General features: G+C 70.4%; 54 protein-coding genes and 1 riboswitch (2 of these 55 running past the window's edge). Of the genes, 28 read left to right on the top strand and 26 right to left on the bottom strand.

The window, feature by feature from the left end; genetic code table 11:
- The 10 genes from DJ010_RS05370 to DJ010_RS05325 all read left to right on the top strand — a co-directional run.
- On the top strand, positions 1 to 1,315 hold the 3' portion of the coding sequence (locus DJ010_RS05370) for an AMP-dependent synthetase/ligase (RefSeq protein ID WP_109692628.1). It extends 482 nt beyond the left edge of the window; 1,315 of the gene's 1,797 nt are visible here — the last part of the coding sequence; the start codon falls outside the window, past its left edge; it ends in the stop codon at positions 1,313 to 1,315.
- A gap of 230 nt (positions 1,316 to 1,545) precedes the next feature.
- The gene (gene cpaB / locus DJ010_RS05365) at positions 1,546 to 2,283 is read left to right on the top strand and encodes a Flp pilus assembly protein CpaB (protein ID WP_109692627.1); all 738 of its coding nucleotides are present in this window, start codon (positions 1,546 to 1,548) and stop codon (positions 2,281 to 2,283) included.
- A gap of 10 nt (positions 2,284 to 2,293) precedes the next feature.
- On the top strand, positions 2,294 to 3,478 hold the full coding sequence (locus DJ010_RS05360; RefSeq protein ID WP_109692626.1) for a CpaE/TadZ family protein: 1,185 nt from the start codon (positions 2,294 to 2,296) through the stop codon (positions 3,476 to 3,478).
- 2 nt (positions 3,479 to 3,480) lie between these two features.
- Positions 3,481 to 5,010 carry a TadA family conjugal transfer-associated ATPase gene (locus tag DJ010_RS05355; RefSeq protein ID WP_245927240.1) on the top strand — a complete coding sequence of 510 codons (1,530 nt, stop codon included), beginning with the start codon at positions 3,481 to 3,483 and terminating at the stop codon, positions 5,008 to 5,010.
- Positions 5,011 to 5,267: 257 nt separating this feature from the next.
- Positions 5,268 to 6,929 (top strand): type II secretion system F family protein, encoded by a 1,662-nt coding sequence (locus DJ010_RS05350; protein WP_158282941.1) that lies wholly within the window; start codon positions 5,268 to 5,270, stop codon positions 6,927 to 6,929.
- Position 6,930: 1 nt separating this feature from the next.
- Complete coding sequence (locus DJ010_RS05345; protein ID WP_109692624.1) at positions 6,931 to 7,854, top strand: type II secretion system F family protein; 924 nt, start codon at positions 6,931 to 6,933, stop codon at positions 7,852 to 7,854.
- 13 nt (positions 7,855 to 7,867) lie between these two features.
- The gene (locus DJ010_RS22895) at positions 7,868 to 9,451 is read left to right on the top strand and encodes a sensor histidine kinase (protein WP_109692623.1); all 1,584 of its coding nucleotides are present in this window, start codon (positions 7,868 to 7,870) and stop codon (positions 9,449 to 9,451) included.
- Positions 9,448 to 10,116, top strand: coding sequence for a response regulator transcription factor (locus tag DJ010_RS05335; protein ID WP_109692622.1), 669 nt, complete (start codon positions 9,448 to 9,450; stop codon positions 10,114 to 10,116). Before DJ010_RS22895 ends, DJ010_RS05335 begins: the two co-directional genes overlap by 4 nt.
- A gap of 124 nt (positions 10,117 to 10,240) precedes the next feature.
- Entirely contained in the window at positions 10,241 to 10,423 is a 183-nt protein-coding gene (locus DJ010_RS05330) for a Flp family type IVb pilin (RefSeq protein WP_109692621.1), read from the top strand.
- Positions 10,424 to 10,433: 10 nt separating this feature from the next.
- Entirely contained in the window at positions 10,434 to 10,709 is a 276-nt protein-coding gene (locus DJ010_RS05325; RefSeq protein ID WP_245927238.1) for a Flp family type IVb pilin, read from the top strand.
- Between the two features lie 13 nt (positions 10,710 to 10,722).
- On the opposite strand, the gene DJ010_RS05320 is transcribed toward DJ010_RS05325, so the two are convergent.
- From DJ010_RS05320 to DJ010_RS05300, 5 genes are all read right to left on the bottom strand, one after another.
- Positions 10,723 to 11,955 (bottom strand): M48 family metallopeptidase, encoded by a 1,233-nt coding sequence (locus DJ010_RS05320; RefSeq protein WP_109692620.1) that lies wholly within the window; start codon positions 11,953 to 11,955, stop codon positions 10,723 to 10,725.
- Positions 11,942 to 13,171 (bottom strand): hypothetical protein, encoded by a 1,230-nt coding sequence (locus tag DJ010_RS05315; protein ID WP_109692619.1) that lies wholly within the window; start codon positions 13,169 to 13,171, stop codon positions 11,942 to 11,944. Before DJ010_RS05315 ends, DJ010_RS05320 begins: the two co-directional genes overlap by 14 nt.
- A complete protein-coding gene (locus tag DJ010_RS05310; protein WP_109692618.1) occupies positions 13,152 to 14,144 on the bottom strand; it encodes a C40 family peptidase in 993 nt (330 codons plus the stop codon). The genes DJ010_RS05315 and DJ010_RS05310 overlap by 20 nt, the downstream gene beginning before the upstream one ends.
- A gap of 33 nt (positions 14,145 to 14,177) precedes the next feature.
- Positions 14,178 to 14,288, bottom strand: a riboswitch (cyclic di-AMP (ydaO/yuaA leader).
- A gap of 214 nt (positions 14,289 to 14,502) precedes the next feature.
- Positions 14,503 to 14,709: a hypothetical protein gene (locus DJ010_RS05305; protein ID WP_109692617.1), complete on the bottom strand. Its 207-nt coding sequence runs from the start codon at positions 14,707 to 14,709 to the stop codon at positions 14,503 to 14,505.
- Between the two features lie 82 nt (positions 14,710 to 14,791).
- Positions 14,792 to 15,022 carry a hypothetical protein gene (locus DJ010_RS05300; RefSeq protein WP_245927236.1) on the bottom strand — a complete coding sequence of 77 codons (231 nt, stop codon included), beginning with the start codon at positions 15,020 to 15,022 and terminating at the stop codon, positions 14,792 to 14,794.
- Positions 15,023 to 15,114: 92 nt separating this feature from the next.
- Between DJ010_RS05300 and DJ010_RS05295 the strand changes: the two genes are divergently transcribed.
- Together DJ010_RS05295 and DJ010_RS05290 are read left to right on the top strand one after the other, a co-directional pair.
- A complete protein-coding gene (locus tag DJ010_RS05295) occupies positions 15,115 to 16,809 on the top strand; it encodes a DEDD exonuclease domain-containing protein (protein WP_109692616.1) in 1,695 nt (564 codons plus the stop codon).
- Positions 16,806 to 17,084 carry an Lrp/AsnC family transcriptional regulator gene (locus DJ010_RS05290; protein WP_109692615.1) on the top strand — a complete coding sequence of 93 codons (279 nt, stop codon included), beginning with the start codon at positions 16,806 to 16,808 and terminating at the stop codon, positions 17,082 to 17,084. The genes DJ010_RS05295 and DJ010_RS05290 overlap by 4 nt, the downstream gene beginning before the upstream one ends.
- A gap of 11 nt (positions 17,085 to 17,095) precedes the next feature.
- Here the strand turns inward: DJ010_RS05290 and DJ010_RS05285 are convergent, their stop codons facing one another.
- Positions 17,096 to 19,357, bottom strand: coding sequence for a hypothetical protein (locus DJ010_RS05285; protein WP_146207265.1), 2,262 nt, complete (start codon positions 19,355 to 19,357; stop codon positions 17,096 to 17,098).
- A gap of 201 nt (positions 19,358 to 19,558) precedes the next feature.
- Between DJ010_RS05285 and DJ010_RS05280 the strand changes: the two genes are divergently transcribed.
- On the top strand, positions 19,559 to 20,227 hold the full coding sequence (locus tag DJ010_RS05280; protein WP_245927234.1) for a YgjV family protein: 669 nt from the start codon (positions 19,559 to 19,561) through the stop codon (positions 20,225 to 20,227).
- On the opposite strand, the gene trpD is transcribed toward DJ010_RS05280, so the two are convergent.
- Genes trpD through DJ010_RS05265 form a run of 3 tightly spaced genes read right to left on the bottom strand, consistent with a single transcriptional unit; the run spans position 20,185 to position 22,524 of the window.
- A complete protein-coding gene (gene trpD / locus DJ010_RS05275; protein ID WP_109692613.1) occupies positions 20,185 to 21,216 on the bottom strand; it encodes an anthranilate phosphoribosyltransferase in 1,032 nt (343 codons plus the stop codon). The two genes, DJ010_RS05280 and trpD, sit on opposite strands and share 43 nt — an antisense overlap.
- Positions 21,213 to 21,623, bottom strand: a complete 411-nt coding sequence (locus DJ010_RS05270; RefSeq protein ID WP_211318666.1) for an Rv3143 family two-component system response regulator — start codon at positions 21,621 to 21,623, stop codon at positions 21,213 to 21,215. The genes trpD and DJ010_RS05270 overlap by 4 nt, the downstream gene beginning before the upstream one ends.
- 10 nt (positions 21,624 to 21,633) lie before the next feature.
- Positions 21,634 to 22,524 (bottom strand): cytochrome c oxidase assembly protein, encoded by an 891-nt coding sequence (locus tag DJ010_RS05265; RefSeq protein WP_245927232.1) that lies wholly within the window; start codon positions 22,522 to 22,524, stop codon positions 21,634 to 21,636.
- A gap of 85 nt (positions 22,525 to 22,609) precedes the next feature.
- Here DJ010_RS05265 and ctaE point away from each other — a divergent pair, with 85 nt between their 5' ends.
- The 4 genes from ctaE (at position 22,610) to qcrB (ending at position 27,046) form a co-directional block, all read left to right on the top strand.
- Positions 22,610 to 23,254, top strand: coding sequence for an aa3-type cytochrome oxidase subunit III (gene ctaE, locus DJ010_RS05260; RefSeq protein ID WP_109692610.1), 645 nt, complete (start codon positions 22,610 to 22,612; stop codon positions 23,252 to 23,254).
- A 32-nt stretch (positions 23,255 to 23,286) separates the two neighbouring features.
- Positions 23,287 to 24,162, top strand: a complete 876-nt coding sequence (gene qcrC, locus DJ010_RS05255; RefSeq protein ID WP_109692609.1) for a cytochrome bc1 complex diheme cytochrome c subunit — start codon at positions 23,287 to 23,289, stop codon at positions 24,160 to 24,162.
- 80 nt (positions 24,163 to 24,242) lie between these two features.
- The gene (gene qcrA / locus DJ010_RS05250; protein ID WP_109693100.1) at positions 24,243 to 25,313 is read left to right on the top strand and encodes a cytochrome bc1 complex Rieske iron-sulfur subunit; all 1,071 of its coding nucleotides are present in this window, start codon (positions 24,243 to 24,245) and stop codon (positions 25,311 to 25,313) included.
- A 2-nt stretch (positions 25,314 to 25,315) separates the two neighbouring features.
- A complete protein-coding gene (qcrB, locus tag DJ010_RS05245) occupies positions 25,316 to 27,046 on the top strand; it encodes a cytochrome bc1 complex cytochrome b subunit (RefSeq protein ID WP_109692608.1) in 1,731 nt (576 codons plus the stop codon).
- An 87-nt stretch (positions 27,047 to 27,133) separates the two neighbouring features.
- On the opposite strand, the gene DJ010_RS05240 is transcribed toward qcrB, so the two are convergent.
- The 4 genes from DJ010_RS05240 to ctaC all read right to left on the bottom strand — a co-directional run bounded on the left by DJ010_RS05240 (position 27,134) and on the right by ctaC (position 31,632).
- On the bottom strand, positions 27,134 to 28,378 hold the full coding sequence (locus tag DJ010_RS05240) for a L,D-transpeptidase (protein ID WP_109692607.1): 1,245 nt from the start codon (positions 28,376 to 28,378) through the stop codon (positions 27,134 to 27,136).
- A gap of 175 nt (positions 28,379 to 28,553) precedes the next feature.
- Complete coding sequence (locus DJ010_RS05235; protein WP_109692606.1) at positions 28,554 to 28,994, bottom strand: cytochrome c oxidase subunit 4; 441 nt, start codon at positions 28,992 to 28,994, stop codon at positions 28,554 to 28,556.
- Positions 28,994 to 30,730, bottom strand: coding sequence for an aa3-type cytochrome oxidase subunit I (ctaD, locus tag DJ010_RS05230; RefSeq protein WP_109693099.1), 1,737 nt, complete (start codon positions 30,728 to 30,730; stop codon positions 28,994 to 28,996). The genes DJ010_RS05235 and ctaD overlap by 1 nt, the downstream gene beginning before the upstream one ends.
- Positions 30,731 to 30,783: 53 nt before the next feature.
- Positions 30,784 to 31,632, bottom strand: coding sequence for an aa3-type cytochrome oxidase subunit II (gene ctaC, locus DJ010_RS05225; RefSeq protein ID WP_109692605.1), 849 nt, complete (start codon positions 31,630 to 31,632; stop codon positions 30,784 to 30,786).
- A gap of 149 nt (positions 31,633 to 31,781) precedes the next feature.
- On the opposite strand from ctaC, the gene DJ010_RS05220 reads away from it, so the two are divergent.
- Positions 31,782 to 32,903 (top strand): cysteine desulfurase family protein, encoded by a 1,122-nt coding sequence (locus DJ010_RS05220; protein WP_109692604.1) that lies wholly within the window; start codon positions 31,782 to 31,784, stop codon positions 32,901 to 32,903.
- Positions 32,900 to 33,133 carry a sulfurtransferase TusA family protein gene (locus DJ010_RS05215; protein ID WP_109692603.1) on the top strand — a complete coding sequence of 78 codons (234 nt, stop codon included), beginning with the start codon at positions 32,900 to 32,902 and terminating at the stop codon, positions 33,131 to 33,133. The genes DJ010_RS05220 and DJ010_RS05215 overlap by 4 nt, the downstream gene beginning before the upstream one ends.
- Before the next feature lie 9 nt (positions 33,134 to 33,142).
- Here DJ010_RS05215 and DJ010_RS05210 read toward each other — a convergent pair whose 3' ends face one another.
- The gene (locus tag DJ010_RS05210) at positions 33,143 to 34,075 is read right to left on the bottom strand and encodes a carbohydrate kinase family protein (RefSeq protein WP_109693098.1); all 933 of its coding nucleotides are present in this window, start codon (positions 34,073 to 34,075) and stop codon (positions 33,143 to 33,145) included.
- Positions 34,076 to 34,196: 121 nt separating this feature from the next.
- Here DJ010_RS05210 and DJ010_RS05205 point away from each other — a divergent pair, with 121 nt between their 5' ends.
- Entirely contained in the window at positions 34,197 to 34,409 is a 213-nt protein-coding gene (locus tag DJ010_RS05205; protein ID WP_109692602.1) for a hypothetical protein, read from the top strand.
- 54 nt (positions 34,410 to 34,463) lie between these two features.
- Here DJ010_RS05205 and erpA read toward each other — a convergent pair whose 3' ends face one another.
- The 3 genes from erpA to DJ010_RS05190 all read right to left on the bottom strand — a co-directional run bounded on the left by erpA (position 34,464) and on the right by DJ010_RS05190 (position 37,227).
- Positions 34,464 to 34,904: an iron-sulfur cluster insertion protein ErpA gene (erpA, locus tag DJ010_RS05200; RefSeq protein WP_245927231.1), complete on the bottom strand. Its 441-nt coding sequence runs from the start codon at positions 34,902 to 34,904 to the stop codon at positions 34,464 to 34,466.
- 81 nt (positions 34,905 to 34,985) lie between these two features.
- Positions 34,986 to 36,092, bottom strand: coding sequence for an NAD(P)-dependent alcohol dehydrogenase (locus DJ010_RS05195; protein ID WP_109692601.1), 1,107 nt, complete (start codon positions 36,090 to 36,092; stop codon positions 34,986 to 34,988).
- 31 nt (positions 36,093 to 36,123) lie between these two features.
- Positions 36,124 to 37,227 carry a glycerate kinase family protein gene (locus DJ010_RS05190; RefSeq protein WP_109692600.1) on the bottom strand — a complete coding sequence of 368 codons (1,104 nt, stop codon included), beginning with the start codon at positions 37,225 to 37,227 and terminating at the stop codon, positions 36,124 to 36,126.
- Positions 37,228 to 37,261: 34 nt separating this feature from the next.
- Between DJ010_RS05190 and DJ010_RS05185 the strand changes: the two genes are divergently transcribed.
- The 3 genes from DJ010_RS05185 to DJ010_RS05175 are packed head-to-tail and all read left to right on the top strand — an operon-like array spanning position 37,262 to position 39,979.
- Positions 37,262 to 38,140, top strand: a complete 879-nt coding sequence (locus DJ010_RS05185) for a GNAT family N-acetyltransferase (protein ID WP_109692599.1) — start codon at positions 37,262 to 37,264, stop codon at positions 38,138 to 38,140.
- A 52-nt stretch (positions 38,141 to 38,192) separates the two neighbouring features.
- Positions 38,193 to 39,377: a quinolinate synthase NadA gene (nadA, locus tag DJ010_RS05180; RefSeq protein ID WP_109692598.1), complete on the top strand. Its 1,185-nt coding sequence runs from the start codon at positions 38,193 to 38,195 to the stop codon at positions 39,375 to 39,377.
- Between the two features lie 23 nt (positions 39,378 to 39,400).
- Entirely contained in the window at positions 39,401 to 39,979 is a 579-nt protein-coding gene (locus DJ010_RS05175) for a DUF3043 domain-containing protein (RefSeq protein WP_109692597.1), read from the top strand.
- Between the two features lie 8 nt (positions 39,980 to 39,987).
- On the opposite strand, the gene DJ010_RS05170 is transcribed toward DJ010_RS05175, so the two are convergent.
- Positions 39,988 to 40,983 carry an aldo/keto reductase family protein gene (locus DJ010_RS05170; protein ID WP_109692596.1) on the bottom strand — a complete coding sequence of 332 codons (996 nt, stop codon included), beginning with the start codon at positions 40,981 to 40,983 and terminating at the stop codon, positions 39,988 to 39,990.
- 59 nt (positions 40,984 to 41,042) lie between these two features.
- Here DJ010_RS05170 and DJ010_RS05165 point away from each other — a divergent pair, with 59 nt between their 5' ends.
- The gene (locus tag DJ010_RS05165; protein WP_109692595.1) at positions 41,043 to 41,597 is read left to right on the top strand and encodes a GNAT family N-acetyltransferase; all 555 of its coding nucleotides are present in this window, start codon (positions 41,043 to 41,045) and stop codon (positions 41,595 to 41,597) included.
- Positions 41,598 to 41,603: 6 nt separating this feature from the next.
- On the opposite strand, the gene DJ010_RS05160 is transcribed toward DJ010_RS05165, so the two are convergent.
- On the bottom strand, positions 41,604 to 43,583 hold the full coding sequence (locus tag DJ010_RS05160) for a PTS mannitol transporter subunit IICBA (RefSeq protein ID WP_245927229.1): 1,980 nt from the start codon (positions 43,581 to 43,583) through the stop codon (positions 41,604 to 41,606).
- A 184-nt stretch (positions 43,584 to 43,767) separates the two neighbouring features.
- Here DJ010_RS05160 and DJ010_RS05155 point away from each other — a divergent pair, with 184 nt between their 5' ends.
- The 3 genes from DJ010_RS05155 (at position 43,768) to DJ010_RS05145 (ending at position 45,932) form a co-directional block, all read left to right on the top strand.
- Positions 43,768 to 44,826 (top strand): zinc-dependent dehydrogenase, encoded by a 1,059-nt coding sequence (locus tag DJ010_RS05155; RefSeq protein ID WP_109692593.1) that lies wholly within the window; start codon positions 43,768 to 43,770, stop codon positions 44,824 to 44,826.
- 31 nt (positions 44,827 to 44,857) lie between these two features.
- Entirely contained in the window at positions 44,858 to 45,625 is a 768-nt protein-coding gene (locus DJ010_RS05150) for a DeoR/GlpR family DNA-binding transcription regulator (RefSeq protein WP_109692592.1), read from the top strand.
- A 70-nt stretch (positions 45,626 to 45,695) separates the two neighbouring features.
- Complete coding sequence (locus DJ010_RS05145; protein WP_109692591.1) at positions 45,696 to 45,932, top strand: hypothetical protein; 237 nt, start codon at positions 45,696 to 45,698, stop codon at positions 45,930 to 45,932.
- A 67-nt stretch (positions 45,933 to 45,999) separates the two neighbouring features.
- On the opposite strand, the gene DJ010_RS05140 is transcribed toward DJ010_RS05145, so the two are convergent.
- Both DJ010_RS05140 and dapB read right to left on the bottom strand, forming a co-directional pair.
- On the bottom strand, positions 46,000 to 47,640 hold the full coding sequence (locus DJ010_RS05140; protein WP_109692590.1) for a M4 family metallopeptidase: 1,641 nt from the start codon (positions 47,638 to 47,640) through the stop codon (positions 46,000 to 46,002).
- Positions 47,641 to 47,773: 133 nt separating this feature from the next.
- Positions 47,774 to 48,529 (bottom strand): 4-hydroxy-tetrahydrodipicolinate reductase, encoded by a 756-nt coding sequence (gene dapB / locus DJ010_RS05135; RefSeq protein WP_245927226.1) that lies wholly within the window; start codon positions 48,527 to 48,529, stop codon positions 47,774 to 47,776.
- Positions 48,530 to 48,608: 79 nt separating this feature from the next.
- Between dapB and DJ010_RS05130 the strand changes: the two genes are divergently transcribed.
- Positions 48,609 to 49,127 (top strand): class I SAM-dependent methyltransferase, encoded by a 519-nt coding sequence (locus tag DJ010_RS05130; protein WP_109692588.1) that lies wholly within the window; start codon positions 48,609 to 48,611, stop codon positions 49,125 to 49,127.
- Between the two features lie 366 nt (positions 49,128 to 49,493).
- Here the strand turns inward: DJ010_RS05130 and DJ010_RS05125 are convergent, their stop codons facing one another.
- The 5 genes from DJ010_RS05125 to DJ010_RS05105 form a co-directional block, all read right to left on the bottom strand.
- Entirely contained in the window at positions 49,494 to 50,759 is a 1,266-nt protein-coding gene (locus DJ010_RS05125; protein WP_245927224.1) for a M16 family metallopeptidase, read from the bottom strand.
- A gap of 112 nt (positions 50,760 to 50,871) precedes the next feature.
- On the bottom strand, positions 50,872 to 53,109 hold the full coding sequence (locus tag DJ010_RS05120; protein WP_109692587.1) for a polyribonucleotide nucleotidyltransferase: 2,238 nt from the start codon (positions 53,107 to 53,109) through the stop codon (positions 50,872 to 50,874).
- 149 nt (positions 53,110 to 53,258) lie between these two features.
- The gene (gene rpsO, locus DJ010_RS05115) at positions 53,259 to 53,534 is read right to left on the bottom strand and encodes a 30S ribosomal protein S15 (protein ID WP_109692586.1); all 276 of its coding nucleotides are present in this window, start codon (positions 53,532 to 53,534) and stop codon (positions 53,259 to 53,261) included.
- 116 nt (positions 53,535 to 53,650) lie between these two features.
- A complete protein-coding gene (locus DJ010_RS05110; RefSeq protein WP_158282940.1) occupies positions 53,651 to 54,586 on the bottom strand; it encodes a nucleoside hydrolase in 936 nt (311 codons plus the stop codon).
- 26 nt (positions 54,587 to 54,612) lie between these two features.
- Positions 54,613 to 56,409 carry the 3' portion of an MMPL family transporter gene (locus DJ010_RS05105; RefSeq protein WP_245927222.1) on the bottom strand. It continues 402 nt past the right edge of the window, so 1,797 of the gene's 2,199 nt are visible here — the last part of the coding sequence; the start codon falls outside the window, past its right edge — the gene reads right to left on this strand; the stop codon is at positions 54,613 to 54,615.

The raw sequence follows: 56,409 nt of genomic DNA, 5'->3' as shown, positions 1-56,409 counted from the left end.
CGGCGCCGACGTCGCGGACGACGAGCTGGAGAAGCGTCGTACGACGGCGGGGCCGGGCGACCTGGCGACGCTCATCTACACCTCGGGCACGACCGGTCGCCCGAAAGGCTGCATGATCACCCATGACAACTTCCAGACCGAGCTGACCGTCGCCGTCGCCGAGCTGGAGGAGCTGTTCGACTCGGAGGACGCCTCGACGCTCCTCTTCCTCCCGCTCGCGCACGTCTTCGCAAGGATCATCCAGATCGGAGCGGTCAAGGCGCGTGCCCGGCTCGGGCACAGCGCGGACATCAAGAACCTGCTCCCCCAGCTCCAGAGCTTCCAGCCCACCTTCATCCTCGCCGTGCCGCGCGTGTTCGAGAAGGTGTTCAACACCGCGTCGCAGAACGCCACCGCCGACGGCAAGGGCAAGATCTTCGACCGGGCCGCCGACGTGGCGATCGCCTACTCCCGTGGGCTGGACGCGGGCAAGGTCCCGGTGCGCGTGCGGGCGCAGCACGCCGTCTTCTCGCGGCTGGTCTACGGCAAGCTCCGCGACGCCCTCGGCGGGAGGTGCGAGTTCGCGGTCTCCGGCGGTGCGCCCCTCGGCGAGCGCCTCGGCCACTTCTACCGCGGCATCGGCCTCACCGTGCTCGAGGGCTACGGCCTCACCGAGACCACGGCGGCCCTGACCGTGAACCAGCCCGAGGCGCTCAAGATCGGCACCGTCGGCCGACCGCTCCCCGGCACCTCCGTCCGCGTCACCGACGACGGCGAGCTGGTGTTCAAGGGCGGCCAGGTGTTCAGCGGCTACTGGGCCAACCCGGAGGCGACCGCCGACGCCATCGACGGCGACGGGTGGTTCCACACCGGTGACGTCGGTGAGGTCGACGACGAGGGCTTCGTGAGGATCACGGGCCGCAAGAAAGAGATCCTCGTGACCGCCGGCGGCAAGAACGTCGCGCCTGCAGTGCTCGAGGACCGGGTCCGCGCGCACGCGCTGGTGAGCCAGTGCCTCGTGGTCGGGGACGGCCAGCCGTTCATCGCGGCTCTGGTGACCATCGACACCGACGCGCTCCCGGCCTGGCTCGAGCAGCACGGCAAGTCCGGGGAGCTCCCCGACCTCGTCGACGACGAGGACCTCCGTCAGGCCGTGCAGGAGGCAGTCGACGACGCCAACCTGGCGGTGTCGAAGGCCGAGGCGATCCGGAAGTTCGAGATCCTCCCCTACGACTGGACCGAGGAGGGCGGGCAGCTGACCCCCAGCCTCAAGCTCAAGCGCAACGTCGTCCTGCGCGAGTGCCGAGACGAGATCGCCGCGCTCTACGAGGTCTGAGCCGTCGCGGTGGTTCGATCGGATCACTGTCTGACCCGATGTGACTAGGACCCCCGAACGTTCGGTCGGAGTCTCCGTTTTCGCTCACGGGTGCCGGTTTTTCTCGGATAGCCTCCGAGGGCTCGGTGCTGCCGATGGAGGGGTGCACGCCGAGCTGGGACAGAGCAAAGACCGGGGAGCGTGCGGCGCGGTGCCGCCTTCACCGGCATGGGGAGCGGGAGGGCTCTTAGATGGACCGACGCAAGCTTCTGCTCGCCGTCGCCGCGGTTGTCGCGGTGCTCGGCGTGGCACTCGTCTTCGTGTACGCGAAGGGCGCCGACCAGCGCGCCGCGGACAAGTACGACACCACCGAGGTGCTCGTCGCCAAGGCGAAGATCAACCCCGGTGAGAGCTTCGACGACGCGCTCGAGAGCGGGAAGTTCGAGCTCGCCGACGTCACCAAGGCCACCGTCCTCGACGGCGCCAGCGACGAGGCCGATGCCTACGAGGGCTCGGTCGCGCTCACGACCATCTACCCCAACGAGCAGCTGATCGCGGACAAGTTCGGTGGCTCCGACGAGGTCGAGGCCGACGTCACGCTGCCGATCCCCGAGGGCAAGATCGCGATCTCGATCGCCGTCGAGGACGCGGGCCGGGTCGGCTACTTCGTCCGTCCGGGCGCCGAGGTCGCCATCATCTCGACGCTCATCGACCGGGCCACCCAGTCGCCCATCGTCACCCGCACCTTGCTGGAGCGGGTCACCGTGCTGGCGGCGGGCGACGCCTCCACGATCACCGACACCGCGTCCGGCGAGGAAGAGGCGGACACCGGGATCCAGCAGCTGCTCACCATCGCCGTCACCCAGAACCAGGCCGAGAAGGTCCGGTTCGCGGAGAAGTCCGGTGAGCTCTCTGCCGCCCTCCTCAACGAGGCCAGCGTCGTGAAGAGCGACGACGGCGTCGACGTCGAGAACCTCTACAAGGACTGAGGACCTCACCATGCCCGTCCTTGTCGAGACCGACAGCTCGGTCGTCCCGTCCCTGCTCCGGGCGATGCCCGCCGGCTCCCACGCCGTCGCGGCAGCCGACCGGATGTATGTGTGGCTGGACCAGCACAGCGACGAGTACGTCGTGGCGCTCGGCCCGTCGCTCCCGCTCGACCTCGCCCTCTCCTACGCCGAGGACCTCCGGATCGCCAAGCCCACGGTCAGCGTGGTCCTCCTCCGCCACTCGTTCGACACCGAGACGCTCACGCGGGCCATGCACGCCGGCGTCCGCGACGTGGTTGCGGCCGACGACGAGAAGGGCCTGACCAAGGCGGTCGAGCGCGCGCACCAGCTCTACCTCGCGCTGCGCGGCCCGGGTGGCGCACGGCAGATGGGGCGCATCGTCACGGTGTTCTCCCCCAAGGGCGGCGTGGGCAAGACGACCTCGTCGGTCAACCTGGCGCTCGCGCTCGCCGACAAGGGCGCGCGCAAGGTGTGCCTGGTCGACCTCGACCTCGCCTTCGGCGACGTCGCGATCACCATGCAGCTGTTCCCCACCCACTCGATCGAGCAGGCTGTGGGCTCCGAGGAGGCGATCGACCTGGCGATGCTCGAGGGGTTGCTGACCCGGCACGAGGACTCGCTCCAGGTGCTGGCCGCGCCCGCGCACCCGGACGTCCGCGAGCGGGTCACCCCGCTGCTGATCTCGCGGATCCTGCGGTCGCTCCGCGACGGCTTCGACTACGTCGTCGTCGACACCTCGCCGTCCTTCGACGACGCCACCCTGACCGCGCTGGATGAGACCGACGAGTGCGTCGTCGTCGCCACGCTCGACGTCCCGACGCTGAAGAACGTCAAGGTCGCGCTCGAGACGATGGACATGCTCAACATCGCGCGCGGTCACCGGCACCTGCTGCTCAACCGCGCGGACGCCGAGGTCGGTATCGGTGTCGACAAGGTCGAGAACATCCTTGGCATGCCGGTCTCTGCCGAGGTCCAGAGCGCGATGGACATCGTCGCGATGACCAACGCCGGCACGCCGATCGTCACCGCGCAGCCCCAGCACCCGGCCAGCCGGGCGTTCAGCCGGCTCGCGGCCACCGTCACGGGCGAGCCGGTCGCGGCGCCGAGCGCAGGCATGCATGGAGCCGACGCCGCTCCGCCGTCGCGGAGCCTGTTCCGCCGAGGGAGGAGCTGAACATGGCCAGTCTTTCCGAACGACTCGAGGCGGCCCGGCGCGAGGCCGGCAAGCACGCGGGCGAGCCCCACCCGACCGACCCGAAGCGGCCCGAGACCTCCGTCCCCTCCGGCGCCGACCTGACGGTCGCGCCCCCGACGCCTGACGCCTCGACGCCGGCCAAGCCGGCGCCCGGACCGCTCACCCAGCGCACCGCCGTCTCCGCCGCCACCACCGACAACCGCTCGGCCCAGCGACGCGCCCTGGCCAACTCGGAGGCGGACCGGATCGAGGAACTCAAAACGCGCGTCCACGCCGAGCTGCTCCGCGAGCTCGGGCCGCACCTCTACGACGCGGAGATGGACCAGTCCGAGCTCGAGCAGCGAGTCCGCTCGGTCCTCGCCGAGGTGCTCGCCGCCCAGGACCGGCCGCTCAGCAACAGCGACCGGGCCCGGGTCACCCAGGAGATCAGCGACGACATCCTCGGCTACGGCCCGATCGACCCCTACCTCCGCGACCCCGAGGTCTCCGAGGTCATGGTCAACGGCTACAACGACGTCTGGCTGGAGAAGAGCGGCCGGCTGACCAAGGCCGAGGCACACTTCGCCGACGAGGCGCACCTCCGCCGGACGATCGACAAGATCGTCTCGCGCATCGGGCGCCGCGTCGACGAGTCCAGCCCGATGGTGGACGCCCGGCTCCCCGACGGCAGCCGCGTCAACGCGATCGTGCCGCCGCTGGCCCTCGACGGCTCGGCACTGACCATCCGGAAGTTCGCGGCCGACCCTCTGACGGTTGACGACCTGATCACCTTCGGGTCGCTCAGCAGGCAGACCGCGGACTTCCTCGAGGCCTGCGTGCGGGGCCGGCTCAACATCATCGTGTCCGGCGGGACCGGGGCCGGGAAGACGACGACGCTCAACGTCCTGTCGTCGTTCATCCCGTCCGACGAGCGGATCGTGACCATCGAGGACGCGGCCGAGCTGCAGCTGCACCAGGACCACGTCGTGCGGCTCGAGTCGCGGCCGGCGAACATCGAGGGGAAGGGCGCAGTCACCATCCGCGACCTGGTGAAGAACAGCCTGCGCATGCGGCCCGACCGCATCGTCGTCGGCGAGGTTCGCGACGCGTCCGCACTCGACATGCTGCAGGCGATGAACACCGGCCACGACGGGTCGATCTGCACCCTGCACTCCAACGGCCCGCGCGACACGCTGGCCCGCATGGAGACGATGGTGCTGATGGCGGGCATGGACCTGCCGATGCGCGCCATCCGCGAACAGGTCGCCTCGGCCGTCGATCTCATCGTCCACCAATCGCGGTTCAAGGACGGCTCGCGCCGGATCACCCACATCACCGAGGTGGAGCGGATGGAGGGCGACGTGATCACCCTGCAGGACGTGTTCGTCTTCGACAACTCTGCCGGGTTCGACGAGAACGGTCGGGTGCTCGGCCGGCTGCGGAGCACCGGCCTGCGCCCGAAGTTCGTCGAGAAGCTCGCCTACGCCAACGTGGCGATCGACCCGGCTCTCTTCCGGCTGGATCGCCCATGAGGCGCTACCTGCTCGCACTCGGGTCGCTGCTCGCGGCGCTGGTCGTCGTGGCCTTGGCGCCCTCGACGGCTTGGTCGGCGGACGAGGAGCCGACGATCGCCCACGTCGAGGCGACCGACGACGGCCTCCGCGTCCTTGTCAGCATCCCCGCCGACGTCGACGTCGACCTGGCGGGTGTTACTGGCACGCTCGACAGCGACACCCTCGACACAGCCGCAACGCCGACCGGTTCGGACGCCACCGTCGAGCGCACGACCGTGCTCGCGATCGACACCAGCGAGTCCATGTCCCGCAACGGCCGGTTCGAGGCGGCGAGGGACGCGGCGACGATCTTCCTCCAGTCCGTCCCCGACGACGTCGCGGTGGGCATCGTCACGTTTGACGGCACGGTGACAACCCCTCTCGAACCCACGACCGACCGCGCCGCGGCTCAAGCGGTCGTCGACGGCCTCGCCCTCGACAAGGGGACTCTCCTCTACGACGGTGTCCGCGCGGCCGTGGACCTGGCGGGAGAAGAGGGCCAGCGCTCGATCCTCGTCCTGTCGGACGGCGCCGACACTGGTGAAACACCGCTCGACGACGTGACCGCCGCGATCGAGGCGACCGCGACTTTGGTCGACGTCGTCTCGCTGGACCAGCAGGGCAAGCCGAAGGCAGTGGCCGCGCTCACCGAGCTGGCGACTGCCGGCCAGGGCTCGGTGATCGCATCCGACGGAGGCGCGCTCGCCGACACGTTCGCGGCCGAGGCAGAAGTGCTGGCTCATCAGATCCTGGTGACCGCACCCCTTCCCGACGGCTTCGAGGCCGAAGAGGCGACGGTCAGCATCACGCTGCCGACGCCGGGCGGCAGCCTGGTCGCCAGCGCGTTCGCCAAGATCCTCGACGCACCCGATGAGGAGTCCGGCCCGACGGTCGCGCCGGTCAACCCCGACAACGGCTGGCAGGTCCCGAGCTGGGCGCTTTACCTCGGCATCGCGGTGTTCGGCGTCGGCCTCGTGTCCGTCGCCGTGCTGCTGGTGCCGGGCAAACCGCAGCCGATGACGATCGCCGAACGGGTCAGCGCCTACTCGCGGTCGACCGGACGCGTGGTCGAGGCGGAGTCCCCTGCCTCCGAGCCCGTGCTCACCCACGCGAAGGCCGCCGCGGCCGGCGTGCTGGAGCGCAACAAGGACCTCGAGAACAAGATGGCGACGCGGTTGGCGGCTGCTGGCAGCAGCTTCAAGCCTTCCGAGTGGGTGCTCGTTCAAGTCGGCGTCACTGCGGGGGCGGGCATGCTCGGCCTGCTCATCGGTCGTGGGAATCTCATCGTCGGCATCCTGTTCGTTCTGGCGGGCTACTTCGTCCCTGGTCTGTACCTCTCGTTCAAGGCAAGCAGGCGCCGCAAGGCCTTCAGTGCCGCGCTGCCGGAGTCACTGCAACTGATGGCCGGTTCGCTTTCAGCGGGTCTTTCGCTGGCGCAGTCCGTCGACACGATCACGCGTGAGGGTCCGGAGCCCGTCGCGTCGGAGTTCAAGCGCGTGCTCGTCGAGTCCCGTATCGGGGTCGAGCTCGAGGACGCCTTCGACGGGGTCGCCGATCGGTTCGACAGCGACGACTTCAAGTGGGTCGTGATGGCAATCCGGATCCAGCGCCAGGTTGGCGGCAACCTCGCCGAGCTGCTCACCACGGTCGCCGCGACGATGCGCGAGCGCGCCTATCTCAGGCGCCAAGTCAACGCGCTCGCCGCGGAGGGCAAGCTCTCGGCGATCATCCTGATCGCCCTTCCGCCTGGCTTTCTCGTTTTCCAGCTCCTGACCAACCGGGAGTTCGTCATGCCGCTGTTCAACGAGCCTTTAGGGATCGCGATGCTGTTCGGCGCGACCCTCTGGCTCGCCATTGGAGGCTTCTGGATGAGCCGGATGATCAAGGTGGAGGTGTGAGATGACGCTCTTCCTCGGATTTCTGTTGATCGTCGGAGCGCTCGCCGTCGTCGGGACCGCCGTCTCTGGAGCCGACCGGCCCACCGGGCTGGCTCGTTCGCTCGACGCGTTGGAACAGATGACGTCCGCGAACGACGCCATGGCTCTCAGCGCAGAGGCCGACCCTTCGTTCGCGGACCGGGTCCTCGCGCCGCTCCAGGCGCGAGCGCTCACCATCGGCCGACGGCTCACCGGCGCCGACAAGACCGAGCGGATCCGGCACAAGCTGGACCTCGCGGGCAACCCGCGTGACTGGTCCGTAGATCGCGTCATCTCGCTGAAAGTGCTCGCCGCGATCATCCTTCCGGTCCTCGCGGTCTGCTACTGCCGCTTCCTCGGCTTCTCGCTCACCACAACGGTGCTCGTGACGCTGGGAGCGCTAGCGGTCGGGTTCTTCGCGCCCGATCTGTACCTCTACCAACGGGCCTACGACCGTTCGGAGCAGCTCCGCAAGACGCTGGCCGATGCGGTGGACCTGTTGACGATCAGCGTAGAGGCTGGCCTCGGCTTCGATGCCGCCTTGCAGCACGTTTCCCGCAACACCGAAGGGCCGTTGGCCGAGGAGTTGGCTCGCGTGCTGCGCGAGATGCAGCTTGGCAAGGGCCGCTCGGAGTCGCTGAAGGCGCTCTCGGCGCGGACCAACGTCGATGATCTCAAGACGTTCGTCGGCGCGATGGTGCAAGCCGACGCCTTCGGTATCTCCGTCGGTCAGGTGCTGCGTGTCCAGTCCTCCGAGATGCGCGTCAAAAGGCGCCAGTACGCCGAGACCAAGGCCCAGCAGGTCCCTGTCAAGATCATGGTTCCGCTGGTTGTCTGCATCCTGCCGTGCCTGCTCGTCGTGATCATGGGCCCAGCTGTCCTCGGGATCATGAAGAACTTCGCCTGACAGACTGTTTCGCATGCCCAGCAGCAACACCTTCGCCGTCGTCGCCGCGGCGCGCCTCTTCGCGCTGCTGGCGATCGGAGCTCCGGCACTGTGGTATCAGGACTCGCAGGCGCTCTTCGCGCTGCTCGCGCTCGGCGCACTGTGGCTCTACCAGGTCGTGACCATCACCCGCCGTGACCTGGAGCTGACGCTCACTCCTACCGTCGAAGCGGTAGCCGTGGGAATCATCTGCGCGCTCGGCATGGAGGCGACCCCCGCTGTGCTGGCCGCTCTCGTCGTGCCGCCGCTCTACGCGACGGCCGTGGTCGGGCTGCGCACGATGGCGCGCACAGTGACTTTTCAGCTGGTGACCACGATCTGCTTCGGCCTGATGTGGTGGCAGGAGCTGACCGAGCAGCAAGGAGTCTCGATCTTCACCTGGTCGATGGCGGGGGTCGGACTCAGCCTGGTCGCCAGCGTCACCTTCGCCTCGGACCGCACCTCGCGCGACCCGCTCGGCCCGTACCGGGACGCCCAGCACCTCATCAAGCAGCTGATCGAGCTGTCCGGCGACCTCAGCTCGGGGCTCGACGTAGCTGCGCTCGGTGGCGAGATGCTGGCGGTGGTCGGCGACCGAGTCCCCAGCCGGGCCCTCGCGCTCTACGTCCCGCGCGGCGACGCGCTGGCGCCGATCGCGACCAGCACCGAGCTCGAGCCGGCCGATGTCGATGCCTGTGAGAAGCTCGCGACCGACGCCTGGGCCCGCGGCGAGCCGGTGACGGCCGGCGAGGGGTTCGCGTTCGCTGCCGGCGACACGGCGATCATCGCCGGGCTCGGCACCGGTCACAGGATCAACCACGGCACTCCGGGTAGTACCGACGACATGCCGTTCGACGAGCTCGCGATGGCGCTCTCCCCCAGCGTGGTGAAGTTCGACACCGCGCTGCTCTTCTCCCACTTCCGAGACGTCGCCACCGCCGACGAACGGCAGCGCCTGGCCCGCGAGATGCACGACGGCGTCGCCCAGGACATCGCGTCCTTGGGTTACCTGGTGGACGCCCTCGCTGCCCGTCCGGCAGACGAAGCGCAGGAGAAGCAGTTCGCGATGCTACGGGAGCGGGTCACGAAGGTGGTCGCCGAGGTCCGGCGGTCGGTGATGAACTTGCGCACCAGCATCGGCGAGAACGAGAGCCTCGGTGCGGCGATCAGCGCCGTGGCCCGGCACCTGTCCGAGGCGTCAGGCATCCCGATCCGGGTGCGGCTGGACGAGCAGCCGGCCCGACTCCGCCCCGAGGTCGAAGCGGAACTCTTCCGCATCGCCCAGGAGGCGATGAACAACGCGGTGAAGCATGCCCGTGCTACTGCCATCGACGTGCGCTGCCAGGTCTACGCGCCGGATGCAAGAATCACCATCGCTGACGACGGCGTCGGGCTCCAAGGCGGCCGTGCCGACTCCCACGGCCTCAAGATCATGCGCGAGCGCGCCAAGCTGATAGGCGCCCAGCTCACTGTTCGCGACAACGCCAGCCGGGGCCTGACGGTCTCGGTCGTCCTACGTGCCCCGGGGGGCCAGTCCACCACGCCCGAACGCACCTTGAGCAAGGAGGCTCGACCATGAGCGACAACATCTCCATCCTGTTGGTGGACGACCACGAGCTGATCCGGAGCGGCCTGGGTGCCGTGCTGGACCTCGAGCCCGACATGGACGTCGTCGGCACCGCGGGCAGCGTCGCCGAGGCCATCACCGCCTTCGACCGGCTGCAGCCCCAGGTCGTCGTCGCGGACCTCCAGCTCCAGGACGGCACCGGGCTCGACATCGTGCGGACGATCCGCAAGAAGAACGACACCACCGGTCTGGTGGTCCTCACCATGCACTCGGGCGACGACCAGATCTTCGCCGCGATGCAGGCGGGAGCGTCGGGGTTCGTGGGCAAGGACGCCCCGGCCACCGAGGTGATCAAGGCGGCCCGTCACGCGGCGGTCTCTCCGAAGGCGTTCGTGTGTGCCGGCCTGGTCGGAGCCATGATGCGACGGCGGTCCGGTGAGCAGACGTCGCTGACCGACCGCGAGCACGACGTGCTCCTGCTGCTGGCCGAAGGGCTCAACGCAGCCGCGATCGGCGGCAAGCTCTACCTCTCGGAGTCCACCACCAAGTCCCACATCGCGCGGATCTACCAGAAGCTGGGCGCCGCGAACCGGGCCCAGGCACTGGTCACCGCGATGCGGATCGGACTGCTCTCGACCGTCCAGCCCTCCGCGCGGTCGGCGGGCGCGGCGTCCTAGTCACATCGGACTACGGCGGTCGAGACGAACTCCCGATTCGCCGAGGTGCCTCCGCGCGGCAGAGTTGTCTCATCGGGGTTGAACCCCCCGGGGACATCACATTCACACTGAGGGAGCACCAATCATGATCCAGTACCTGCAGCTGCTGCTGAACACCCGTCGCGACGACGAGCGCGGCGCCTCCGCCGTGGAGTACGGCCTCCTGGTCGCGCTCATCGCGATCATCATCACCGTCGGCGTCGGCCTCTTCGGTGGCGCGCTGAACAACTTCTTCACCGACCTCTCGAACACCATCGCCGGCTGGTGACGACAGGCTTGTGAGCCACACCGATGGCCGCGTGTCCGTCACGGGCACGCGGCCATCGCCGTTTTCGCTAAGCACAGCCATCGACATCACGCGGGAAGGAATCACCATGGGCGATCGGAGCCTCGAAACGGCAGCCGACCAGCGGGGTGCTTCCGCGACTGAGTACGGCCTGTTGGTCATCTTCATCGCGATCGCGATCACGGTCGGCGTCGGCCTTTTCGGAGGAGCGGTGAACGATCTGTTCGACCGTTTGGTCACTGATCTCCAGGGCGCAGGCGTGCTGTAGTTCCGCAACGTGTCTATTCGTCCTGTTCCCGAGCGATCGCGATCCGCTGGAGCACGGTCGGGTGGGAGCCGAACCACCATTGCGACCACGAAGGCGGGCTCGGGTCGGCCAGCGACCTGAGAGCGAGTCGGCGCTGGAGGGCGACGAAGGGCTGGGGGGCATTCGTCGCCGCCAGAGCATCGACATCGGCTCGCGTCTCGATCTGCCGGCTGATGCCATTCTGGACCGGGCTGGCGAGCACCATGGCGAGCGCCGCGAGGGCGAGGATCATCGGCACCGCCCCGACCTCGCCCACACCAGGCCGTCCGCGCCGCTGAGCGGCGCCGGCCAGCAGGCCGAGCAGGCCCACCCCGACCAGCGCGCCGGCCGCGCCGAGGGACGTGCCAATGAGCACGTCGTCGTGCCTTGCGTGCGCCAGCTCGTGGGCCACCACCGAGAGCGCCTGGTCCTCGGGCAGGTCCTCGACGAGGTTGTCGTAGACGACCACCCGGCGGGTGCCGCCGAAGCCGGAGACATAGGCGTTGAGCGTCGTCGTACGACGTGACTGGTCGGCCACCAGCACGTCGTCGACCTCGACGCCCTCCTCGTCGGCCAGCTCGAGGATCTGGGTCCGCAACGGGCCGTCCTCCAGCGGTGTGAACGAATTGAAGAGCGGCTCGACGAGCAGCGGGTAGCCGAACGAGGCCACCACGACGAACGCCGCCAGCACTCCCCCGGCAACGGCCGGCCAGGCCCGCCGCCACCGACGGGCGATGCCGACGAGAGCGACCAGGGCGATCGAGGTGGCGACGATCTCGACCAGCTGGCCCTTGACCAGGTCCAGCGTCCACGCCGGCCACGACGACGTGCTGAGGCCGGCGTCGAGCTGCAGCTGGCGGTAGGCCACGGCGAACGGGAGCGTCACCAACCGGCCGACGACCGTCAGCGCCGCAACGACGAGCAGCACCTGGACCCACCAGCGCCCCGGCATCCGCTCGGCCAACCTCCGGCCGGTCCTCCCGAAGCCGAGCCAGCACGCCACGACCAGCGAGACGGACAGCGAGCTCCAGCTCCAGGTCCGTGCCCAACGAGCGTGGTTCTCGGCCCGCTCGACCTGTTCGGGCGTGAACACCGTGTCGGCAGCGACCGCGTCGGGCATCCCGCCCGGCACCGGCTGCCACGGCACCAGCCAGAGGGCGAGCGCGACGAACGCCACGACGCCCACCAGGGTCGCGCCGAGGGCGAACCGGTGCTCACGCACGGGCATCGGCGAGGGTCCGCAGCTTGTCCTGCCAGGCGCGGGTGAGGTCAGTCAACGACCAGTCGACGTGCTCCCGCAGCGCCTGCTCGAGATCGGCGCCGTCGAGCACCGCGTCGTAGAACGCCACCAGGGCCTCCTCCCCTCCGTGCTCCGCCAATGTCACGCACACCAGCCACGCCGACTCGTAGGCGGCGCCGAGGTGGGCCGCCTGGCTGTCGAGGTCGACCCGGCTCGGAAGGGCGTCCGGCACGCCAGAGTCCCGGACCTGGGCGATGATCTGGCCCGCCGTCCGAGCGAACGGCAGGTCCACGTCGCGGAGCGCGACGTAGTCGGCGAAGCCCTCGACCAGCCACGCCTCGGCACCGGACTCCGGCGCGTCGGTCACCGCGTGGACGGCCTCGTGGCTCACCACGACCTGCGCTGCGACTCGGTCGAGCGGGCCGAACACCTCCGGGTTGAGGAACACGTGGACAGGCGTGCCAGGGACGTTGGCGCCGTCCGCCGTCGTCGTGACGCCGGCCACGGCGTCGTAGGTCCCTGGCGGCAGCCCGAGGGCGGCATGGAGCGCGGCGGCCGACGCCGGGACCTCGACCACCAACCGGTCCGCGCGAGCGCCCAGCACTCGCCGTGCCACGACGAGCGCCTCCTCGGCTTCGGCGAGGAGCGGTCGGACCGGCAGGGCGCCGCCGGCCACGAGCACCGCCACGTCGTCGGTACGCCGGACGGTCGTCTCACCGCCCAGCCAGACGGGGCTGCGGTTCGGGCCGCCACCGATCGCAGCGATGCGAGCGCCGTCGTCGGCGAACGCGAGCTCGACGTCCGCCCGCGCCGGAGTCCGCTCGAAGCCGCCGATCCGCCAGGTCGCGGTCACCGTGGCCGTCCAGGTGCCGTCCGGCTCGACCCGCCCGTTCTCCGTCACGTAGCTGAACGACAGGTCCGCCAGGTCGAGGATGGTCGCGTTGCGCGCGACCGTGCGCAGGTGGGCGCTCGCGGCGTCGTCGGCGCCCAGGTCAGCCGCTGCGTCGACGTCACCGCGCCGGAGCGCAGCCTCGAGCCGGTCGAGGGTCGACGAGGCGGCGGCGGGCTCGACCGCGTCGGAGGACGCCGTCGGCGCCGGAGCGACGTACGGCTCGTCGTCCTGACAGCCGCCGCTGAGCAGGCTGCCCGCGACCAGGGCTCCCGCGACGAGGAGCCGCCAGCGGTCAGCCAGGGCGGACCGCACCGACGTACGGCATGTAGTGCAGCGGGCTCACGAGGACCCCGGCACCGGGGTTCGCCGCGTGCACGATCATGCCGTTGCCGATGTACATGCCGACGTGGCTGATCGGGCTGTAGTAGAAGACGAGGTCGCCGGGCTGGAGGGCGCTCTCGGGGATGTGCGGGCCCGTGCTGTACTGCGCGCTCGAGGAGTGCGGCAGCGAGACGCCGGCCTGCGCCCACGCCATCATCGTCAGTCCCGAGCAGTCGAACGCGTCCGGCCCGGCAGCGCCGTAGACGTAGGCGTCGCCGACCTGCGCCATCGCGTACTGCACGGCGGCGGCGGCACGGCCGGAGGCGGAGATGCTGACGTCCTCGGCCCGTACGTCGGAGCCGCGCGACAGCACCGCTTCACGCTCCTCGGCCTCGAGCTCGTCGAGGAGGTCCTCGGCCTCCGCCAGCTTGGCGTCGACCGTCTCCTTCTCCTCCTTCAGCTCGGCCTCGATCTCGGCGACCTGGTCACGACGGTCCGAGGTCTCCTTGCGACGGATCGCGTAGGCCTTGAGCTCGTCGTTGTAGTCCGCGAGGAGCGAGTCCTGCAGGTCGCTGACAGTGTTGAACGTCGAGAGCTCGTTGAGGAAGGCGTCCTCGTCGGCGTTGAGCAGCTCGGCCGCAGGGCCCATGGTCTGGCCCTGGAACTGGCGGATCACGGAGTCGCGGACGTCGGACCGGACCTGGGCGACCCGGTCGCCCTGCCGCACCTCGTCGGACTGCAGCGAGTCCAGCTCCTCGTTGAGCTCGTCGAGCTCGAGCTTGGCGTCGTGGTAGCGCTCCTGGGCCTGCTCGGCCTCCTCGAAGAGCCGATCGACGCGGGCGCGGACGTCGTCGATGTCGGGGTCGGCCTGGGCCGGCGCCGAGCCGTTGACCGTGAGGACGACGGATCCGACGAGCGCGAGAGCGCTCAGGACGGTGGCGAATCGCTTGCGGCCGTTCAGCACGTGCTGGCGGTCCCCTCTAGGTGTCGTACGCCTACCGGGTGAGCTGACGGGTTCGGGCACGACTTGCCCTACCCGTGCTCCTCGCTGCCGCTCGTGCGGCCGCGCCTCGCACAGGATTCACCCCAGGATGGTTGGGTCCCCGGCTCCGCTGCCCCCGGACTGCTCCGACGACACCGGACTCGACGCGATGTCCGCGCGGGTCGGTTGACCCACTTCCACGGACATCTGAGCGAGCAGCCTAAACCGACCGCCGTGGCTCACCAAACCCCGGCTCGCCGGATTTGGAACGGTCGCCTCGGATCGTTGGTCACATCCGTCACTTCCGTCACCTGCGCCGCTCTGCGACGGGCCGCGGCGCTCAGGCGGACTCGACCTCCGGGCCGTCGACCGGGCGGACCAACCGCAGCCGGGGCACCAGCCCCTCGGCCGCCAGCACGTCGAGCGCCCGCAGCTCCTCGTCGTCGATGGTCAGCTCGGGAGGCGGCCCGAGCAGGACGGTCACCACACAGTCGTGGCACGCCAGGCCGCGGACCAGGCAGGTGTCGCAGTCGATCCTCGTCGTCATGCCACGACGGTGACAGGACGGTCCGACAGAAGCTCGGCCGTCGAGTAGCCCGGGCCCCTGGGCGAGGGCGTATCGAGACGGCTCAGGCGTCGGAGCGGGCGACCAGCTCGACAGCGTCGTCGCGCCCGCACCAGCGGCACCGCACCGACTCGACGGTCTCGGCGAGCAGCTCGGTGTCGTCGACGGCATGGTCGCCGGCGAGGTCGAAGTGCCAGTACTCCGTCGTCCGACGACTCCGCGTCACGTCGAAGCGGGTGAGGTTGCCGCAGCCGGCGCAGCGCCAGCGGTGGGTCGCGTCGGGGAGCTCGGGCACGACGTCGATCCTAGGAGTCTCGACAAGCTCGACCACCTCGCTCCGCTCGCGCCTCCCGTTTCTCGTCGGAGGTTCCTCCTAACGTCCGGGGCATGACCACCGCACCCGTCCGGAGCCGCTGGGAGGAGCAACGCAGCTTCGACGAGCTGGGGCGGCCGCTGCGCGACGTGACGTTCTGCGTCGTCGACCTCGAGACGACGGGCGGGTCGGTCGGTGATGGCGACATGATCACGGAGATCGGCGCGGTCAAGGTGCGCGGCGGCGAGGTGCTCGGGGAGTTCCAGACCCTGGTCAACCCCCACACCGCGATCCCGGCGTTCATCGCCGTCCTGACCGGGATCACCAACAGCATGGTCGCCGACGCGCCGCCGATCAGCTCGGCCCTGCCCGCCTTCCTCGAGTTCGCCCGCGGCACGGTGCTGGTCGCCCACAACGCGCGCTTCGACGTGGGCTTCCTGCGCCACTTCGCGCAGGAGCAGGACATCCCGTGGCCGGACTTCGAGGTCGTCGACACGGTCAAGGTCGCGCGTCGGGTGGTGACCCGCGACGAGGCTCCCAACCACAAGCTGTCGTCGTTGGCCCGGGTCTTCCGCTCCGGCACCACCCCCAACCACCGGGCGCTGGCCGACGCGCGGGCGACGGTCGACGTGCTGCACGGGCTGATGGAGCGGCTGGGCAGCCTCGGGGTGCACACGCTCGAGGAGCTGCAGACGTACTCGTCCAAGGTCGCCGCTGCACAACGCCGCAAGCGGCACCTCGCCGACCGGCTCCCCCACGCCCCTGGCGTCTACCTGTTCTGCGACGACCAGTCCCGAGTGCTCTACGTCGGGACGTCGAAGGACCTGCGCAAGCGGGTCCGCTCCTACTTCACCGCCTCGGAGACCCGGTCCCGGATCGGGGAGATGGTCCGGCTGGCGTCGTCGGTGACCGGCATCGAGTGCGCGACGCCGCTCGAGGCGGAGGTCCGTGAGCTACGCCTCATCGCCGAGCACAAGCCGAGCTACAACCGGCGGTCCCGGTTCCCGGAGAAGGTCACCTTCGTCAAGCTCACCCGCGAGCCCTGGCCGCGCCTCTCGCTGGTCAAGCGGGTGCTCGACGACGACGCCGACTACCTCGGTCCGTTCTCCTCGCGTGCCGCCGCGGAGAACTGCCTGGCGGCGCTCCACGAGACGTTCCCGATCCGTCAGTGCTCCGACCGGTTCGGTCGACAGCCGTCGCGCTCGGCGTGCGTGCTCGCGGAGCTCGGCCGGTGCCTGTCACCGTGCGACGGCAGCGTCGACGAGGGCACCTACGCCGCGGTGGTCCGACAGCTGCGGGACGCCCTGCTGCGCCATCCCGACGACGTCGTGGAGCTGGTCAACGAGAAGATGACGGCGCTCGCGGAGCAGGAGCGGTTCGAGGAGGCCGGGGTCCACCGCGACCGGCTGGCCTCGTTCGTCCGTGCGGCCGCCCGCACGCAGCGGCTGACCTCGCTGACCCGGTGCCGCGAGGTGGTGGCGACCCGACGGGAGGAGAGCGGCGGGTGGGCAGTGCACGTGATCCGTCACGGCCGGCTGGCGGCGGCAGGCGTGATCCCGGGGGGCGCCGACGCGGTGGCCTACGTCGAGCAGCTGCGGGCGTCGGCCGAGACCGTCGTGCCGAGCGTGGGACCACTGCCGGCCGCCACCGCCGACGAGTCCGAGCGGATCCTCCACTGGCTCGAGCTGCCGGGCGTGCGCCTGGTCGACGTCGACGGCGAGTGGACGTGTCCCGTCCAGGGAGCCGGTCGTCCTAGGCTGCCCTCATGATCACCGCCATCGTCTTCGTGAAGGCCGACGTCGCCCGGATCCCCGAGGTCGCCGAGGCGATCGCCGCGCTCGACGGCGTCAGCGAGGTCTACTCGGTCACCGGGCAGATCGACCTGATCGCCCTGGTGCGGGTGCGCCAGCACGACGAGGTCGCCGCCGTGGTGGCGGACCAGCTCAACAAGGTCCCCGGCGTGACCGACACCGAGACGCACATCGCGTTCCGCGCCTACTCCCGGCACGACCTCGAGTCGGCGTTCTCCCTCGGTCTCGACTGATCTGGCCGACGTCAGCGGGCGACCTTCGCGGTGGCCGGGCTGGTCCGCTTGGCAGTCGTGTAACCGGCCAGCGTGCCCGTCACGGTCACTGTGATCCGCTTGCCCTTCGCGGTTCGCGGGACGACGAAGGTGTCTCGGGCGCCGCGCGCGCCGGTGACGGCCTTGTTGCCGACCTTCCACCGGTAGCTCACCTTCACGCCCGACGGCGCCCACGCACCTGGCGATGCGAAGAGGGTCGACCCGACCTTCGCCGTGCCGCTGATCCGCGGGTTCCCGACCGTCAGCACTCCCGGCGCCACGACGGCTGTCGGGGCGCTCTCGACCGTGCGGGGCGAGTAGCCCGGACGCCGACCCGTGACCTTGAGGATGACCGGCTTCCCGACGGCGCTCGCCGGAACCGTGAGGAAGCTGCTGCCCTCCTGGAGGAGGGTGTCGCCGGCGTACCACTGATAGGTGAGTGTGGAGCCGATCGGGTCCCAGTCGGCCACGGTGCCGGCGAGGCGCTGGCCGACCTGCGGGGTCCCGGTGACCACCGGGGTCGCACCGGCCATCCCCGCCCCGAGGATCGTCACCTCTGCGCTCTCCCTGGGAACAGCGAGGAATCCGGGCTTCACGCCGGACACCACGACCGAGATCCGGGCACCGACGTCCTCGGTCCGGATCGCATAGCTGGCGTAGGTGGCGTTGGGGACCACGCTGCCGTTCCGCTTCCACTGATAACTGTAGCGGTCGGGCGTCGGCAGCCAGCCGGTGCCCGGCTCCGCGACGAGGGTCTGGCCGTAGGCCGGGACGCCGTCGACGACCACCTCCGGTGCGCCGGTGCTTGCCCATTCCTGCAGCTCCACCGGCCCGTACGGCGCACTCGTCCAAGCACGGTCCGCGAAGTTGAGGCGCCGCGCGCTCGCCTCGACGGTGATGCGCTTGCCTGCCTGAGCCGCCGAGAGCGTGAGAGTCCGACCGGTGGCGCCCGAGATCGCAGACCCGTCCGCGAACCACTTCCAGACCCAGGTGTCCTCCCGCGGCACCGTGTGACCGATCTGTGCGGTGAGCACGTCGCCGACGGCCGGTGGTCGGCCGGAGGGTCCGGTGATGACCGGAGCCTCGCCGCTGACGAAGGTGCCGCTGGTGATCCGCGTGGTGACGTACCAGGTGTTGGCCTCGCCGGTCGAAGGGAAGGTCTCGTAACGGCGGCCGTCGACGACCCCGGTGACGAGGCAGAGGAGGACCTTGCCGTAGTCGACGGCGGTCGGTACGTAGGCCTGGCGGTCGGCGTCCGGGATTGCCTCCCACTTCGTCATGTCGCCGACGAACGAATTGCCCTCGCTCGAGCGGTACCAGCGGAACCTGAGCTCCACCGGCACGTCGGCCCCCGAGGGTGACCTCCAGCCGTTGCCCGAGCTGTCGTAGCGCTCGATGGCATCCGTGCTCGGGATCGGGTCGTAGACGAGGGCGTTGCCCACGCCGCGGATGCCGGCGATCACCCCGCCCTGGTGGACCGGGTTGGGCTCGACCCCGGTGCCCGCGGCGCAGGAGCTGCCCAGCCGCACCCGGTCGAGGAGGGCCGCCGAGTCGAGGTCGCCGTTGCCGGCGTCGGCGACGGTGATACGCACGACCTCCGCGCCCGCGGCGAAGCTCAGCGGGATGCGGGCCGTGTCGCGGGTGGTGACGCTGTTGAGCGCGGTCGCCTCGGGAAGCCACGGCTCCTCGGCGGTGCCCGGCACCGGGTCGAGCGGGTCGCCGGGGTGGTGCCAGTACTTCACCGCGTTCGCCGTGTAGGGCGCGGGCGCGGCTGGACGGGTCGACTGCTCGAAGTAGCCCCAGCCGGCGTTCTGGGCGTACTCCTTCTCGGACCCCCGCTTGGTGATGCTGAGCCCGTCGCTCGGGTTGGCCGGGTCGTACTTGTGGACGGGTTCCTCGGTCGCCAGCGCGAAGTCGACGAACAGGCAGCCGGCGCCGGTCGTCGGTGCGACCGTGAGCTCGAGCGTCGAGCTGTCCGGCGCGCCGTCGTCACCGAGGTCGGTGCTCAGCTGCGCGTCGGGGTCGGGCGCGGCCGGGAACACCGCGCCGGCGTTCCCGGTCGACAGCACCACGAAGTCGTCGCCCTGGGACGGGAAGTCGTCGAACCGGGTCGTGGAGACCGCGCTGCTCCCCGAGACCGTCGCCGTGACCCCTGCGGGCAGGCCGAGCGCGGTCGGCACGTCGGGCTCGGCCTGCGCGCTCGGCGCGGTCGAGAGAAGTGTGAGCGATGCGCCGGCGACCACGAGGGTCGTCAAAGGCGCGATGCGATGCAGGTTCAAGGGTTCCCCTCCGAGGTCGTCCGGCTCGAGGCCGGCGGCGAGAGTAAAGGAATTCGGAGTGCCCGCAGGAGCAGCCTTCAGGCAGATCCGTGTGGTCCTTTCTGACTAGACCACCGCGTGAGGCACCGCCTCTCCGGGGATTCGGGCCCGCGCTGCCCGCGGCCGTAAAATCCGTGGGTGGACACGCTGCTCGCCGACTACTGGCTCGACGCCCTCGGGTGGGGTGGCAGCGCGCTTCTCGTCTTCTCGCTCCTCCAGCAGCGGGTGCTGCGGTTCCGCACGCTCAACCTGGTCGCGGGACTGCTGCTCATCGTCTTCAACGCGATCCTCGGCGTCTGGCCGATGGTCGCGCTCAACGCGGTGACCAGCACGATCAACGTGCTGTTCATCCTGCGGCTCCGGCGGCAGCGGCACGACGCGGCGACGTTCGAGGTGATCGAGGTCGGTCTCGACGACCAGTACCTCCGCCACGTCCTCGACACCCACGGTGAGGACATGCGCAAGCACCAGCCGGCCTTCCCCGGTCGTCCCGGTCCCGGGCAGGAGGCCTTCGTCGTCGTCAAGGGCGACGAGACCGTGGGCGTGGTCGTCATCGAGGGCGAGGGCGACACCGCGCACATCTGCCTGGACTACGTCACGCCGAAGTACCGCGACTTTACGCCGGGTGAGTTCGTGTGGCGGCGCAGCGACCTGCTGTGCGGCCGCGGCTACAAGCGAGTGATGACGTCACCGACGATCGTCGCGCCGTACTACGACAGGATCGGCTTCCGGCCGAGCGGGGAGGTGTTCGTCCTGGAGCTCGATCAGGACGAGGCGGCCGCGACCCAGCGGTCCAGGGCGGTCTGAGCCGCGCCCGAGTCGATCGCCTCGCTCGCGCGGGCGACGCCGGCGGCCAGCGCCTCCTGCACGTCGGCGCCGGGGGCGTCGTACACCGCGAGCGCGGCCCCGGCGTTGAGGACGACGGCGTCGCGCACGGCGCCGGTCTCCCCCGCCAGCAGACGTCGTACGACGTCCGCGTTGTGCTCCGCGTCCCCTCCGCGGAGCGCGTCTCGGTCGACCAAGGGCAGCCCGAAGGCCGTGGGGTCGACCGCGGTGGTCGTGACCTCTCCGTCGCGGGCGACCCAGACCGAGGAGGTCGTGGTCGTGGTGAGCTCGTCGAGCCCGTCGTCACCGCGGAACACCCACGCGTCGATGCCGCGGGCGGCGAGCACGCCGGCCATCACGGGCGCGATCCGGGCGTCGGCACACCCGACGGCGCGCGCCTGCGCGTGCGCCGGATTGGTGAGCGGGCCGAGCATGTTGAACGTCGTGCCGATGCCGAGCTCGCTCCGTGCCGGTCCGGCGAAGCGCAGCGCCGGGTGGAAGGTCTTGGCGAAGCAGAAGGTGATGCCGGCCTCCTCGGCGACGGCGGCGACCTTCTCGGCCGGCAGGTCGAGCCGGATGCCGAGCGCGCGGAGCACGTCGGCGGACCCGGACTGGGAGCTGGCCGAGACGTTGCCGTGCTTGACCACCTTGGCTCCGGCGCCGGCGGCCACGATCGCGGCCATCGTCGAGATGTTGACCGACATCGACCGGTCGCCGCCCGTGCCGACCACGTCGAGCAGCCGGCCGTCGACCTTGATCGGGGTCGCGGCGGCGTACATGGCGTCGACGAGGCCGGTGACCTCCTCGACGGTCTCGCCCTTGGCCCGTAGTGCGACCGCGAACCCGGCGATCTGGGCGTCGGTCGCCTGGCCCGCGAGGATCTCGCCGGTCGCCCAGGCGACCTGGTCGGCAGCCAGCTCGGTGCCGGCGACCAGGGCGCCCAGGACCTCCGGCCAGCTGTGGGCGGTCACGCTGAGGTGGCGGGCACGCGCGACCGCAGGAGCGCGACGACCGCCTCGGCGAGCTGGATCGGGTCGATCGGGTGCGGCACCGCGGCGTCGGCGCGGGACCAGGTCGCCAGCCAGGCGTCCTGCGGCCGGCCGGTCAGCACCAGCAGCGGCGGGCACTGGTAGATCTCGTCCTTGAGCTGCTTGGCGATGCCCATGCCGCCCGCCGGGACGGCCTCGCCGTCGAGGATGGCCAGGTCGATGTGCCCGGCGTCCATGTTCTGGATGACGACCGGCTCGGTCGCCACCTCGACGTACTCCACCTCGGGCAGGTCCGGGTGGGGCCGGCGGCCCAGGGCGAGGACCACCTGCTCGCGGGTGTGGACGTCGTCGCTGTAGACGAGGATCTTGAGCGCCTTGGAGTCGGTCACGGGCGGCATGCTACTCGGCCGGCGTCCGCTGGGCCTGCTGGGACTCGAGCCGGTCCAGCCTCCGGTCCTCGCGCTCGGCCTCCTTCATCGAGGCCCGGACCCACTGCACGAAGAGGATCACGAAGAAGATGATGCCCACCAGGTCGCCGGCGCCCCACAGGATGCCGCCCGCGAGCTCCTGGTCGGCCCTCGGGTCCGGCAGCCAGGACCCCATCGGTCCGTCGTGCAGCGAGGGGTAGTGGTCGCCGCCGATGAGGGCGGTCTGGCCCATGATCGTGACGCCGAGGAACGCGTGGAACGGTAGCGTCAGGACCGTCAGCAGCACCCGGAACGGGTGGCTCACCCGGCCGGGCAGCGGGTCGACCCCGACGATGGGCCAGAAGAACAGAGCACCGACCAGCACCAGGTGCACGTGCATCATCTCGTGGACGTAGGCGTTGGTCAGCGAGGCGTCGTACCAGCTGGTGAAGTAGAGCGCCCACGGCGAAATGACGTAGAGCAGGAACGCCAGGGGCGGGAACGACAGCACCTTCGCCAGCCGCGAGTGCAGCACCGCCAGCAGCCACCGGCGCGGAGTGGCCGGCAGCGTCCGCAGCGCCAGGGTCACCGGCGCGCCGAGCGCGAGCGACAGCGGCACCACCATCGAAAGCACCATGTGCTGGACCATGTGCACGCTCAGCAGCACGGTGTCGTAGGCGGCGACCCCCGAGGACGTGGCGAGGTAGAAGGCCGTCATCCCGGCGCCCCAGGCGATGGTCCGGCCGACCGGCCAACGGTCCCCGCGCTTGTGCAGGGAGCGCACCCCGAGGGTGTAGAGACCCACCGACCAGACCGTCACCACGAGAGGCAGCGGGGCGAGCGTCCACTCGGTCACGAGGGTCGCCCAGGAGAGCGGGTCCACGCCCCGACGGTACGTCCCTGAGACACCATGTCCCATTCCAGGGGGTCGGGGAGACGTCCGACAGTCCTATCGACATAATGGCCACGTGGCGACCACAGCAACAGCATCTCTTCCGGCCTCGCGACTGCACGGCCAGCACGACCGACCCAGCATGGTCGCCGTCGGCACGATCATCTGGCTCTCGAGCGAGCTGATGTTCTTCGCGGCGCTGTTCGCGTCGTACTTCACGATCCGGTCGGTCAGCCCGGAGATGTGGGCGGAGAACACCGACCTGCTCAACGTGCCGTTCGCCTCCATCAACACCACGATCCTGGTGCTCTCGTCGTTCACCTGCCAGCTGGGCGTCTTCGCGGCCGAGCGCGGCCAGGTCGGGCGCAAGGGCGGCCTGCTCGACGTCAAGGGCTGGGGCCTGCGCGAGTGGTTCATCGTGACCTACGTCATGGGCGCCATCTTCATCGGCGGTCAGGCGCTGGAGTACGCCGAGCTCATCCACGAGGGCGTCACGATCCCGCACGACGCCTACGGCACGATGTTCTACCTGACCACCGGCTTCCACGGGATCCACGTGACCGGCGGTCTCATCGCCTTCCTGTTCGTGCTCGGCCGCACCTACCTGGCGAAACGCTTCACGCACGAGCAGGCGGTCAGCGCGATCGTGGTCTCGTACTACTGGCACTTCGTCGACGTGGTGTGGATCGGCCTGTTCGCGACGATCTACCTGGTCAAGTGATCCGTCCCGCTCCGGAAAAGCAAGGACTGAATGTGCGCCTCCTGAACCGCTCCGCCGGCCGTCTCTCCCGGCACCGTCGCGGGCCGATCGCCGGCCTCGTCGTGCTGCTGCTCGGGCTGCTGCTGACCGGCGGTCTCTACGCCGCTTTCGCGCCGGCCCAGGCCGACTCCGCCGCCAGCCAGGAGGAGCTGGTCAAGGAGGGCCGCGAGCTCTTCCTCGTGGGCTGCGCGTTCTGCCACGGCCAGAACGGTGAGGGCGTGCTCACCCAGAGCGGCGACCAGTACGGTCCCGCGCTCACCGACGTGGGCGCCGCGTCCGTCGACTTCCAGGTCGGCACCGGCCGGATGCCGATGTCGACCCCCGGCAACCAGGCGCAGCGCAAGGAGGTCGTCTACAGCGACGCCGAGATCGCGGCGCTGTCGGCGTACGTCGCCAGCCTGGGCACCGGGCCCGCCATCCCGGACGCCGAGATGTACGACCCCGCCACCCTCTCCGACGAGGAGTACGACGAGTACGTCACCCGCGGCGGTCAGATCTTCCTCGCCAACTGCACGGCCTGCCACAACTTCGAGGGCTCCGGCGGCGCCATGCCGCGCGGCGGCTTCGCGCCCAAGATCCGCGGGGTCGACCCCAAGCACATCTACGAGGCCATGCTCACCGGCCCGCAGTCGATGGACACCTTCTCCGACGGCAACATCCCGCCGGACGACAAGAAGGCGATCATCGCCTACCTCGACACGCTGAACGAGCAGCCCAGCTACGGCGGGCTCACGCTCGGCGGCCTGGGCCCGGTCAGCGAGGGCCTCATCGCCTGGCTGGTCGGCATGGGCGGCCTGGTCGCTTTCGCCGTGTGGATCGCGGCCCAGACGACGCGCACGAGCAAGAAGAAGGACGGGGCAGACGCGTGACCGACTCCCACGAGATCGAGCCGGCCCACGGCGGCCACCACGGTGAGCTCGTCCCGGACGAGCCGATCGCCAACCCCGGCATGCCCGAGCACCTGCCGCGCCCGACCGACGTCGACCCGAAGAAGGAGAAGCGCGCCGAGCTCCAGGTCGCGGCCTTCTTCGGCCTCTCCGCGATCTGCACCGTGCTGTTCGCGGTGGCCTACTTCACCCTCGACATCGGCAGCAACTGGCACACCTTCGGCGGCGTCGGGGCCTCCACCGTCGCCCTCGGCGCCACGCTCGGCCTGTCGATGCTCTTCATCGGCATCGCGATCATCCACTGGGCCCGCAAGCTCATGGGCGACCACGAGATCGTGGAGATGCGGCACCCGGCGTACTCCGAGGAGGTCGACCGGGTCCGCGCGCTCGACGACCTCAAGATCGGGTTCGAGGAGACCGGCATCGCCCGTCGCCCCCTCATCCGCAACTCCGCCCTGGGCGCCCTCGCCCTCCTCGGCGTCCCCGCCGTGGTGCTGCTGCGCGATCTCGGAACCCTGCCCGGCGACGCGCTGGAGCACACGATCTGGGGCCAGGGCGGTCGCAAGATCAAGATCATCGAGGACGGCAAGGAGGTCGAGGTCGAGGTCCCGCTGATGCGGATCGCCCGCGACGCCATCGGCACCCCGATCCTCGCCTCGGACCTCGAGATCGGCGACCTGGTCAACGCGCAGCCCGAGGTGTTGTTCAACCCCGGCCGCTACTACGTCGAGCCGGCCGACGTCCACGGGCACGAGCTCCAGACGCACAAGAGCAAGGCGTCGCTGATCCTGCTCCGCATGGAGCCCCGCGACCTCAAGCCCGGGAAGGGCCGGGAGGACTGGGACGTCAACGGCATCGTGGCGTACTCCAAGATCTGCACCCACGTCGGCTGCCCGATCTCCCTCAACGAGCGCACCACCCACCACCTGCTCTGCCCCTGCCACCAGTCGACCTTCGACTTGGCCGACTCCGGCCGGGTCGTGTTCGGTCCGGCGGGCCGGCCGCTCCCCCAGCTGCCGATCGCGGTCGACGAGCAGGGCTACCTGGTCGCGCAGAGCGACTTCACCGAGCCGGTCGGACCGAGCTACTGGGAACGTGACTACGAGCGCGACCGCTTCGCGGAGGATGACTGACCATGAAGACTTCTGACGTCGCGTCGACCAACGGCAGCGAGCCGGCCACCCCCAAGCGGGGTGCGAAGACGGCCGGCGCGGTGGCCACCTGGGCCGACGACCGGCTGGGCCTGGCCAAGGCGACCAAAGGGCTGTCGCTCCGGAAGGTCTTCCCGGACCACTGGTCGTTCATGCTGGGCGAGATCGCCCTGTGGAGCTTCGTGGTCCTGCTGCTGACCGGCGTGTTCCTGACGCTGTTCTTCGACCCGAGCATGGCCGAGGTCACCTACAACGGGTCCTACGACCCGCTTCGGGGCGTCGAGATGTCCCGAGCGATGGCGTCGACGCTGGAGATCTCCTTCGACGTCCGCGGTGGCCTGCTCATGCGGCAGATGCACCACTGGGCCGCGATGATCTTCATCGCCGCGATGATGATCCACCTGCTGCGCGTCTACCTCACCGGCGCGTTCCGCAAGCCGCGCGAGATCAACTGGATCATCGGCTGCCTGCTGCTGCTCCTGGGCACCATCGAGGGCTTCACGGGCTACTCGCTCCCCGACGACCTGCTCTCCGGCACCGGCGTCCGGGCCGCGGACGGCTTCATGAAGGCCAGCCCGGTCATCGGCACCTACATGTCGTTCTTCCTCTTCGGCGGGGAGTTCCCGGGGGACCAGATCATCCCGCGCTTCTACGCCATCCACATCCTGCTGATCCCTGGGATCCTGCTGGCGCTGATCACGGCCCACCTGATCCTGGTCGTCTACCACAAGCACACGCAGTGGCCCGGGCCCGGCAAGACCGAGGAGAACGTCGTCGGTCCCCCGCTGATGCCCATCTACATGGCCAAGGCCGGCGGCTTCTTCTTCATCGTCTTCGGCATGACCGCGCTGCTCGGCGGCCTGTTCTCGCTCAACCCGGTGTGGAAGTACGGCCCGTACGACCCGTCCAAGGTGACCGCCGGTTCGCAGCCCGACTGGTACATGGGCTGGCCCGACGGCCTGCTGCGGATCATCCCGCCGTGGGAGACGCACATCTTCGGCGTCACGCTGTCGTGGAACATCATGCTGCCGATCCTGATCGCGCCGCCGCTGCTGCTGATGGTGCTGATCGCACTGCCGTTCCTCGAGTCGTGGATCACCGGCGACAAGCGGGAGCACCACCTGCTCCAGCGCCCGCGCAACGCGCCGACGCGGACCGCGGTCATGGCCGCGCTGATCACCTTCTACGGCCTCTCCTGGGCCGCGGGCGGCAACGACATCATCGCGATCAAGCTGCACCTGAGCATCAACCAGATCACCTACTTCCTCAGAGGTGCGGTGATCATCGGACCGATCCTGGCGTTCATCATCACACGTCGGTGGTGCATCTCGCTCCAGCGGCACGACGAGGCGAAGCTGCTGCACGGCTACGAGACCGGCGTGATCGTCCGGTCGCCGGACGGCGGCTACGCGGAGAAGCACCTCCCGATCAGCGAGGAGGCGGCCTACGTGCTCACCGCCCGCGACCGCGAGGAGGTCTACTCCCCCAACGGGACGAGCGACGACTCGGGCGTGGCGGCTCCGGGCGGGCGTCGGGCCGCGATCGCCGGCAAGGTGCGCGGGAAGCTGTCGGCGCTCATGTTCGCCGACAACGTGCAGAAGCCGACCGCCGAGGAGCTGCACGAGTCGCAGCACCACGCGGAGCACGAGCTGCACGAGCTCGAGCACCAGATCAGCGCCGGTCCGAACAAGCACGGCCCCAGCTCCGACCACTGAGCCGGGCCGCCGGTACGACGCAACAGCCCCGTCCCTCTCGCGAGGGGCGGGGCTGTTTGGTGCTGCTGTGCGGTCGAGCCGCGCGGCTCAGGAGAGCGCGGAGCCGGTCTTGTACTCCGACCACGGGACGTTCCAGTCGCCGTACCCGTTGGTGGGCTCCATCGGCCGGTCGGTGCCGGTGTACTCGACCACGTCGCCGCGGCGGGTCATCGAGTAGAGCCAGTAGGCGTCGTCGGTGCTCATGCCGGTGCAGCCGTGCGAGACGTTGGCGTAGCCCTGCGAGCCGACCGACCACGGTGCGGCGTGGATGAACTCGCCGGAGTTGGTCAGCCGCATCGCCCACTGGACGTCGTTGATGTCGTAGGCCTCTGCGGAGCCGGCCGGGATGCCGACGGTCTCGGAGTTCATCCGCTTGGAGTCGAACTTCTCCATGATCACCTTCACACCGGAGCGGGTGGTGAACCCCTCCTTGCCGGTGGTGATCGGGAAGGTCCGGAGCAGCTCGCCGTTGGAGTAGACCTTCATCTGGTGGGTCGCGGCGTTGACCTTATAGACGTGGGCGTCACCGACGGTGAAGTCGAGCCGACGGTCCTCCTGGCCGTAGATGCCGTTGCCGGCGTGCACGCCGTTGACGTCGAGGTCGACGCTGATGTCGGTGCCGGCCTGCCAGTACTTCTTGGGCCGGTAGTGCGCCTCGGTGTCACTGACCCAGTGCCAGGTGCCGGGCTGCTCCGGCGTGGTGGTCACGTGCATGTTGCGCTCGAAGGCGCGCTTGTCGGCGACCGGGATGTCGAAGGTGACGACGACCGGCATCCCGACGCCGACGGTCTCGCCGTCGAGCGGCGCGACGGAGGGGTAGGTCTGTTGGTCGAGGGTCAGCGCCTCGGTGGTGAAGCTCGACGTGCTCCGCACGGTGGTGCCGTCCTCGCCCTGGCCGACCGACTTCACCGTGTAGGTGACGCCCGGCTCCAGGCGGTCGTCGGCGATCCAGCTCCTGCTGTCCGCGGACAGGGTGCCGGGCAGCGGGCCGTCCGGGGACGTGACCGTCACCTTCTTCAGCGTCGCGTGCTCGGCCTTGACCGACACCACCTTGTCGACGGCGACGTTCTTCGCGCCCTTCCGGACGCTCGCCTGGAGCACCGGCTCCGCGAACGACGCAGCCGTGGTCTCGTCGGCGGAGGCCTCGTCACTCGAGCCGTCGCCCACACCGACCTCGGACATCGCGTCCTTGGCGGCACTGCAGCCGCTCAGCAGCAGCGCGCCGACGGCCAGGGCTGCGAGGCTGCGGTGGGTCGTGGAGCGGGTACGGGCGCGGTCGAGCGGTGCAGGCATGCGTGTGGTGTCTCTCCTCCGGGGAACGCGGCAGCGAGAAGCCGCTCCTCACAGGTTAACCCGGCCTCCCCCGCCCAACCCTCATTGCGGGCGTTGGAAAGATCACGCGCGCCGGAGGCAACCACTGAGCGGCGCAGCGCGTCCCCCGACGTACGACAGGCTCGCGCAGGCCAGCTCAGTGGGCGTGCTCGCCGCGGTAGTACTCGAAGATCCAGCCGCTCAGGGCGAGGACGCCGAGCGCCATCCCCAGGACGACCATCCACCACTGGGTCACCGCCAGGGCGAACACGATGAGGGACAGGCAGGCGCCGGCCCACAGCGGCCACCAGGAGTACGGCGGGAAGAAGCCGAGCTCGCCGGCACCCTCGGCGATCTCGCCGTCGGTGCGGTCCTCGGGGCGGTCGTCCATCCGCTTGGCGTGGAACCCCAGGTACAGCGTGACCATCGCCGCCAGCAGCGTGGTCATGACCAGCGCGGACGTGCCGGTCCAGTCGGCGCAGCTCGTGGCCTCGGTCGAGGCGCAGTCGTTGGCAGCGTCGGTGATGAACCAGTAGGCCGGCGTCACCAGCACCAGGAAGATGGTGGTGATGCCGAAGAGCCAGGCTTCGACCTTCATCAGACCTCGTCCTCCGTGGCGTCGTGCTTGTAGCTGTGGCTCTCGGGGTCGCCCGCGTCCTTCTTGGCCTGCTGCTGGGCGATGTGCTCCTCGTAGCCCTGCGCGTCCGGGGCGTCCACGAGGTCGTCGGTCGCCTCCTTCGGGTTCGCCTGCAGCTCGATCGCCGCGATCTCCGGGTGGTGGAGGTCGAAGGCCGGCGACTCCGAGCGGATCCGCGGCAGCGAGGTGAAGTTGTGGCGCGGCGGCGGGCAGCTGGTGGCCCACTCGAGCGAGCGGCCCCAGCCCCACGGGTCGTCGACCTCGACGCTCGGCGACTTGCGGGAGATCCACACGTTGTAGAAGAACGGCAGCATCGACGAGGCGAGGACGAAGGACCCGACGGTGGAGATCTGGTTGAGCACCTCGAAACCGTCACCCGGCAGGTAGTCGGCGTACCGACGCGGCATGCCCTCGACGCCCAGCCAGTGCTGGACGAGGAACGTCACGTGGAAGCCGAGGAACAGCAGCCAGAAGTGGATCTTGCCCAACCGCTCGTCGAGCATCTTCCCGGTGAGCTTCGGCCACCAGAAGTAGAAGCCCGCGAACATCGCGAACACGACCGTCCCGAACACGACGTAGTGGAAGTGCGCGACGACGAAGTAGGAGTCGGACACGTGGAAGTCCAGCGGCGGGCTGGCGAGGATGACGCCGGTGAGGCCGCCGAAGAGGAAGGTCGTGAGGAAGCCCACCGACCAGAGCATCGGTGTGTCCATGCGGACGGACCCACCCCACATGGTGCCGATCCAGTTGAAGAACTTGACGCCGGTCGGGACCGCGATGAGGAACGTCATGCCGGAGAAGAACGGTAGGTTGACCGCCCCCGTCACGAACATGTGGTGGGCCCACACCGCGACCGACAGGATCGCGATGCCCATGGTGGCGCCGACCAGGCCGATGTAGCCGAAGATCGGCTTGCGGCTGAAGACCGGCAGGATCTCGGAGATGATCCCGAAGAACGGCAGCGCGATGATGTAGACCTCGGGGTGCCCGAAGAACCAGAACAGGTGCTGCCACAGGATGGCGCCCCCGTGGGCGGGGTCGAAGACGTGGGCGCCGAGCTGTCGGTCGGCCTCGAGGGAGAGCAGCGCTCCGGCGAGGATCGGGAACGCGATGAGCACCAGCAGGCTCGTGATCAGCACCGTCCAGGTGAAGATCGACATCCGGAACATCGTCAGTCCCGGGGCGCGCATGCAGATGATCGTGGTGATGAAGTTGACCGCGCCGAGAATGGTGCCGAGACCGGCCATCCACAGCCCCATGATCCACAGGTCGCCACCGACACCGGGACTGTTCACGGAGTCGGACAGCGGGGTGTAGGCGAACCAGCCGAACGAGGCGGCGCCGTCGGGCGTCAGGAAGCCGGCGCCCGCGATCAGGCCGCCGAACAGGTACAGCCAGTAGCTGAACATGTTGAGGCGCGGGAACGCGACGTCGGGGGCACCGATCTGCAGCGGCATGATGGCGTTGCCGAAGGCGAAGAACAGCGGCGTCGCGAACAGCAGCAGCATGATCGTGCCGTGCATCGTGAACAGCTGGTTGTAGAGCTCCTCGTTGACGACCTGGGTGCCCGGGTAGGCCAGCTCGGACCGGATGATGAGCGCCATGATGCCGCCCGCCATGAACCACACCAGGGCGGTCGTGAAGTACAGGTTGCCGATGATCTTGTGGTCGGTGGTCGTGATGACCTTGACCAGCATCTGGCCGAGCGGCTTGCGCTCGACGAGATCCGCGGAACGCGCGGCGGTGGCGGTCACTCGCCCTCCTCCTGGTAGTCCTCGTTCAGGTCCTCGAGGACAGGTGTGTAGGCGTAGGCGCCGCCCGTGACGGGCTCCTCGCTGACGTTCTCGGGATCGCTGGCGAGGTCCTCCAGGTAGGCCTGGTAGTCGTCCTGCTCGACGACGTGGACCTCGAACAGCATCCGCGAGTGGTAGGCGCCGCACAGCTCGTAGCACTTGCCCGCGAACGTGCCGGTCTCGGTCGTGGTTACCTGGAACTTGTTCTCCCGACCGGGCACGACGTCCATGCGCATCGCGAACGACGGCACACCGAAGTTGTGGATGACGTCGGGGCTGAACAGGTCGAACTGGATGGTGCTGTCGACCGGGAGCACCAGCTTCGGGATGTCCTCACCGGTGCCGCTGACGAACACGTTCGTGCCGTCGGGCGTGTCGACCGAGTCGGGGTAGTTGAACGTCCACTGCCACTTCTGGCCGACCACGGCGACCGTGACGTCGGGCTCGGGGTCCAGCTCGAGCATCGTGTTCTGCACCCGCACCGTGTGCGAGAAGAACACGATGACCATGATGATCGGGAAGACCGTGTAGAAGATCTCGACCGGCAGGTTGTAGCGGGTCTGCACCGGGATCTCGTCGTCGCTGCGGCGCCGGAAGTACCACGCCGCGCCCAGGATGAGCGCCCAGGTGACGACGCCGGTCGCGAGCGCCGCGATCCAGGCGCCCTGCCACAGGTGCAGGTTGTCCACGCCCTGCTCCGTCACCGGAGCGGGCATGCCGAGCCGGCCCGCCTCCGTGTCGTCGGAGCAGCCGGTCAGGGCCAGCGCGAGTACGGCGATGCCGGCCACAGCCGCTGCGCGACGCATGCGCCGGGCCGATCCACCCGTGCGCTCGGGGTGCCTCCAGCCCACGAACAGGCCTTCCTCTCGAGGGACACAACTCTGTCGAACATTAGCGGACCCGACCGGCCCGCAGACCGCCGGGTCTGAAACGTGGCGCCGACTAGATTGTCCGCGTGAGCACCGCCCGTGGCTACCTCGACACGGCGTCGGCCGAGCCCCTCCATCCGGCCGCCCGGGAGACGCTGCTCGCGGCCCTCGACCGGGGCTTCGGCGACCCCCGGCGCCTGCATCGCGCCGGGCGCGACGCGCGCCTGCTCCTCGACAACGCCCGCGCCGTCGTCGCGGAGTGCCTGGGTGTGCACGCCGAGGAGATCGGCTTCGCCGCCTCGGGCACCGACGCGGTCCACCGCGGCCTCCTGGGGCTGCTCCGTGCCCGCTCCGGAGGCTCCGGCGCAGGGGTGGCCCACAGCGCCGTCGAGCACTCCTCGGTGCTCCAGGCGGTCCAGTGGGCCCCCTCCCCCGACCACGTCACCGTCGGCGTCGACGCGTCCGGCCGGGTCGACCCGGCGGCGATCGCCGAGGCCGCCCGCCGCCCCGGCGTCGCCGTCGTCGCGCTCCAGTCGGCGAACCAGGAGGTCGGGACCCGGCAGCCGGTCGACGATCTCGACCTTCCTGACGGCCTGCCCCTGTTCGTCGACGCTGCCGCGTCGGTGGGCCGGCTCCCCCTGCCCGGGCTCTGGTCCGCACTGGCGGCGTCCGCGCACAAGTGGGGCGGCCCGGGCGGCGTGGGTGTCCTTGCCGTACGACGCTCGGCGCGGTGGACCACCCCGTTCCCCGGCGACGACGGCCTCGACCAGCTCGGGACCACGTGGGTGCCGGGCGCGCTCGCGGCCGCGGCGGCGCTGCAGGCGGTGCTGGCCGAGCGCGAGGAGACCGCCGCCCGTCAGCACCGGCAGGTCGACCGGATCCGGGCCTGCGCGGCCGCGCTCCCCGACACCGAGGTGGTCGGCGACCCGGACGAGCGGCTGCCGCACCTGGTGACGTTCTCCTGCCTCTACATCAGCGGCGACGAGCTGGTCTCGGCCCTCGACCGGCACGGGTTCGGCGTGGCCAGCGGCTCGGCCTGCACCGCCTCGACGCTGGAGCCGAGTCACGTCCTGGCCGCGATGGGCGCCCTCACCCACGGCAACGTCCGGGTCTCGCTGCGCCGCGACTCCACCGACGACGAGGTCGAGGACTTCTGCGCCGCGCTGACCGCGGTCGTCACCGAGATCCGCGCGAGCGTGGACCTGTGAGCGCGGCCGTGGAGCTCGACTGCCGCGGAGCGGTCTGCCCGAGGCCGATCATCGAGCTGGCGAAGGCACTGCCCTCGGTCGCCGTCGGCGAGACGCTCGCCGTGGTCGCCGACGACCCCGCTGCCCGCCACGACGTGCCCGCCTGGTGCCGGATGCGCGGGCAGGAGTACGTCGGCGAGGAGGTGGCCGACGACGGCGCGCCCCGCTACGTCGTACGCCGGACCAGCTGACCGGCCGCGTCAGCCGATGTGCGCGCCGACCTCGTCGGCGGCGGCGTCGCCGTAGGAGTCGCGGAGCCGCGCGACGAACTCGGCGGGGGTGAACAGGTACTCCTGCGGGCCGACCGTCTCGACGACGTACGCCGCCAGCACGCAGCCCACCTGGGCAGCGCGCTCGAGCTCGAGGCCCCACCCGAGGGCGGCCAGGAAGCCTGCGCGGAAGGCGTCGCCGACGCCTGTGGGCTCGACCGGGGTGACGCCCTTGCAGGCCGGCACCTCGATGAGCGGCTGGTCGGTGCCGCAGATCTTCACGCCGTCGGCGCCGAGCGTCGTGACCTGGAGCCGGACCCGCTCCTGCACGTCGTCGGCGGTCCAACCGGTCTTCTTCTCGATGACGTGCGACTCGTACTCGTTGGTGACGAGGATGTCGGCGCCGTCGATCAGCTGGCGGATCAGGTCGCCGTCGCCGAACGCGAGCTGCTGGGAGGGATCGGCGACGAACTTGTAGCCGCGCTGCCGGCACTCCTCGGTGTGCCGCAGCATCGCCTCGGGGTCGTCGGGCCCGATCAGCACGTAGGCCGGGTCGCCCACGACGTCGACGATCGGCTTCAGCTCGATCTCGCGGGCCTCGCTCATCGCGCCCGGGTAGAACGACGCGATCTGCGCGTGGGTGGAGTCGTTGGTGCAGACGAACCGCGCGGTGTGCTTGGTCGGCGACACGTGGATGTGGCTGCAGTCGACGCCGTGCCGCTCCAGCCAGGACTGGTAGTCGGCGAAGTCCTCACCCACGGCGCCGACCAGCACCGGGCGGACGCCCAGCACCCCCAGGCCGAAGGAGATGTTGCCGGCGCAACCGCCGCGGCGTACCTCGAGGTCGTGGACGAGGAAGCTCACCGAGAGCTTGTCGAGCTGCTCGACGACGAGCGAGTCGGAGAACCTGCCCTCGAACGTCATCAGGTGGTCGGTGGCGATCGAACCCGCGATGAGCAGGGAGCCGCTGGCGTCAGTCACGACACGGAAGACTACCGGCCGGTACGGCTGGGTCTACCTGTCGGTAGCACCTACCGTCGGAAGCATGACGCCGTACGAGGAGATCGACAGTCCGACCCAGCTGCACTCCGACTGCGAGGCGGTCAACCGCCGGCTCGACCGCGCGGCTCGCCAGGCCGTCGAGACCCCGCCCAGCATCCACTTCGAGGACTTCCCCCGGGACCTGCCGAAGCGCGAGATCCAGGTCTCCGAGGCGGCGCAGCGCCTGGCCAACGCGCTGCACCTGCACCTCGACTGACCTCGAAGACCAAGAACGCCCCTGCCGCTCTAAGGCAGGGGCGTTCTTCTGTGCTCAGTGGAACGAGTCGCCGCAGGCGCAGGATCCGGTGGCGTTGGGGTTGTCGATCGTGAAGCCCTGCTTCTCGATCGTGTCGACAAAGTCGATCACCGCGCCGTTGAGGTAGGGGACGCTCATCCGGTCGACGACTACCGCGACGCCGTCGAAGTCGGTCACGACATCGCCGTCGAGGCTGCGCTCGTCGAAGAAGAGCTGGTAGCGCAGGCCGCTGCAGCCACCGGGCTGCACCGAGATCCGCAGCGAGAGGTCGTCACGGCCCTCCTGCTCCAGGAGGCTCTTGACCTTGCTCGCGGCGACCGGGCTCAGGTTGATCTGGTCCTCACGCCGCTCGACGGCGACGGGGGCCGCCGCGGTCGCGGTCGCCGTGCTCGTCGCGGGGGCCGCCGCAGCTCCGTGGCTGTGGCCGTGGCCGCCGCATCCGCACTGGTCGCTCATGCTCACTCCAGACAAAATCGGGTCGGTTTCGACAGGTCCAATGGTCGCACACCGGCGGTTATTCCCGATGTCGGCGCGGTCTCACCAGGTGAGGACCGCCTTCACCACCTTGCCGGCGAGGGTGTCGGCGATCGCGTCGTCGATGCGCTCGAACGGGTAGGTCGCCACCAGGTGGTCGACCGCGAACCCGCCGTCCGCCCGACGCCGGATCAGCTCGGGGATCATCTTCTGCGGGTCGGCGTCGCCCTCGATCGAGGACCGCACCACCAAGCCTCGGGAGAGCAGGTCGATCGCGTCGATCGTGTACTCCGGCGCGCCGAGCCCCAGCGCCACCAGGGTTCCCCGTGACCGCAGCGCGTGCTGGGCCTGGAGCACCACGGCGGGCAGCGCCGTCGTGTCGATCGCGTACGACGCTCCCCCGCCGGTGAGCTCCTTGACCCGGTCCACGACGGGCGGGTCCTCCACGCCGGGGTCGATCGCGTGCGCGCCGTACTCCTCGGCCAGCCGGCGGCGCTCCGCGACCGGGTCGACCGCCACCACCGTCTCGACGCCCGTCCCGCGGGCGGCGGCCACCGCCGCGAGGCCGACCGCGCCGGCGCCGAAGACGACCAGGCTCTCGCCGGCGGCCGGGCGCAGCACCTCCAGGACGGTGCCCGCTCCGGTCTGGAACCCGCAGCCGTAGGGGGCGAGCAGGCTGAGGTCGAGGTCCTTCGGGACGACCACGCAGTTGTCGGCGTAGGCGAGCGCGTGCCGGGCGAAGCTCGACTGCCCGAAGAAGCTCCCGAAGACGGTCTGCTCGCCGCGCCGCATCGTCGTGGAGCCGTCGGCGCGCATGCCCATGTAATTCAGCAGGATGTTCTGCTCGCAGTAGCCGACATCCCCCGCCTCGCACGACCCGCACGCGCCGCACGACCGGAAGCTCATCACCACGTGGTCGCCGACCTCGATGCCGTCGACCTCGGCCCCGACCGCCTCGACCACGCCCGTGCCCTCGTGCCCCAGGACGGTCGGGAACATCTCGGCCGGGAGCATCGTCGGCACGGTCAGGTCGGTGTGGCAGAGCCCCGTGGCGACGACGCGGACCAGGACCTCGTCCGGGCGGGGGTCGTCGAGCTCGACCTCGGTGAACGTGAACTCGTGGCTGCCGTCGGTGAAGGGTGCCGCGGCGAGGGCGACGGTCGTCTGCATGGGCCGAATCTAGAACATGTTCCAGTTCACGTCACTCGGCCGCGGGATCTCCCGAGGACCAGGTGCGCGCGACCCGCTGTGCCAGCAGTCCCAGCGATCCCGCCGGGTCGGCGAACGCCTCCTCCTCCCCGACCAGGTCGACGAGCGAGTACGCGGCGTCCATCCCCAATGCCCGCATCTCGCGGGAGCCGACGAGCACCTGACCGGCCAGCGTGATGCAGGGCCGCAGGGCGTCGGCGGCGACGGCCGCGACGCCCGCCGGGACCTTCCCGGCGCGGCTGCTGAAGTCGAAGGCGCCCTCCCCGGTGACGACGAGGTCGGCCTGCCGGGCGCGGTCGGCCAGCCGCACCGCCCGCGCCACCAGCTCGATCCCGGGCGTCCGCTCGGCGCCCAGGAGCAGCAGCCCGAACCCCAGCCCGCCCGCCGCTCCGGCGCCCTTCGCGAGCGAGGTCTTGAAGTCGGTGACGGCGGCGAACGACTCGAGCACCCCGTCGACGAGCGGCATCCGCTCCTCGAGGATGCCCTTCTGCGCCCCGAACGTGCGGGTCGCGCCGAAGAGCCCGGTGAGCGGGCTATCCACATCGGTGGCGACCACCAGGCCGATCCCGTCGGTGCGCGCGCGGGCCGGCGCCAGGTCGACCTGGCGCACCCCGTTGATGCCGAGCACGCCCTCGTCCAGCGGCGCGTCCGCGACCGCGCCCAACGCCCCGAGGAAGCCGGCTCCGCCGTCGTTGGTGCCGCTCCCGCCCAGCCCGACCACGACCGTGCGGGCACCGGCGCCGATGGCCGCCGCCACCAGCTCGCCGACGCCGGCGGTGCTCGCGCGCTCGGCCCGCTCAGCACCGGTCAGGTGCACGCCGCAGGCCTGGGCGCTCTCGACGTAGGCGGTGTCGCCGACCAGCAGCACGGTCGCGGGGACCGGCTCACCGAACGGACCCGAGACCGTCTCGACGAGCAGCTCGCCGCCGAGGGCGGCGTTCAGCACGTCGACGAAGCCGGGGCCGCCGTCCGACATCGGGGCCAGGTCGACCTCGTCGGCGGGCGCGTGCCGCCGCCAGCCCGCGGCGATGGCCTCGGCCGCCTCGACCGCGGTCAGGGTGCCCGCGAACTTGTCGGGCGCCACGAGAATCCGCATGCGGCCCATCCTGCCCGGGTCGTAGGTTCCTGACGTGACCGAGGTACTGATCCGCCCGATGCTGCCGACCGACGTGCCGACTGCCGAGCGGATCAGCGACGAGGCGTTCCTGGAGCTGGACCGGCGGACCTTCCCGCGGGACTGGCCGGAGCCGGAGCGTCGCACACCCGAGGGCTCGGCGAGATGGATCTCCCGCACTCAGCGCTTCCTCGAGCACGACGCCGGTGGCTGCTGGGTCGCCGAGGACGACAGCGGCGTGGTCGGGTTCGCCACGTCGTTCGTGCGGGAGCGGGCGTGGTGCCTGGCGACGTACGCCGTCAGCCCCGGGCTGCAGGGGGCCGGCGTGGGCCGGCGGCTGCTGACCGCCGCCCAGGCGTACGGCGCGCACGCGCCCGTCGGGCTGCTCTCCGCCTCCGTCGACGCGCGCGCCGTCCGGCGCTACTGGCGGGCCGGCTTCACCCTGCACCCGCAGATGCTGCTGCAGGGGACGGTGGACCGGCGGCAGCTGGTCGCGGTGAGCGGCGTCCGGGACGCCCGGCCCGACGACCGGACCCTGATGGACGCCGTCGCCCGCGAGCTCCGCGGCGGCGGCCACGGCCCGGACCACGCCGCCCTCGCCGAGACGGCCCGGCCGCTCGTGGCGGAGTCCCCCACCGGCCGCGGGTTCGCCTACACCAGCGGGACCCGGCTGGAGGTCCTGGCCGCCACCGACGAGGCGACCGCCCGGACCCTGCTCTGGGCCTGCCTCGCCCACGCCGGCGAGGAGTACCTGGTGCCGCACGTGACCGGCGCCAACCCGTGGGCGGTGGACGTCGGGCTCACCGCCGGCCTCACCCTGGCCCAGTCGGGCTACCTCGGCGTGCGCGGAATGCCGCCGCCGGCGCCGTACGTTCACAACGGAGCACTGCTCTAGCGCACCCGAACCGCGAATCGGCGTCCGCAGGGACGCGGAATAGGATTCGACCATGACGACCGTCGACCTCCCGCTGCTGCCGCTGGGCCGTGGCACGGACCCGCTTTCCGAGCGTGGCGTCGAGTGCCCCGGCGACCTGCCGGCGGCCTCCGACCCCGACCTGGTCGCGCGCGCCCGCGCGGCGAAGGAGGCACTCGGTGACAAGGTGTTCGTGCTCGGGCACCACTACCAGCGCGACGAGGTCATCCAGTTCGCCGACGTGACCGGTGACTCGTTCAAGCTCGCGCGCGACGCCGCAGCGCGGCCGGACGCCGAGTACATCGTGTTCTGCGGCGTGCACTTCATGGCGGAGTCGGCCGACATCCTCACCAGCCCGCACCAGCAGGTGATCCTCCCCGACCTGGCCGCGGGTTGCTCGATGGCCGACATGGCGCGCATCGCGCAGGTCGAGAAGGCCTGGGAGGCGCTGGCCCAGGCCGGTGTCCAGGACCAGGTCGTCCCGGTCACCTACATGAACTCCACCGCCGCGATCAAGGCGTTCTGCGGCCGCAACGGCGGCGTCGTCTGCACCTCCTCCAACGCCGAGGTGGCGCTCGACTGGGCGTTCGCGCAGAAGGGCGGTGTGGAGGCCGGCACCAAGGTCCTCTTCCTCCCCGACCAGCACCTGGGCCGCAACACCGCGGTCCTCAAGCTCGGCCTGGGCCTCGACGACTGCGTGGTGTGGAACCCCCACAAGCCCAACGGGGGTCTCACCGCCGAGGAGCTTCGCGACGCGAAGATGATCCTCTGGAAGGGCCACTGCTCGGTCCACGGCCGGTTCTCCGCCGACGTCATCGACGACCTGCGCGCGAAGGTGCCGGACCTCAACGTCCTGGTGCACCCCGAGTGCCAGCACGAGGTCGTGCTCAAGTCCGACTTCGTCGGGTCGACGGAGTACATCATCAAGACGATCGAGGCCGCGCCCGCCGGCTCGAGCTGGGCCATCGGCACCGAGCTCAACCTCGTGCAGCGGCTGGCCAAGGCCCACCCCGACAAGAACATCATGTTCCTCGACCGCAACGTCTGCTACTGCTCGACGATGAACCGGATCGACCTCCCCCACTTCGTGTGGGCGATGGAGTCGCTGGTCGAGGGCGTGGTCGTGAACCGGATCGAGGTCGACCCGCAGACCGAGCAGGAGGCGCTGGTCGCCCTGCAGCGGATGCTCGAGCTGCCCGGCAAGAGCCACCGCGACTGACCCAGAGAAGAGAAAGCAGCAGCGTGTTCCGTCGTACCAAGCCCGAGCCCGAGCCCGTCGTCACGCCCAAGCCCGGCGGCAAGGGCCGTCCGACGCCGACCCGCAAGGAGGCCGAGGCGCTGGCCCGCGCCAAGGCGCGGGCACCCCGCACCCGCAAGGAGCGGGCGCAGCGGGCCCGGGAGGTCCGCACGGAGAACAGCCGCCACATCCGCGAGGCGATGAAGACCGGCGACGAGCGCTACCTGCTCCCCCGTGACAAGGGCCCGGTCCGCCGCTTCATCCGCGACTACGTCGACAGCCGGTTCTCGATCGTCGAGCTGATCATCCCGCTGCTGATCGTGACGCTGCTGCTCGGCTACTCCGGCGCGCAGGCGCTGATGCAGGCCAGCCAGGTCGTCATGCTCGCGACCTTCCTCTTCGTCATCGTCGACCTGGTCGTGCTCCGGATCCGGGTGCGCAAGGAGCTCGCGCGCCGGTTCCCGGGAGAGTCGACGCGGGGCACGACGTGGTACGCCATCTCCCGCTCGATGCAGATGAAGTTCATGCGGATGCCCAAGGCCAAGGTCAAGATCGGCCAGGCGCTCCCCGAGGACTACCGCTAGCGGTCGCGCTAGAACCTCGGCGACTTCGTCAGCGACGGGTCGGCGGTCACGACCGGCCCCACGACGTCGTCGATGGCCTTCATCGTGGCCTCGTCGAGGGTGACACCCGCCGCCTTGACGTTCTCGGTGACCTGCTCGGGCCGCGAGGCGCCGATGATCGCGGCCGAGACGTTGTCGTTCTGCAGCACCCACGCCACGGCCAGCTGGGCGAGGCTGAGGCCCACACCCTCGGCGATCGGCTTGAGCTGCTGGACCCGCTCGAGCACGTCGTCCTCGAGCCAGCGCGAGATCATGTCGGCGCCGCCCTTGTCGTCGGTCGCGCGCGAGCCGGCCGGAGGCGCCTGGCCCGGCAGGTACTTGCCGGTGAGCACGCCCTGCGCGATCGGCGACCAGACGATCTGGCCGATGCCGAGCTCCTTGCAGGTCGGCACCACCTCGGCCTCGATGACCCGCCAGAGCATCGAGTACTGCGGCTGGCTGGACACCAGCGGCACCCGCAGCTCGCGCGCCAGCTCGGCCGCCGCGCGGATCTCCTCCGCGCGCCACTCCGAGACCCCGATGTAGAGCGCCTTGCCGCTGCGGACGACGTCGGCGAAGGCGACCATCGTCTCCTCGAGCGGGGTGCCGTGGTCGTAGCGGTGCGCCTGGTAGAGGTCGACGTAGTCGGTGCCGAGCCGGCGCAGCGACCCGTCGATCGACTCCAGGATGTGCTTGCGGGAGAGTCCCTTGTCGTTGTGGGCGCCCGGCCCGGTCGGCCAGAACACCTTCGTGAAGATCTCGAGACCCTCGCGCCGCTCCCCCGCCAGTGCCTTGCCGAGCACGCTCTCGGCCGCGGTGTTGGCGTAGACGTCGGCGGTGTCGAAGGTCGTGATGCCCTCGTCGAGGGCCTGCCGGACGCACGCGAGCGCGGCGTCCTCCTCGACCTGGGAGCCGTGGGTGAGCCAATTGCCGTACGCGATGGCCGAGATCTTCAGGCCGCTCGCACCGAGGTTGCGGATCTCCATGTCCCCAACCTAGTCCGGCCGTCGTGAGGACCCCCAGGACCGGCTGACAGGATGTGCCTGTGACCACCGCCGACGTCTCCGTGCGCGTGGCGTGGGCCCAGGACGCCGCCGCCATCGCCGCGGTCCAGCGACGCGCCTGGGAGCAGCGGTACGACGCGCTGCTCCCGGACCTGCTCACCGAGCGCGGCCTCGACGCCGACACCCACGCCGAGGCCTGGCAGGCCACGCTCGCTCGGCCCCCGGAGGCCCGGCACCGCGCGCTGGTGGCCCTCGAGCGCGCCACCGTCGTCGGGTTCGTGCTGACCGGACCGGCGACCGACCCGGACGCCGACCCGGCGGTCGAGGGCGCGATCGGCGAGCTCACCGTGCACCCGGAGCGCGTCCGGGAGGGTCACGGGTCGCGGTTGCTCCAGGCCGCCGTCGACACCTTGGTGGCCGATGGCTTCACCCGGGTGACCACCTGGGTCGACAGCACCGACGACGAGACCCGTGCGTTCCTCGCCGGCGCCGGCTGGGAGCCCGACGGCGCCAGCCGCGAGCTCGCCGACGAGACGGGAGCCGGCACCGTCAAGCAGGTCCGGCTCCACGCCTCGATCGGTGATCCCCCGCTCTAGGTTTCGTCAGGCCGGCTGCGCTGCGCCCAGGATCGCGACCACCTCGTCCGGCGAGGTCGCAGCCTCGAGCCGGGCCACCTGCTCCTTGTCGACGAAGATCTCCGCGATCCGGGCGAGCAGCTTGAGGTGGTCGTCGCCCCGGGCCGCGACGCCGACCACGAACTTCACCTGCTTGCCGTTCCAGTCGACCCCGTCGTCGTACCGGACGAACGAGACGGCGGTGCGTCGGATCGACGGCTTCGCCTCGTTCGTGCCGTGCGGCAGCGCGAGCCCGTTGCCCATGAACGTCGACACCGACCTCTCCCGCTCGTGCATCGCGGCGACGTACGACGCGTCGACCGCCTCGGCCGCGATGAGCAGCTCGCCGGCGCGGGTGATCGCATCGTCCCGGCTGGTGCTGACAGCGCCGAGGACCACCGAGTCGGGCGACAGCAGGTCGCCGCCGACGGGGCTGCCCGTCGGCTCCGGCGCGGCCGCCGGCGCCGGTCCCCCGCCGCCGTTGCGCTGGCGCACGAGCTCCACGATCTCGTCGTAGGCCGGGCTGTCCATGAAGTTCTCGACCGACACGTGCACCGCCGATCCCGAGCGGAGCGCTGCGCGCTCGGTGAGGTCCTGGTGGCTGACGACCAGGTCGTGGTCGTCGGTCAGGTTGGCGATCGCCTTGTTGACCACGGTGACGTCGGTGAAGCCCGCGCCGTGCACCTTCTTGCGCAGCACCGACGCGCCCATCGCGGACGAGCCCATCCCGGCGTCGCAGGCGAACACGATCGAGCGGATCGGCCCGGTGGCGGCGGAGGCGGCGCCGGCGACGAGCGCCGACGAGGCGATCGACGACCTGCCCTTCATCGCCTCCATCCGCTGGGTGGCGCCGACGAGCTCGTCCTCGGCCTCGACGGTCTTGTCGGTCTTCAGCAGGAAGGCCGCCACGACGAAGGACGCGGCCGCCCCGCCGATGATCGACAACGTCACGCCGACGACGCTGTCCCCGGGCGTCTGGGCGTAGACGGCGATCACCGAGCCGGGGGCGGCCGGCGCCCGCAGGCCGGAGTCGAAGAGCACGTTGATGAAGATCTGCGTCATCCCCCCGGCGAACATCGCGAGGATCAGCTTCGGCTTCATCAGGACGTAGGGGAAGTAGATCTCGTGGATGCCGCCGAAGAAGTGGATGATCGCGGCGCCGGGCGCCGAGGCCTTCGCCAGGCCCTTGCCGAAGATCGAGTAGGCGAGCAGCAGGCCGAGACCGGCGGCCGGGTTGGCCTCCAGCAGGAACAGGACCGACTTGCCCTGCTCGAGCGCCTCGGTCGAGCCGAGCGGCGTGAGCACGCCGTGGTTGATGGCGTTGTTGAGGAACAGCACCTTGGCGGGCTCGATGAGCAGCGAGGTGAACGGGAGCAGGTCGTGGTCGACCAGCCAGCCGACGCCGTCGCCGGCCTCGTCGCTGATCCGGGTGAGGATCGGGCTCATCCCGAAGAAGCCGAACGTCGCGAGCAGCATGCCCCAGATGCCGGCGGAGAAGTTGTTGACGAGCATCTCGAAGCCGGGGCGGATCTTGCCGTCCCAGATCGCGTCGATGTTCTTCATCGTCCAGCCGCCGAGGGGGCCCATGATCATCGCGCCCATGAACATCGGGATCTCGGTGCCGGCGATGACGCCGAACGTCGCGATCGCGCCGACCACGCCGCCGCGGGTCTCGTAGACCATCCTGCCGCCGGTGTAGCCGATCAGGACCGGCAGCAGGTAGGTGATCATCGGCCCGACGATGCCGCCGCCGGCGAACTCGCCCCAGCCGCCGATCTCGGCGACCCAGCTGCCCGGGTCGTCCCCGATGCCGAGCTCGGCGAGCCAGCCCACCTCGATGAACAGGGCGGTGATCAGGCCCCAGGCGATGAACGCGCCGATGTTCGGCATGACCATGTTCGACAGGAAGGTGCCGAACCGCTGGACGCGGACGCGGACGCCGCCCTGGGGTGCTGCCTGTGAAGTCATCGTGGCCATCGCTCTGCTTCCTGCCAGACGGACGTGACGCCCGTCACTCGATCTGTGAATGTCTTTGTATCGCGCCCATTTTCGTGCAGTCAACCCCCTATAACCACAAATCCGCAGACCCAAAGCCAACCAAATACGGTATGGTCGAGCAGTCAGACCGCTCTCGGCCCCAGGAGGCAGATCGATGAAGGCCCTTCGCTTCTACGCACCGGAGGACGTGCGCGTCGAGGAGGTGCCCGAGCCCGAGTGCGGACCCGACGAGGTCAAGCTGAAGGTCCGCAACTGCTCGACCTGCGGCACCGACGTGAAGATCCTGCACAACGGTCACCAGAACCTGACTCCCCCGCGGATCACCGGCCACGAGATCGCCGGCGAGGTGGTCGAGGTCGGAGCGGACGTGGCGTCGACGTACGGCGCCTCCTGGTCGGTCGGCGACCGCGCGCAGGTGATCGCGGCCGTGCCGTGCGGCGAGTGCTACGAGTGCCGCAAGGGCTGGATGGCGGTCTGCCAGAACCAGACGTCCGTGGGCTACCAGTACGACGGCGGCTTCGCCGAGTACATGATCGTCCCCCGCCAGGTGCTCGCCGTGGACGGCCTGAACCGGATCCCCGACGGCGTCGGCTTCGCCGAGGCCTCGGCCGCCGAGCCGCTCGCCTGCGCCATCAACGCCCAGGAGCTGCTCGGGATCGAGGAGGGCGACACCGTCGTCGTCTTCGGCGCCGGACCGATCGGGTGCATGCACATCCGCCTCGCCCGCGGCGTCCACGGGGCCGGCCCGGTCTACCTCGTCGACGTCAACGCCGACCGACTGGCGATGTCCGCCGACGCCGTGCACCCCGACGAGGTCATCGACGGCTCCCAGGTCGACGTCGTCGAGCGCGTCCTCGAGCTCACCGGCGGCCGTGGCGCCGACGTCGTGATCACCGCGACCGCCGCCAACGTCACCCAGGAGCAGGCGATCGCGATGGCCGCCCGCAACGGCCGGATCTCGTTCTTCGGCGGGCTTCCCAAGACCAACCCGACGATCACCTGCGACTCCAACGTCGTCCACTACCGCCAGCTGCACATCCACGGCGCCAACGGCTCGGCGCCCGAGCACAACAAGCGGGCGCTGGACTACATCGCGAGCGGCCAGGTCCCGGTCGCCGACCTGATCACCGAGCACGTGCCGCTCGAGCGGGTGCTCGACGCGTTCGCCATCGTGGAGAAGGGCGCTGCCATCAAGGTCACCGTGGAGCCCTGAGCCACGGCTCGTTCGTGGTAGGACAAGCCCTGTGTATGCAGAGGAGCGCCAGCAGGCGATCGCGCAGCTGGTGACCGAGACCGGGCGGTGGTCGGTCAACGACCTCGCGTCGCGGTTCAAGGTCACCACGGAGACCGTACGCCGCGACCTCTCCACGCTCGAGAGCATCGGCCTGGTCCGCCGGGTCCACGGCGGCGCCGTCGCGGGCGACCGGCTGGCGGTCATCGACACCGCGATCGGCGAGCGCGACGTCGCCCATGCCGAGCAGAAGGACCGGATCGCGCAGGCCGCGCTGGGGCAGCTGCCCGTCGCCGGCGGATCGGTGCTGCTCGACGCCGGCACGACGACCTCCCGGCTGGCCGCCGCCCTGCCGTCGGACCTGCCGCTGGTGGTGATCACCCACGCCGTGCCGGTCGCGGCGCGGCTGGCTCCGCGCGGCAACCTCGACCTTCACCTGCTCCCCGGCCGGGTCCGCCCGACCACGCAGGCGGCGGTCGGCGCCGACGCGGTCGCCGCGCTGGGCGAGGTGCGCGCCGACGTCGCGTTCGTCGGCACCAACGGCCTGACCCTGGAGTACGGCCTCTCGACGCCCGACATCGAGGAGGCGGCGGTGAAGCGGGCGATGGTCCGCAGCGCCCGCCGGGTGGTCGTGCTCGCCGACTCCTCCAAGCTCGGCGTCGAGAGCCCCGTGCGGTTCGCGACCATCGACCAGCTCGACGTGGTCGTGACCGACCCCGGCATCGACGCCGGCGACCGGAGCGCGCTGGAGCGGTCGGGCATCGAGGTCATCGTCGCCTAGCTGGCCTAGCCTCCTGCGGTTCGGGTACCGAGCGCCTCACCACGAGGGAGGCACGAGGGAGGAGAGCGGAATGGCAGACGCGAACAAGGCGGGGAGCGTGGCCGTGGAGCTGCACCGTCAGGTGCTGCAGGTGCTGTTGGACAAGATCGAGGCGGACCGGTTCCCCTCGGTCACGATGATGGACATGGCCGAGGAGCTCCTCGCGCCCGAGGACGTCGCGCCGTACGCCGAGGTCCTCCTGGACAAGATCCGTGAGTCCACCTACCCCAGCCTCGACCTGCTGCGGAGGGTCAGCGCCTTCGCCTGACCGGCGACCACGGGCGTCCGGGGCGGACCGCACGACGCGGTCCGCCCCGGAGGACCCTGCAGATCGGTCAGTTCACGTTGACGGCGCTCCAGGCGGCGGCGACGGTGGACCGCTGGAGGCTGTTCGCGCCGAACAGGTCGGAGGCGGCGTTGAGGGTCGCGGTCCGGGCCTGGGCGTAGGTCGTGCCCGACGTCATGTAGGCCGTCAGCGCCTTGAACCAGATCTTCTCCGCGTCACCGCGGCCGATCCCCTGGATCGTCGAACCGTTGCAGGTCGGCGAGTTGTGGACCTTGTCGCCGATCGTCTTCTGCCCCGATCCCTCGGCGAGCAGGTAGAAGAAGTGGTTGCCGACGCCCGAGGAGTAGTGCACGTCGACGTTCTTGGTCGACGTGCTCCAGCAGGAGTGCGAGCTGCCGTCGAGCGACGGGTTGTCCATCCGGCGGAAACCGGAGTGGTCGGCGAGGTCGAACTCCTCGCCGATGTAGTAGTCGGCGGGGTCGTTGGCGTTCGCGGCGTAGAACTCGACCATCGTCCCGAAGATGTCGGAGGTGGCCTCGTTGAGGCCGCCGGACTCACCGGAGTAGGTCAGGCCGGCCGTGTTCTCGGTGACGCCGTGCGACATCTCGTGCCCGGCGACGTCGAGCGAGACCAGCGGGCCGAACGTGGTGCCGTCGCCGTCGCCGTACGTCATCTTGGTGCCGTCCCAGAACGCGTTCGCGTAGGCGTTGCCGTAGTGGACCCGGTTGAAGGATCCGCTGCCGTCGCCGAAGATGCCGTCCCGCTGGTGGACGAGCTTGTAGTAGTCCCAGGTGACGCTGGTGCCGTACTGCGCGTCGACGGCTGCGGACTCCCGGTTGCTCGTCTGGCCGTTGCCGAACGAGGTGTCGGTGCTGGTGAAGAGGGTGCCGTTGCTGCACCCGAGGCCCAGCAGGGTGCAGAGGACGCTGTCGGACTTGTTCTTCATGTCGGTGGTGTAGGTGTTGCCGCGGGTCGGGTCCTTGAGCTGGTAGCTCGACCCGGACGGCGTGACCTGGAGGTCGACGGTGCCGCTGTAGAGCGAGGTGCCCTCGCCGTCCGCGGTCTGGATCCGCTCCTCGCGGCGGATGACGGCGCCGGTGCGGGCGTCGACGTAGGTCAGCAGCCGGCTGGGGGTGCCGTCGGTGTAACGGCCACCGGTCGTGACCTCCCACGCCAGCCGCGGCGCACCGCCGATCGTGTTCACGACGAGGCGGGTCGTGCCCTCCACGCGGAGCTTGCGGATCTTGCGGGTGACCTGGTCGCGGGCGGTGACCGCGCGCTCGGCGCGGGCCTTGCCGACCGTCGGCCGGACCGAGAGGCGCAGCGGAGCCGCGAGGGTCTGGCTCACGCCCTCCCACGTCGCGTCGGGGCCCTGGTGCACGACCAGGTCGCCGCCGATGACGGGGAGTCCGCGGTAGGTGCGGTCCAGACGGACGTGGGTGGCGCCGTCGGCGTCGCGGATGGTGGCGACGGAGCGGAACTCCTGCCCCTTCGTCGCGCGCGCCGCGACCGGGTGCTCCTTCAGTGCGGCGACCGCGCGGTGGGCAACGCGGTCGTCGCTCGGCCGGGCGCTGCTCGGCGAGGCGTTCGAGGCACCGGTGGGGGCGCCGAGGGTGAGCGTGGCGACGGCAGCGACGGCAGCGGTGGCTGCCGCCAGGTGGGTCCGAGATCGGCTCCCGAGATTCGACACGGTTCTGCTCCTTCGTGGGTGTGCCGGCGCGACGGTTCGCGCGGGCGAGCAGACTGTCCCACCGCTGCTGGCACACGGCCAGCCGGTCGCACGTGCAGGTTCGTGCACCGCAGGAACCTGCAGCGGTGCCGGATCAGAGATCCAAGAAGCCTTCTAGGCCCACGGTGAGGCCGGGGTGGTCGGCGATCTTCCGCACGCCGGTGAGGACGCCCGGGGTGAAGGACGCGCGGTCCAGCGAGTCGTGCCGGATGGTGAGCGTCTCCCCCAGGCCGCCGAGGACGACCTCCTGGTGGGCGACCAGGCCGCGGATCCGCAGGCCGTGCACGTGGATGCCGTCGACCACGGCGCCGCGGGCGCCGTCGAGGGCCGTCGACGTCGCGTCGGGGACCGGGCCACTGCCGGACTCGCGGCGCGCGGCCGCCACCAGCTCCGCAGTACGACGCGCGGTGCCGCTCGGCGCGTCCGCCTTGTCGGGGTGGTGCAGCTCGACGATCTCGACCGACTCGTAGAACGGCGCGGCCGTGGCGGCGAAGCGCATCATCAAGATGGCGCCGATGGAGAAGTTCGGGGCGATCAGGACGCCGACCTCGGGGCGGTCGGCCAGCCAGCCGGTGAGCGTGTCCAGCCGGCCCTGGTCGAAGCCGGTGGTGCCCACCACGGCGTGGATCCCGTGGTCGATGCAGAGCTCGAGGTTGTCCATGACCACGTCGGGATGGGTGAAGTCGACGACGACCTGTGCGCCGGACGTCAGCAGCGCGTCGATCGGGTCGTCCTGGTCGACCTCGGCCACCAGCGCGAGGTCGTCAGCGGCCTCGACCGCCTTGCACACCTCGGACCCGACCTTGCCGCGCGCCCCCAGGACCCCGACCCGTACCCGACTACTCTCCACGGTCTCCAACCTAGTGCTCGTCGGTCTCGGAACCCCGTCGGTCCCGCGGTTCGACCCGCCGATCTGGCAGGCTGGACCCATGGCGGTGCAGACGATCCCGGCCCGGCTCCGCTGGGCGGTGGACTTCATCGACGTGCAGCCCCAGGACCACATCCTGGAGATCGGCTGCGGCTCCGGGCACGCCGCGGACCTCATCTGCCGGCGGCTGGAGGGGCGCGGCAAGCTGTTCGCGATCGACCGCTCCGAGGCGGGTGTGGACCGCACCAAGCAGCGCTGCGCAGCCCACATCGAGGCCGGCCGCCTCACCGTGCGACAGATCGACCTCGCGACGCTGCGGGTGCCGGTGAAGCGGCTGACCAAGGTCTTCGCCTTCGACGTCAACCTGTTCTGGGTGCGCGACTGCAAGGAGGAGGTCGCCCTGCTGCACGAGCGCGTGCTCCCCGGCGGCTCGGTCAACCTGTTCTACGACACCACGCGTCCCGAGCAGGTCCCCGAGATCATCTCCAAGACCGCCGAGGCGCTGACCCAGGGCGGCTTCCGCGTCTACATCGCCACCTCCGACAAGCCCCCGGTCGTCGGGATCATCGGGCGCCGATGAGTCCAGTCCTCGCCCGAGCTTGCGAGGGCGTCGACTGGACTCAGCAAGCGTCGGTCGTCGAGTAGCGCGCACGACCGAGGAACGAGGTCGTGACCGCGCGTATCGAGACGCCGCGAGCCGAACGCCGACCTCGCCCGAGCTTGCGAGGGCGTCGACTGGACTCAGCAAGCGTCGGTCGTCGAGTAGCGCGCACGACCGAGGAACGAGGTCGTGACCGCGCGTATCGAGACGCCGTGAGCCGAACGCCGAGGTCGACAACTGACAGTGGCCGAGGCCGACGCCCACGTCACCGGGTCTCGATACGCGCCGTCACGGCTTCGCAAGCTCAGCCGTGGGCGCTACTCGACCACCACAGTTGCCGACCGACTATGGTCCGACGACGGCCAGCAGCTCGGGCCGCGAGAACACGTCGTGGGCGACGGCCTGGACGTCCTCGAGGGTGACGGCCTCGATGCGCGCCATCACCTCGTCGATGCCGAGCACGTCGGCGTAGACCAGCTCGGCCTTGCCGAGCCGCATCATCCGTGAAGCGCTGTCCTCGAGGCCGAGGACGAGGCCGCCGATCAGCTGGCCCTTGCCGCGGGCCAGCTCCTCGGCGGTGATGCCGTGGGCGGCGATGCGGGACAGCTCGACCCGCACCACCTCGAGCACCTCGTCGAGGCGGTCGGGCAGGCAGCCGACGGCGACGCCGACGAGCCCGGAGTCCGCGTAGTGGCTCGCGAAGGAGTAGACCGAGTAGGCCAGGCCCCGGTGCTCACGCACCTCCTGGAACAGCCGGCTCGACGTGCCGCCGCCCAGGGCGGTGTTGAGCACGCCGAGGGCGAACCGTCGGTCGTCGTCACGGGCGATGCCCTCGACCGCAGCGACCACGTTGACCTGCTCGAACGGACGGGAGACCCGGCCCTCGCGGCCCCGGATGCGCGGGCGACGGTTGCTGGTGCGCGGCCCGTGGGGCGCCGCGGCGTCGTCGAGGAAGCCGTGGCGGGAGAAGTGGCGGCGGATCGCCCGTACCACCTCACCGTGGTCGACCGCGCCGGCGACGGAGATCACCATGTTCTCCGGCCGGTAGTGCTTGCGGTAGAAGCGCAGGATCTGCCCCTGCGTCATCGCCTCGATCGACTCGGTGGTGCCGGCGATCGGACGGCCGAGCGGGCCGCTCCCCCACGCCAGCTCCGCGAGCAGGTTCTGCACGACGTCGTCGGGGTCGTCCTCGTGCATCGCGATCTCGTCGAGGATCACGTCGCGCTCGGCGTCGACGTCGTGCTGCTCCAGCAGCGACCCGGTGATCATGTCGCCGAGCACGTCGACCGCCAGCGGTAGGTCCTCGCCGAGGACCCGCGCGTGGAAGCAGGTGTACTCCTTCGCGGTGAACGCGTTGAACTCGCCGCCCACGGCGTCGAGCGTGATCGAGATGTCGAGCGCGGACCGCTCGTCGGTGCCCTTGAACAACAGGTGCTCGAGGAAGTGCGACGCGCCGTGGGTCGTCGGGGTCTCGTCACGGGAGCCCACGCCGATCCAGATGCCGATGGAGGCCGAGCGGGCCCCCGCCATCTGCTCGGTGACGATCCGCAGGCCGGACGGCAGCACCGTGCGTCGTACCTGTGACGTCACGTGGCCGGCGGCGTCGCGCACCGTCTCCAGCGTGCTCGTGGACGCGCGACCCGCTCCGGAGGCGGCCGGGAGAGCCGACGGCCGGCCAGCGTGACGCTGGCCGGCCGTCGGGACGGAGATGGTCACGGAGTGGTCACTCCGCGTCCTCGGCGCCCTCGGCGTCGCCGGCCTCGGACTCGGCCGCAGCCGACTCCTCGACCACGGGGACCAGCGAGAGCTTGCCGCGGTCGTCGATCTCGGCGATCTGAACCTGGAGCTTCTGGCCGACCGAGACGACGTCCTCGACGTTCTCGACCCGCTTGCCGCCGGCGAGGTCGCGCAGCTTGCTGATGTGCAGCAGGCCGTCCTTGCCGGGCATGAGCGAGACGAACGCACCGAAGTTCGTCGTCTTCACCACGGTGCCGAGGTAGCGCTCGCCGACCTCGGGCATCGTCGGGTTGGCGATCGCGTTGACCGCAGCCTTGGCGGCCTCGGCCGCCTCGCCGTTGGTCGCCCCGATGTAGACGGTGCCGTCGTCCTCGATGGACAGCGTCGCGCCGGTGTCGTCCTGGATCTGGTTGATCACCTTGCCCTTGGGCCCGATGACCTCGCCGATCTTGTCGACCGGCACCCGGATCGTGATGATCCGCGGGGCGTGGACCGACATCTCCTCGGGCTCGGCGATGGCCTCGGCCATGACGTCGAGGATCGCGAGCCGGGCGTCCTTGGCCTGGGTCAGCGCCGCGGCGAGGACCTCGGCCGGGATGCCGTCGAGCTTGGTGTCGAGCTGGAGGGCGGTGACGAACTCGCGGGTGCCGGCGACCTTGAAGTCCATGTCGCCGAACGCGTCCTCGGCGCCGAGGATGTCGGTGAGCGCGACGTACTGCGTCTCACCGTCGATCTCGCCGGAGACGAGGCCCATCGCGATGCCGGCGACGGCGGCCTTCAGGGGCACACCGGCCTGCAGCAGCGACATCGTCGAGGCGCAGACCGAGCCCATCGAGGTCGAGCCGTTGGAGCCCATGGCCTCGGACAGCTGCCGGATGGCGTAGGGGAACTCCTCGCGGGTCGGGAGGACCGGCAGGAGCGCGCGGCGGGCGAGCGCACCGTGGCCGACCTCGCGACGCTTCGGCGAGCCGACCCGGCCGGTCTCGCCGGTGGAGAACGGCGGGAAGACGTACTTGTGCATGTAGCGGCGCGACTTCTCCGGGGAGAGCGTGTCGAGCTGCTGCTCCATCTTCAGCATGTCCAGCGTGGTGACACCCAGGATCTGGGTCTCGCCGCGCTCGAACAGCGCCGAGCCGTGGACGCGGGGCAGGACGCCGACCTCGGCGTGCAGCGGGCGGATGTCCGCCAGGCCGCGACCGTCGATGCGGACCTTGTCGCGCAGGATGCTCTCACGGACGAGCGCCTTGTTGACCGAGCGGAACGCCGCGCCGATCTCCTTCTCGCGACCCTCGAACTGGGCGCCGAGCGAGGCCAGGACCTGGTCCTTGAGCTCGTCGGTGCGGTCGTTGCGCTCCTGCTTGTCGGCGATCTTCATCGCCTCGGCGAGGTCGCTCTTGACGGCGGCCTCGACGGCGTCGAACACGTCGTCCTCGTAGTCGAGGAAGATCGGGAACTCCTGGACCGGCTTCGCGGCCTCCTTGGCGAGCTCGACCTGGGCCTCGACCAGCTGCTTGATGAACGGCTTGGCCGCGTCGAGACCGCCGGCGACGACCTCCTCGGTGGGGGCCTGGACGCCGTCCTGGACCAGGGTCCAGGTCTGCTCCGTCGCCTCGGCCTCGACCATCATGATCGCGACGTCACCGGTGTCGGTGACGCGACCCGCGACGACCATGTCGAAGACGGCGTTCTCGAGCTGGCTGTGCGTCGGGAACGCGACCCACTGGCCGTCGATCAGGGCGACGCGGACACCGCCGACCGGGCCGGAGAACGGCAGGCCGGAGAGCTGGGTCGAGATCGACGCGGCGTTGATCGCCAGCACGTCGTAGGGGGTGTCGGGGTTGAGGGCCAGGACGGTGATGACGACCTGGACCTCGTTGCGCAGGCCCTTCTTGAAGGTCGGGCGCAGCGGCCGGTCGATGAGCCGGCAGGTGAGGATCGCGTCCTCGCCCGGGCGGCCCTCGGACCGGAAGAAGGAGCCGGGGATCTGGCCCGCGGCGTACATCCGCTCCTCGACGTCGATCGTCAGGGGGAAGAAGTCGAAGTGGTCCTTGGGGTGCTTCCCGGCCGTGGTGGCCGAGAGCAGCATGGTGTCGTCGTCGAGGTAGGCGGTCACCGAGCCGGCGGCCTGCCGGGCCAGCAGCCCGGTCTCGAACTTGACGGTGCGGGTGCCGAACTTCCCGTTGTCGATGACGGTCTCTACGGCGGAGATGACAGGTTCAGTCAAGATGTTCTCTTATTCGTACGGCGCGGAGCACGCTGCCCCGCAGTCAATTGGACTTGTTGTCTCGGAACTCACAGTAGCGGTGCTGCGAGGAAAAACAGAAAGGGCGGCCCCCAGGGGACCACCCGTTCCGTGTGCATGAGAAGTCGCGATCAGCGGCGCAGGCCGAGACGCTCGACGATCGAGCGGTAGCGCTCGATCTCCGTCTTCTTCAGGTAGTTGAGCAGTCGGCGGCGCTGACCCACGAGGAGCAGCAGCCCGCGGCGGCTGTGGTGGTCGTGCTTGTGCTGCTTGAGGTGGTCGGTCAGGTGGCTGATCCGGTGGCTGAGCAGCGCGATCTGCACCTCGGGCGAACCGGTGTCGCCCTCAGAGGTGGCGTACTCGGCGATGATCTTCTTCTTGGTCTCCGCGTCGGTACCAATGGCCATGCTTCTTCGGGTTCCTTCCGATTCGTTGCGCGGCGCGCCCGGGCATGTCCACCGGGGCACTCTGGATCCGCGGCCGTTCGACGGCAACGGTCAAGGCTACCGCGGCCGCCGATGCATCACCCAATCGACGTCGGCTGCCCCAGCGCGGCGTCGAGCACCGCCAGGAACCGGTCGCGGTCGGCACCCACCGCCACCTGCACCCGCCCGTCCCCCGCGAAGGCGAACCGGGTGGCACCGTAGGTCGCCGGGTCGGTGCGCTCGACGTCGACGGCGGCCCGACGCGTGGTCACCACCTGCGGGTCGACCAGGCAGGCGACCGCGAGCGGGTCGTGGAGCGGCGCCCCGGCGACCGCAGCCATCGCGGGGTCACGGCGGTACCACCCGATCCGCTCCTCCAGGAGGTCGGCGGCGACCGCCGCCGCAGCGGTGCCGCGCGCCCGCAGCCGGTCGCCGTCGACCGCGGTGAGCGGCACCGAGAAGGTCGCGTCCATCGTGACCAGCAGGACGTCGCGGAACCCGGCGGTGAGCACGTCGTGGGCGGCCTCGGGGTCGCACCAGAAGTTGCGCTCGGCGTACGGCGTGACGCCCCGCTCGCGGTGGGCGCCGCCCAGGACCACCAGCCGGTCCACCGCCTCGACGACCCGCGGGTCGGCCGCGACCACCGTGGCGATGTTGGTGAGCGGACCGGTCGGCACGAGGGTGACGGGCGTGGTGGTCGCCCGCAGGGTCTCGACCAGCCACTCGACCGCGGGAGCCCCCACTGGGGTCGTCGCCGGCGGCAGCGGCAGCGTGGACGGCAGGTCGGGGCGGCCACTGGGCAGCGGCTCGATCCGCGGCCGGACCGGGACGTTCCCGCCGGGGTGCACGCCGACGCTCCCCCGGCCGACGAGGTCGAGCACCCGGAGCGAGTTGTCCGTGGTGTGCACGACGTCGTGGTTGCCCCAGACGGTCGTCACACCGAGCAGGTCGAGGTCGGGGTGGAGCGCGGCGACCATGATCGCGACCGCGTCGTCGGTCCCGGTGTCGCAGTCGAGGACGACCGGGACCGACATCGCTAGCTCCATCCTTCCTCGTCGCCTCAGTGACCGGCGAGCACGAACCCGGGGTCCGTCTCCACCACCTGCTCGCCGCGCGGGCGCCGCGGCCGGCGCGGCCACCAGGCCCGCTCACCGAGGAGCACCAGTGCGGCCGGCAGGATCACCAGGCGCACCAGGGTCGCGTCGAGCAGGATGGCGGCCGACAGGCCGACGCCCATCATCTTCATCTCCAGCATGCTCAGTGTCGCGAAGATCGCGAACACCGACACCATCACCGCCGCCGCGCTGGTGATCACCCCCGCGGTCTCGGACACGCCGCGCTGCACGGCCAACCGGGCCGGCAGTCCGCGCTCGACGTGCTCGCGGATCCGGCTCACCACGAAGACGTGGTAGTCCATCGACAGCCCGACGAGCACCACCAGGACGAAGAGCGGGATCCAGTCGATGACGAAGCCCGGGCTGGAGAAGTCGAGCAGCGACTCGCCGACGCCGTGCTGGAAGACCACCGTCATCAGGCCGAACGCCACCGCCACGGAGGCCAGGTTGAGCAGTGTCGAGATGGCCGCGATCGGCACGCTCTTGAAGGCCGAGACCATCATCAGGAACGTCAGCACCAGGACGAAGCCGATGATGAGCGGCAGCCGGTCGGACACCTTCTGCTGGAAGTCCAGCGACTCCGCCGCCCAGCCGCCGACGGCCACGTCCGCACCGGACGCGTCGACCGTGTCCGGCACCAGGTCGTCGCGCAGGAGCTCCAGCGCCTCGTCGACCTTCTCGCTCGACTCGCTGAACGGCATCGCGAGCTCGATGACCGACGTCCGGCCGTCCTCGGAGGCCTCCACGGGCGCGGTCGGCTCGCGGAACATGCCGGTGTCCGCCGCCGTCCGGCCCAGCTCCTCGAGCTGGTCGGCCACGTTCTCCTGCTCACTCGCAGGAGCTCGCACGACGACCTCGGCCACCGGGCCCTCGGAGGGGAACGCCGCGGCGATCGCCTTGGTGGTCTGCACCTCCGCGATGTCACCGGGGAGGGTGTCGAGGTTGCTCGCGTGGGTCTTCATCCCGAGGGCGGGCACGGCGAGCGCGGCGACGACTGCTCCGCCGAGCAGCAGCGCGACGACCGGGTGCCGGAGCACCGGCCGGAGCAGGCCCCGGCTGAGCCGGTTGCTCCCCGGCTGCGCGCCCGAGCGCTCACGGAGCCGACGCGCGATCCGCCACGCGAAGGGGACCCGCGGCCGGTCCACCCAGCGGCCCAGCTTCGCCAGCAGCGCCGGGAGCACGGTGATCGAGCCGAGCACCGCGACCGCGACCACGACGATCGAGCCGGTGGCCAGGCTGTTGAAGGTCACGTCGGTCATCACGAACAGCCCGGCCATCGCGGCAATGACCGCTCCGCCGGAGACGAGGATCGAGTGGCCCGAGGTCTGGGCGGCGATAGCGACGGCGTCACGCGTGGTGCGTCCCTTGGCCCGCTCCTCGCGCTCGCGCTTGAGGTAGAACAGCGAGTAGTCGACGCCGACGGCCATGCCGATGAGCACGATCATGCTGGTGACCGTCGGCTCCGCCGGGAACAGGTACGACAGCGGCGCGCTGATGCCGATCGTCGCGATCACGCTGGTCGCGGCGAGCAGCACGGGAAGGCCGGCCGCGGTGAGGGCGCCGAAGGCCAGCAGCATCAGCACCAGCGTGATCGGCAGGCTGATGAGCTCGGCCGAGGAGAGGTCGTCCGCGACCCGCTCGTCGATGGCCTCGTCGAGCGTGAGGTCACCGGCCTGCTGCACGTCGAGGTCGGGGTGGGCGTCGCGCACGTCGGCGACGGCAGCGACCAGCGGGTCGGGGTC

Origin of the sequence: Nocardioides silvaticus (assembly GCF_003160695.1) — a bacterium.
GTDB classification, from domain to species: domain Bacteria; phylum Actinomycetota; class Actinomycetes; order Propionibacteriales; family Nocardioidaceae; genus Nocardioides; species Nocardioides silvaticus.
This window is presented reverse-complemented; position numbering and strand designations above follow the sequence as displayed.

Bases quoted from the DNA above. Each gene is read 5' to 3' on its own strand.
- cpaB (WP_109692627.1), top strand. From the start codon at position 1,546: ATGGACCGACGCAAGCTTCTGCTCGCCGTCGCCGCGGTTGTCGCGGTG.
- DJ010_RS05360 (WP_109692626.1), top strand. From the start codon at position 2,294: ATGCCCGTCCTTGTCGAGACCGACAGCTCGGTCGTCCCGTCCCTGCTC.
- DJ010_RS05355 (WP_245927240.1), top strand. From the start codon at position 3,481: ATGGCCAGTCTTTCCGAACGACTCGAGGCGGCCCGGCGCGAGGCCGGC.
- DJ010_RS05345 (WP_109692624.1), top strand. From the start codon at position 6,931: ATGACGCTCTTCCTCGGATTTCTGTTGATCGTCGGAGCGCTCGCCGTC.
- DJ010_RS22895 (WP_109692623.1), top strand. From the start codon at position 7,868: ATGCCCAGCAGCAACACCTTCGCCGTCGTCGCCGCGGCGCGCCTCTTC.
- DJ010_RS05335 (WP_109692622.1), top strand. From the start codon at position 9,448: ATGAGCGACAACATCTCCATCCTGTTGGTGGACGACCACGAGCTGATC.
- DJ010_RS05330 (WP_109692621.1), top strand. From the start codon at position 10,241: ATGATCCAGTACCTGCAGCTGCTGCTGAACACCCGTCGCGACGACGAG.
- DJ010_RS05320 (WP_109692620.1), bottom strand. From the start codon at position 11,955: ATGCCCGTGCGTGAGCACCGGTTCGCCCTCGGCGCGACCCTGGTGGGC.
- DJ010_RS05305 (WP_109692617.1), bottom strand. From the start codon at position 14,709: ATGACGACGAGGATCGACTGCGACACCTGCCTGGTCCGCGGCCTGGCG.
- DJ010_RS05295 (WP_109692616.1), top strand. From the start codon at position 15,115: ATGACCACCGCACCCGTCCGGAGCCGCTGGGAGGAGCAACGCAGCTTC.
- DJ010_RS05290 (WP_109692615.1), top strand. From the start codon at position 16,806: ATGATCACCGCCATCGTCTTCGTGAAGGCCGACGTCGCCCGGATCCCC.
- qcrA (WP_109693100.1), top strand. From the start codon at position 24,243: ATGCCCGAGCACCTGCCGCGCCCGACCGACGTCGACCCGAAGAAGGAG.
- qcrB (WP_109692608.1), top strand. From the start codon at position 25,316: ATGAAGACTTCTGACGTCGCGTCGACCAACGGCAGCGAGCCGGCCACC.
- DJ010_RS05240 (WP_109692607.1), bottom strand. From the start codon at position 28,378: ATGCCTGCACCGCTCGACCGCGCCCGTACCCGCTCCACGACCCACCGC.
- DJ010_RS05235 (WP_109692606.1), bottom strand. From the start codon at position 28,994: ATGAAGGTCGAAGCCTGGCTCTTCGGCATCACCACCATCTTCCTGGTG.
- ctaD (WP_109693099.1), bottom strand. From the start codon at position 30,730: ATGCTGGTCAAGGTCATCACGACCACCGACCACAAGATCATCGGCAAC.
- ctaC (WP_109692605.1), bottom strand. From the start codon at position 31,632: ATGCGTCGCGCAGCGGCTGTGGCCGGCATCGCCGTACTCGCGCTGGCC.
- DJ010_RS05210 (WP_109693098.1), bottom strand. From the start codon at position 34,075: ATGACGTTCGAGGGCAGGTTCTCCGACTCGCTCGTCGTCGAGCAGCTC.
- DJ010_RS05205 (WP_109692602.1), top strand. From the start codon at position 34,197: ATGACGCCGTACGAGGAGATCGACAGTCCGACCCAGCTGCACTCCGAC.
- erpA (WP_245927231.1), bottom strand. From the start codon at position 34,904: ATGAGCGACCAGTGCGGATGCGGCGGCCACGGCCACAGCCACGGAGCT.
- DJ010_RS05195 (WP_109692601.1), bottom strand. From the start codon at position 36,092: ATGCAGACGACCGTCGCCCTCGCCGCGGCACCCTTCACCGACGGCAGC.
- DJ010_RS05190 (WP_109692600.1), bottom strand. From the start codon at position 37,227: ATGCGGATTCTCGTGGCGCCCGACAAGTTCGCGGGCACCCTGACCGCG.
- nadA (WP_109692598.1), top strand. From the start codon at position 38,193: ATGACGACCGTCGACCTCCCGCTGCTGCCGCTGGGCCGTGGCACGGAC.
- DJ010_RS05170 (WP_109692596.1), bottom strand. From the start codon at position 40,983: ATGGAGATCCGCAACCTCGGTGCGAGCGGCCTGAAGATCTCGGCCATC.
- DJ010_RS05160 (WP_245927229.1), bottom strand. From the start codon at position 43,583: ATGACTTCACAGGCAGCACCCCAGGGCGGCGTCCGCGTCCGCGTCCAG.
- DJ010_RS05155 (WP_109692593.1), top strand. From the start codon at position 43,768: ATGAAGGCCCTTCGCTTCTACGCACCGGAGGACGTGCGCGTCGAGGAG.
- DJ010_RS05145 (WP_109692591.1), top strand. From the start codon at position 45,696: ATGGCAGACGCGAACAAGGCGGGGAGCGTGGCCGTGGAGCTGCACCGT.
- DJ010_RS05130 (WP_109692588.1), top strand. From the start codon at position 48,609: ATGGCGGTGCAGACGATCCCGGCCCGGCTCCGCTGGGCGGTGGACTTC.
- rpsO (WP_109692586.1), bottom strand. From the start codon at position 53,534: ATGGCCATTGGTACCGACGCGGAGACCAAGAAGAAGATCATCGCCGAG.
- DJ010_RS05110 (WP_158282940.1), bottom strand. From the start codon at position 54,586: ATGTCGGTCCCGGTCGTCCTCGACTGCGACACCGGGACCGACGACGCG.